This window comes from Streptomyces pseudoechinosporeus, from assembly GCF_054783935.1.
Genome location: NZ_BAAGPS010000004.1, coordinates 62602 through 119145, shown reverse-complemented (window position 1 = coordinate 119145; position 56544 = coordinate 62602). Strand labels below are relative to the sequence as shown.

General features: G+C 69.7%; 51 protein-coding genes, 2 tRNA genes and 3 pseudogenes (1 of these 56 only partly in view). 37 read left to right on the top strand and 19 right to left on the bottom strand.

What is annotated here, in order from left to right:
* The 4 genes and pseudogenes from ACYVO6_RS05155 to ACYVO6_RS05140 all read left to right on the top strand — a co-directional run.
* Positions 1–528, top strand: partial view of a methyltransferase gene (locus ACYVO6_RS05155; RefSeq protein WP_461057695.1) — the final stretch only. The gene continues 648 nt to the left of window position 1, outside the view; only the last 528 of its 1176 coding nucleotides appear in the window; its start codon lies off the left edge, out of view; the stop codon is at positions 526–528.
* Positions 529–551: 23 nt separating this feature from the next.
* Positions 552–1145: pseudogene (locus ACYVO6_RS05150) on the top strand (acyltransferase family protein); the annotation flags it as partial.
* Positions 1146–1368: 223 nt separating this feature from the next.
* A complete protein-coding gene (locus tag ACYVO6_RS05145; protein ID WP_461057693.1) occupies positions 1369–2742 on the top strand; it encodes a phytase in 1374 nt (457 codons plus the stop codon).
* Positions 2743–2873: 131 nt separating this feature from the next.
* Complete coding sequence (locus tag ACYVO6_RS05140; RefSeq protein WP_461057691.1) at positions 2874–3671, top strand: phosphatase; 798 nt, start codon at positions 2874–2876, stop codon at positions 3669–3671.
* A gap of 26 nt (positions 3672–3697) precedes the next feature.
* Here the strand turns inward: ACYVO6_RS05140 and ACYVO6_RS05135 are convergent, their stop codons facing one another.
* From ACYVO6_RS05135 to ACYVO6_RS05125, 3 genes are all read right to left on the bottom strand, one after another.
* Positions 3698–4570, bottom strand: a complete 873-nt coding sequence (locus ACYVO6_RS05135) for an acyl-CoA thioesterase (protein WP_461057689.1) — start codon at positions 4568–4570, stop codon at positions 3698–3700.
* 34 nt (positions 4571–4604) lie between these two features.
* Entirely contained in the window at positions 4605–5762 is a 1158-nt protein-coding gene (locus ACYVO6_RS05130) for an acyl-CoA dehydrogenase family protein (RefSeq protein WP_352372514.1), read from the bottom strand.
* Between the two features lie 160 nt (positions 5763–5922).
* Complete coding sequence (locus ACYVO6_RS05125; protein ID WP_461057687.1) at positions 5923–6525, bottom strand: SACE_7040 family transcriptional regulator; 603 nt, start codon at positions 6523–6525, stop codon at positions 5923–5925.
* Positions 6526–6611: 86 nt separating this feature from the next.
* On the opposite strand from ACYVO6_RS05125, the gene ACYVO6_RS05120 reads away from it, so the two are divergent.
* The 13 genes from ACYVO6_RS05120 to glmS all read left to right on the top strand — a co-directional run bounded on the left by ACYVO6_RS05120 (position 6612) and on the right by glmS (position 23006).
* Positions 6612–8228 (top strand): carboxyl transferase domain-containing protein, encoded by a 1617-nt coding sequence (locus ACYVO6_RS05120; protein ID WP_461057685.1) that lies wholly within the window; start codon positions 6612–6614, stop codon positions 8226–8228.
* A gap of 8 nt (positions 8229–8236) precedes the next feature.
* Positions 8237–10336: an acetyl/propionyl/methylcrotonyl-CoA carboxylase subunit alpha gene (locus ACYVO6_RS05115; RefSeq protein ID WP_461057683.1), complete on the top strand. Its 2100-nt coding sequence runs from the start codon at positions 8237–8239 to the stop codon at positions 10334–10336.
* Entirely contained in the window at positions 10333–11277 is a 945-nt protein-coding gene (locus ACYVO6_RS05110) for a hydroxymethylglutaryl-CoA lyase (RefSeq protein WP_461057681.1), read from the top strand. Before ACYVO6_RS05115 ends, ACYVO6_RS05110 begins: the two co-directional genes overlap by 4 nt.
* A gap of 6 nt (positions 11278–11283) precedes the next feature.
* Positions 11284–12450: an acyl-CoA dehydrogenase family protein gene (locus ACYVO6_RS05105; RefSeq protein ID WP_461057679.1), complete on the top strand. Its 1167-nt coding sequence runs from the start codon at positions 11284–11286 to the stop codon at positions 12448–12450.
* A 205-nt stretch (positions 12451–12655) separates the two neighbouring features.
* Positions 12656–13702: an ABC transporter substrate-binding protein gene (locus tag ACYVO6_RS05100; protein WP_461057677.1), complete on the top strand. Its 1047-nt coding sequence runs from the start codon at positions 12656–12658 to the stop codon at positions 13700–13702.
* A 53-nt stretch (positions 13703–13755) separates the two neighbouring features.
* Positions 13756–14613 (top strand): siderophore-interacting protein, encoded by an 858-nt coding sequence (locus tag ACYVO6_RS05095; RefSeq protein ID WP_461057675.1) that lies wholly within the window; start codon positions 13756–13758, stop codon positions 14611–14613.
* Positions 14614–14770: 157 nt separating this feature from the next.
* Positions 14771–16213, top strand: coding sequence for a lysine decarboxylase DesA (desA, locus tag ACYVO6_RS05090; RefSeq protein WP_461057673.1), 1443 nt, complete (start codon positions 14771–14773; stop codon positions 16211–16213).
* Positions 16197–17474, top strand: coding sequence for a lysine N(6)-hydroxylase/L-ornithine N(5)-oxygenase family protein (locus ACYVO6_RS05085; RefSeq protein WP_461057671.1), 1278 nt, complete (start codon positions 16197–16199; stop codon positions 17472–17474). Before desA ends, ACYVO6_RS05085 begins: the two co-directional genes overlap by 17 nt.
* Positions 17471–18019, top strand: coding sequence for a GNAT family N-acetyltransferase (locus tag ACYVO6_RS05080; protein WP_461057669.1), 549 nt, complete (start codon positions 17471–17473; stop codon positions 18017–18019). Before ACYVO6_RS05085 ends, ACYVO6_RS05080 begins: the two co-directional genes overlap by 4 nt.
* Positions 18016–19818 (top strand): IucA/IucC family protein, encoded by a 1803-nt coding sequence (locus tag ACYVO6_RS05075; RefSeq protein WP_461057667.1) that lies wholly within the window; start codon positions 18016–18018, stop codon positions 19816–19818. Before ACYVO6_RS05080 ends, ACYVO6_RS05075 begins: the two co-directional genes overlap by 4 nt.
* Before the next feature lie 74 nt (positions 19819–19892).
* On the top strand, positions 19893–20777 hold the full coding sequence (locus ACYVO6_RS05070) for a DUF4429 domain-containing protein (RefSeq protein WP_461057665.1): 885 nt from the start codon (positions 19893–19895) through the stop codon (positions 20775–20777).
* Between the two features lie 127 nt (positions 20778–20904).
* Positions 20905–21162 (top strand): hypothetical protein, encoded by a 258-nt coding sequence (locus ACYVO6_RS05065; protein WP_461057663.1) that lies wholly within the window; start codon positions 20905–20907, stop codon positions 21160–21162.
* A 26-nt stretch (positions 21163–21188) separates the two neighbouring features.
* Positions 21189–23006, top strand: coding sequence for a glutamine--fructose-6-phosphate transaminase (isomerizing) (gene glmS / locus ACYVO6_RS05060; protein ID WP_461057661.1), 1818 nt, complete (start codon positions 21189–21191; stop codon positions 23004–23006).
* Between the two features lie 182 nt (positions 23007–23188).
* Here the strand turns inward: glmS and ACYVO6_RS05055 are convergent, their stop codons facing one another.
* Together ACYVO6_RS05055 and ACYVO6_RS05050 are read right to left on the bottom strand one after the other, a co-directional pair.
* Entirely contained in the window at positions 23189–23779 is a 591-nt protein-coding gene (locus ACYVO6_RS05055) for a GPR1/FUN34/YaaH family transporter (RefSeq protein WP_461057659.1), read from the bottom strand.
* 193 nt (positions 23780–23972) lie between these two features.
* Positions 23973–24500 carry a universal stress protein gene (locus ACYVO6_RS05050; RefSeq protein ID WP_461057657.1) on the bottom strand — a complete coding sequence of 176 codons (528 nt, stop codon included), beginning with the start codon at positions 24498–24500 and terminating at the stop codon, positions 23973–23975.
* 400 nt (positions 24501–24900) lie between these two features.
* Between ACYVO6_RS05050 and ACYVO6_RS05045 the strand changes: the two genes are divergently transcribed.
* The 4 genes from ACYVO6_RS05045 to ACYVO6_RS05030 all read left to right on the top strand — a co-directional run bounded on the left by ACYVO6_RS05045 (position 24901) and on the right by ACYVO6_RS05030 (position 27853).
* Complete coding sequence (locus ACYVO6_RS05045; RefSeq protein WP_461057655.1) at positions 24901–25233, top strand: hypothetical protein; 333 nt, start codon at positions 24901–24903, stop codon at positions 25231–25233.
* 377 nt (positions 25234–25610) lie between these two features.
* Entirely contained in the window at positions 25611–26834 is a 1224-nt protein-coding gene (locus ACYVO6_RS05040) for a helix-turn-helix domain-containing protein (protein WP_461057653.1), read from the top strand.
* Between the two features lie 250 nt (positions 26835–27084).
* Positions 27085–27687: an oligoribonuclease gene (gene orn, locus ACYVO6_RS05035; protein WP_461057651.1), complete on the top strand. Its 603-nt coding sequence runs from the start codon at positions 27085–27087 to the stop codon at positions 27685–27687.
* A gap of 93 nt (positions 27688–27780) precedes the next feature.
* A tRNA-His gene (locus tag ACYVO6_RS05030) sits at positions 27781–27853 on the top strand.
* A 53-nt stretch (positions 27854–27906) separates the two neighbouring features.
* Here ACYVO6_RS05030 and ACYVO6_RS05025 read toward each other — a convergent pair.
* A pseudogene (locus tag ACYVO6_RS05025) lies at positions 27907–28023 on the bottom strand (Twin-arginine translocation pathway signal); the annotation flags it as partial.
* Here ACYVO6_RS05025 and ACYVO6_RS05020 point away from each other — a divergent pair.
* Entirely contained in the window at positions 28004–28189 is a 186-nt protein-coding gene (locus tag ACYVO6_RS05020) for a hypothetical protein (RefSeq protein ID WP_461057649.1), read from the top strand. The pseudogene ACYVO6_RS05025 and the gene ACYVO6_RS05020 overlap by 20 nt on opposite strands.
* A 247-nt stretch (positions 28190–28436) precedes the next feature.
* On the opposite strand, the gene ACYVO6_RS05015 is transcribed toward ACYVO6_RS05020, so the two are convergent.
* Complete coding sequence (locus ACYVO6_RS05015; protein ID WP_461057647.1) at positions 28437–28745, bottom strand: helix-turn-helix domain-containing protein; 309 nt, start codon at positions 28743–28745, stop codon at positions 28437–28439.
* Between the two features lie 287 nt (positions 28746–29032).
* On the opposite strand from ACYVO6_RS05015, the gene ACYVO6_RS05010 reads away from it, so the two are divergent.
* Positions 29033–29476: a hypothetical protein gene (locus tag ACYVO6_RS05010; protein WP_461057645.1), complete on the top strand. Its 444-nt coding sequence runs from the start codon at positions 29033–29035 to the stop codon at positions 29474–29476.
* A 385-nt stretch (positions 29477–29861) separates the two neighbouring features.
* On the opposite strand, the gene ACYVO6_RS05005 is transcribed toward ACYVO6_RS05010, so the two are convergent.
* The gene (locus ACYVO6_RS05005; protein WP_461057643.1) at positions 29862–30917 is read right to left on the bottom strand and encodes a LacI family DNA-binding transcriptional regulator; all 1056 of its coding nucleotides are present in this window, start codon (positions 30915–30917) and stop codon (positions 29862–29864) included.
* A 347-nt stretch (positions 30918–31264) separates the two neighbouring features.
* Here ACYVO6_RS05005 and ACYVO6_RS05000 point away from each other — a divergent pair, with 347 nt between their 5' ends.
* From ACYVO6_RS05000 to ACYVO6_RS04985, 4 genes are all read left to right on the top strand, one after another.
* Positions 31265–32593, top strand: coding sequence for an ABC transporter substrate-binding protein (locus tag ACYVO6_RS05000; protein WP_461057641.1), 1329 nt, complete (start codon positions 31265–31267; stop codon positions 32591–32593).
* Positions 32590–33618 carry a carbohydrate ABC transporter permease gene (locus tag ACYVO6_RS04995; RefSeq protein ID WP_461057639.1) on the top strand — a complete coding sequence of 343 codons (1029 nt, stop codon included), beginning with the start codon at positions 32590–32592 and terminating at the stop codon, positions 33616–33618. Before ACYVO6_RS05000 ends, ACYVO6_RS04995 begins: the two co-directional genes overlap by 4 nt.
* 86 nt (positions 33619–33704) lie before the next feature.
* Positions 33705–34538, top strand: coding sequence for a carbohydrate ABC transporter permease (locus ACYVO6_RS04990; protein ID WP_461058213.1), 834 nt, complete (start codon positions 33705–33707; stop codon positions 34536–34538).
* A gap of 104 nt (positions 34539–34642) precedes the next feature.
* Positions 34643–36061 carry a GH1 family beta-glucosidase gene (locus ACYVO6_RS04985; protein ID WP_461057637.1) on the top strand — a complete coding sequence of 473 codons (1419 nt, stop codon included), beginning with the start codon at positions 34643–34645 and terminating at the stop codon, positions 36059–36061.
* 114 nt (positions 36062–36175) lie between these two features.
* Here ACYVO6_RS04985 and ACYVO6_RS04980 read toward each other — a convergent pair whose 3' ends face one another.
* The 3 genes from ACYVO6_RS04980 to ACYVO6_RS04970 are packed head-to-tail and all read right to left on the bottom strand — an operon-like array spanning position 36176 to position 39883.
* Positions 36176–38815: a hypothetical protein gene (locus ACYVO6_RS04980; protein WP_461057635.1), complete on the bottom strand. Its 2640-nt coding sequence runs from the start codon at positions 38813–38815 to the stop codon at positions 36176–36178.
* Positions 38812–39513 (bottom strand): ABC transporter ATP-binding protein, encoded by a 702-nt coding sequence (locus ACYVO6_RS04975; protein WP_461057633.1) that lies wholly within the window; start codon positions 39511–39513, stop codon positions 38812–38814. The genes ACYVO6_RS04980 and ACYVO6_RS04975 overlap by 4 nt, the downstream gene beginning before the upstream one ends.
* 1 nt (position 39514) lies before the next feature.
* Positions 39515–39883: a peptidase inhibitor family I36 protein gene (locus tag ACYVO6_RS04970; protein WP_461057630.1), complete on the bottom strand. Its 369-nt coding sequence runs from the start codon at positions 39881–39883 to the stop codon at positions 39515–39517.
* Between the two features lie 300 nt (positions 39884–40183).
* Between ACYVO6_RS04970 and ACYVO6_RS04965 the strand changes: the two genes are divergently transcribed.
* Positions 40184–41023: a LuxR C-terminal-related transcriptional regulator gene (locus ACYVO6_RS04965; RefSeq protein WP_461057628.1), complete on the top strand. Its 840-nt coding sequence runs from the start codon at positions 40184–40186 to the stop codon at positions 41021–41023.
* Here the strand turns inward: ACYVO6_RS04965 and ACYVO6_RS04960 are convergent.
* The 4 genes from ACYVO6_RS04960 to ACYVO6_RS04945 all read right to left on the bottom strand — a co-directional run bounded on the left by ACYVO6_RS04960 (position 40977) and on the right by ACYVO6_RS04945 (position 44281).
* Positions 40977–41396, bottom strand: coding sequence for a PIN domain-containing protein (locus ACYVO6_RS04960; protein WP_461057626.1), 420 nt, complete (start codon positions 41394–41396; stop codon positions 40977–40979). The two genes, ACYVO6_RS04965 and ACYVO6_RS04960, sit on opposite strands and share 47 nt — an antisense overlap.
* A complete protein-coding gene (locus ACYVO6_RS04955) occupies positions 41393–41602 on the bottom strand; it encodes a type II toxin-antitoxin system VapB family antitoxin (RefSeq protein WP_393411740.1) in 210 nt (69 codons plus the stop codon). The genes ACYVO6_RS04960 and ACYVO6_RS04955 overlap by 4 nt, the downstream gene beginning before the upstream one ends.
* 240 nt (positions 41603–41842) lie before the next feature.
* Complete coding sequence (locus ACYVO6_RS04950) at positions 41843–43042, bottom strand: RNA-guided endonuclease InsQ/TnpB family protein (RefSeq protein ID WP_461057624.1); 1200 nt, start codon at positions 43040–43042, stop codon at positions 41843–41845.
* A 357-nt stretch (positions 43043–43399) separates the two neighbouring features.
* The gene (locus ACYVO6_RS04945) at positions 43400–44281 is read right to left on the bottom strand and encodes a GNAT family N-acetyltransferase (RefSeq protein ID WP_461057622.1); all 882 of its coding nucleotides are present in this window, start codon (positions 44279–44281) and stop codon (positions 43400–43402) included.
* A 253-nt stretch (positions 44282–44534) separates the two neighbouring features.
* On the opposite strand from ACYVO6_RS04945, the gene ACYVO6_RS04940 reads away from it, so the two are divergent.
* On the top strand, positions 44535–45071 hold the full coding sequence (locus ACYVO6_RS04940; protein ID WP_461057620.1) for a hypothetical protein: 537 nt from the start codon (positions 44535–44537) through the stop codon (positions 45069–45071).
* A gap of 32 nt (positions 45072–45103) precedes the next feature.
* Here the strand turns inward: ACYVO6_RS04940 and ACYVO6_RS04935 are convergent, their stop codons facing one another.
* Positions 45104–45991, bottom strand: coding sequence for a spermidine synthase (locus ACYVO6_RS04935; RefSeq protein ID WP_461057618.1), 888 nt, complete (start codon positions 45989–45991; stop codon positions 45104–45106).
* A 158-nt stretch (positions 45992–46149) separates the two neighbouring features.
* Complete coding sequence (locus ACYVO6_RS04930; RefSeq protein ID WP_461057616.1) at positions 46150–46617, bottom strand: hypothetical protein; 468 nt, start codon at positions 46615–46617, stop codon at positions 46150–46152.
* 270 nt (positions 46618–46887) lie between these two features.
* On the opposite strand from ACYVO6_RS04930, the gene ACYVO6_RS04925 reads away from it, so the two are divergent.
* The gene (locus tag ACYVO6_RS04925) at positions 46888–48393 is read left to right on the top strand and encodes a hypothetical protein (RefSeq protein WP_461057614.1); all 1506 of its coding nucleotides are present in this window, start codon (positions 46888–46890) and stop codon (positions 48391–48393) included.
* 120 nt (positions 48394–48513) lie between these two features.
* Here the strand turns inward: ACYVO6_RS04925 and ACYVO6_RS04920 are convergent, their stop codons facing one another.
* Positions 48514–49113 (bottom strand): histidine phosphatase family protein, encoded by a 600-nt coding sequence (locus ACYVO6_RS04920; RefSeq protein WP_461057612.1) that lies wholly within the window; start codon positions 49111–49113, stop codon positions 48514–48516.
* Between the two features lie 205 nt (positions 49114–49318).
* On the opposite strand from ACYVO6_RS04920, the gene ACYVO6_RS04915 reads away from it, so the two are divergent.
* The 7 genes from ACYVO6_RS04915 to ACYVO6_RS04885 all read left to right on the top strand — a co-directional run bounded on the left by ACYVO6_RS04915 (position 49319) and on the right by ACYVO6_RS04885 (position 56031).
* Positions 49319–50371, top strand: coding sequence for a phosphatase PAP2 family protein (locus ACYVO6_RS04915; protein WP_461057610.1), 1053 nt, complete (start codon positions 49319–49321; stop codon positions 50369–50371).
* Positions 50289–51464: a hypothetical protein gene (locus ACYVO6_RS04910; RefSeq protein ID WP_461057608.1), complete on the top strand. Its 1176-nt coding sequence runs from the start codon at positions 50289–50291 to the stop codon at positions 51462–51464. The genes ACYVO6_RS04915 and ACYVO6_RS04910 overlap by 83 nt, the downstream gene beginning before the upstream one ends.
* Positions 51455–53107 (top strand): hypothetical protein, encoded by a 1653-nt coding sequence (locus ACYVO6_RS04905; protein ID WP_461057606.1) that lies wholly within the window; start codon positions 51455–51457, stop codon positions 53105–53107. Before ACYVO6_RS04910 ends, ACYVO6_RS04905 begins: the two co-directional genes overlap by 10 nt.
* A 196-nt stretch (positions 53108–53303) precedes the next feature.
* A complete protein-coding gene (locus ACYVO6_RS04900) occupies positions 53304–54653 on the top strand; it encodes an AAA domain-containing protein (RefSeq protein ID WP_461057604.1) in 1350 nt (449 codons plus the stop codon).
* Between the two features lie 148 nt (positions 54654–54801).
* Positions 54802–55179, top strand: a complete 378-nt coding sequence (locus ACYVO6_RS04895; protein ID WP_461057602.1) for a hypothetical protein — start codon at positions 54802–54804, stop codon at positions 55177–55179.
* A gap of 149 nt (positions 55180–55328) precedes the next feature.
* Entirely contained in the window at positions 55329–55967 is a 639-nt protein-coding gene (locus ACYVO6_RS04890; protein ID WP_461057600.1) for a hypothetical protein, read from the top strand.
* A tRNA-Lys gene (locus ACYVO6_RS04885) sits at positions 55958–56031 on the top strand. The genes ACYVO6_RS04890 and ACYVO6_RS04885 overlap by 10 nt, the downstream gene beginning before the upstream one ends.
* Before the next feature lie 139 nt (positions 56032–56170).
* Here ACYVO6_RS04885 and ACYVO6_RS04880 read toward each other — a convergent pair.
* Positions 56171–56544: pseudogene (locus ACYVO6_RS04880) on the bottom strand (M6 family metalloprotease domain-containing protein); the annotation flags it as partial.

The window sequence follows — 56544 nt, the reverse complement described above, 5'->3', positions numbered from 1 at the left end:
ATCGAGGCGGCGCTCGCGCAGCCGGGCGCCCATTTCCACGGCTTCGACCTGTCCCCCGACGCGATCACCGCTGCCCGCGCCAACGCCGTCGGCTTGCCCAGCGTCGTCGCCCCGCCCATCGCCATCGACCGATCCGACGCCGGCCGCCTTCCCCTTCCCGACGCAGGCGTCGACCGTGTCCTGTGCAACCCATCCTGGGGGACCCAGGCCCCTGCCCGCGGCCTGATCGCGAACACCCCCTCGCGCTGGTGGACGGAGCTGCGCCGCGTCCTCGCCCCGGACGGCAGGGCCGTGCTCCTCCTCCCCGACCCCGAGGCCCTGGGCACCGCCCTGCGGCACCGCCTCACCCCCTTGCACATACAGCGTGTCCGCGTCTCCGGCGCCCAGCCGTTCATCGTCCACCTGGCACCGAAGGACGAGAACGGGCGCCGCCGCACCCCAAAGCCTCCCGCCCCTCGGACCGGCCATCGGGCCGCCGGACGGCAATCCGGCGTACGGGACGGCCCCACGACGCGGGGAAACCCGTGAGCCCGCCGTCCGGGGTCGAGAATGCTGTAACGCTCTGCTGCGCGAGCGCCAGGTCACCCGCGCTTCGCTTGTTCGGCGGCGTGCTGGGCGGGGTGCTGGCGCTCGCCCTGGTCCCTTTCAACGGCACGGTCCCCATGTGGGAGAGCCTGGTGATCCTCGCCGTGATGTTCCTCGGCACGGCCGTCCACCGGGCCGAAAACGGTCAGAGCACGTGGCGGTGCGCGGCCTGCGCAGCCGCCGTGGTACTCGCCTGCGCCGTGGGGAGTGCGTACCGGCACGGCGACGGGTCCCATTTCACACGGCGCGGCTGGATCGTGGCCTTCCTGCTGGCCGGACTCACCTTCGGTGTCGGACTGGCGTTGCGGCGACGGTGGATACCACACCTGCTGAGCGGACTGGGAACGATCAGCTACTCGGTCTACCTGGTGCATCCGGTGCTGCTGGCGGTGTCCGACGGCACGATCGGCCGGTGGCGGCGGGACACTCTCGTACTCGAAGTGGCCTTCTGTGCCGTGCTGTTGCCGCTGTGCGTGCTGACCCACCGTTACATCGAAGCGCCGAGCCGGGCATGGGGCCGGAAGCTGGGTTCGCGGTCAGGCCGCGCGGAGCCACCGTGACGAGAGCCGTGCCACACAGCGTCCCGTCCTGCGGCCGGATCGGCGGGCATCAGCCCGTGCGGTCCAACCCGGTGACGCGCGTCGTCCCTTGATCGTTTCGCCGGCATGTCATGCCTGTGCATGTGCTTGGCGGCGGAAGTTCACTGGCGGGGCTTAGCTTCCGAGATCGCCGCCCCTCCCCCACAGTGCTTCGATTGACTTGTTCCTGACAGAGGAGCCCCACATGGAAGCCTCCAGACTTCCCTGGTCCCACCGGGTCGACCGCACCCGTGTCCCCGCCGTACTCGCCGCCCTGCTGCTCGTCGGCTCCGCCCCGGCCGCGCTGGCCGACTCGGCGGCGCAGCCGGTGGCGACCACCGCGTCCGTGGAGACCCCGGCGGTGTACGACGACGAGGCCGGCGGCGACGCCGACGCGGACGACCCGGCGGTGTGGGTGGACCCCGCCGACCCCTCACGCAGCGTCGTCCTGGGAACGCTCAAGAACGCAGGCCTTGACGTGTACGGCCTGAACGGGCAGCGGCTGCAGCACATCGCCGCCCCGTTCGCGCCGAGCCCGGACGCCGAGCCGGGCCGGTTCAACAACGTCGACGTTGTCTACGGTTTCGACCTCGGTGGGAAGAAGACCGACCTGGCCCTGGTCAGCGACCGAGGCCGGGACCGTATCCGGATCTACGCCATCGACCCTAAGGCCGTGGCAGAGGGCCGTCCCCCGCTGACCGACGTCACCGCCGCCACGGTGGCCCCGGTCTTCTCCGCCTCGGAGACCGCCGTGGACGAGCAGCGCACCGCCTACGGCCTGGCCGCATACGTCGATGACGGCGAGGTGTACGTCGTGGTCAGCCGCCGTTCCGAGACCCGGCTGAAGCTCCTGAAGCTGACCGCGAGCAACGGCAAGGTCGGCTACGGCACCGCGGACACCCTCGACATCCCCGGCTCGTTCACGCTGCCCAACGGCACGCGGTGGACGCCGTGCGCCGACCCGGGTGACCGTGCGCAGTTCGAGGGCATGGCCGTCGACCAGGAGACGCACACGCTGTACGCGGCTCAGGAGGACATCGGCCTGTGGCGGATCCCTCTGGACGACGCGGAGTTCGAGAAGCCCGCCCTGCTCGACAAGGTCCGCGAGTACGGCGTCCCGTGGACGTACGACACGGCGGAGGAGGAGTGCGTGATCGACACGGCGAACGACCCCGGCTACGGCGGCACCCACCTGGCCGCCGACGCCGAGGGCGTCACCGTCTACCACGCGGCCGACGGCAAGGGCTACGTCCTCGCCTCCAGCCAGGGCGACAACACCTTCGCCGTCTACCGGCGCGAGGGCAGCAACGCCTACGTGGGCCAGTACGAGATCACCGACGGCCCGGCGACCGACAGCGTGCAGGAGTCGGACGGCGCCACCGTGGTCAACGTCCCGCTGGGCGGGGCGTTCCCCAAGGGCCTGCTGGTCACGCATGACGGGCAGGCGGCCCCGGAGGACGGCGACCGCGACGCCACGAACTTCAAGCTCGTCCGCTGGGACGCGCTGGCCTCGGCCTTCCCCACCCCGTTGACCGTTGACACGGAGTCCTTCGACCCGCGTGGGTCCGACGACGACTGACCGACTGGACGTCTCAGGTGCGTCACCCGCGGCCCGTCGCAGGGCCGCGGGTGACGAACACCACGTGACCCCCCGTCCCAGGCTGCGGAACACCAGTTCGCCACGCGGAGCACACCGGCAGAATAGGGGGCATGCCGATACCCGGGACTCCCAGCCGCGCCGAACTCGTCGACCACCTCGTACGGACGCGTATCGCGGGCGATGTCGCCACCCCCCGCGAGAACAACCTCTCCCACTACCGCAAACTGGCCAACGGCGACCGCAACTACTGGCTCGGCCTTGAGCTCGGTGACCGCTGGACCGACGAGCAGGACGTACTCGCGGTGATGGCGGAGCGTTGCGGGGTGAACGACGACCCGGAGTATCGCCATGGGCAGGACACCATCGATCCGGAGCTGACGATCGACGCCCTGGACCGGATGGCGTCGCGGCTGCGGAAGGCGGCGGCCGGGAAGCAGCGGGTGCTGTTCGCGACGGGGCATCCGGGCGGGTTGCTGGATGTGCACCGGGCGACGGCCGCCGGGTTGCGGGCCGCCGGGTGCGAGATCGTGGTGATTCCGGAGGGGCTGCAGACGGACGAGGGGTACGTCTTCCAGTTCGCGGACGTGGCGGTCCTGGAGCAGGGTGCCACGCTCTGGCACACCCACTCCGGCGAGCCGATGCGCGCCATCCTGACCGGGCTCGAGCGTGAGGGCCGCCCCCTGCCCGATCTGGTCGTCGCCGACCACGGCTGGGCGGGTTTCGCCGGCCAGCAGGGCATCGACTCCATGGGGTACGCGGACTCCAACGACCCCGCCCTCTTCCTCGCCGAGTCCGAGGGCACGCTCCAGGTGACGATTCCCCTGGACGACCACGTCACGAGCCCGCGGCACTATGACCCGATGACGGCGTATCTGCTGGACGCGGCGGGCCTCACGGCCACGGCCTGAGCCCCGGCCTACCCCCGGTGGAACCCTCACCGGGGGATCCGTACCACACCCTCCTGGATCACCGTGATCGCCAGCTGCCCCTCCCGCGTATAGATCCGGGCCTGCCCAAGCCCCCGCCCACCCGACGCCGACGGCGACTCCTGGTCGTACAGCAGCCACTCGTCCGCCCGGAACGGCCGGTGGAACCACATCGCGTGATCCAGCGAGGCCCCGACCACGTCACCGACGGCCCAGCCGCCACGCCCGTGGGCGAGGAGCACGGAGTCGAGGAGCGTCATGTCGGAGACGTACGTGGCGAGGCAGACGTGGAGCAGGGGATCATCCACAAGCTTGCCGTTGGTGCGGAACCACACCTGCGAGCGCGGCTCCCGCGCCTCCCCGACGCTGGCGAACGGCGGTGCGTCCACGTACCGGAGGTCGACCGCGGCGCGGGCCTCCAACAGCCACTTCAGAACGCCCGGTTCCCGGAAGGCGTCCACGTACGCCGGCAGCGTCTCCGCCGCGGTCGGCAGCGTCTCGGGGTCAGGCGAGGCCGGCATGTCGGCCTGGTGCTCCAGCCCTTCCTCGTACGTCTGGAACGACGCGGAGAGGTGGAAGATCGGCTGCCCGTGCTGGACGGCGACGACCCGTCGGGTGGTGAAGGAGCGCCCGTCGCGGATGCGGTCCACGGTGTAGACGATGGGCGCGCCCGGGTCCCCGGCGCGCAGGAAGTACGCGTGCAGGGAGTGGGCGAGCCGGTCCTCGGGAACCGTACGCCCGGCGGCGACCAGCGCCTGCGCCGCGACCTGCCCGCCGAAGACGCGCGGGACGAGGGAGGGCTGGGATTGGCCGCGGAAGATGTCCCGCTCGATCCGCTCCAGGTCGAGCAGATCGAGCAGGGACTCAAGTGCCTGACTCATATGCCGGTTGTATCGTGCACTGATTGCGGGCGGCTTACAGGCCCATGTCCTTCGCGATGATCATCTTCATGACCTCGCTGGTGCCGCCGTAGATCCGGTTGACGCGGTTGTCGGCGTACAGACGGGCTATCGGGTACTCGTTCATGAAGCCGTAGCCGCCGTGCAGCTGGAGGCAGCGGTCGATGACGCGGTGTGCGACCTCGGTGCAGAACAGCTTGGCGCTCGCGGCCTCGGCCGGGGACAGCTCGCCCGCGTCGAGGGCTTCCAGGGAGCGGTCGGCGACGGCCTGCGCGGCGTCGACCTCGGCCTGGCAGGCGGCCAGTTCGAACTTGGTGTTCTGGAAGGAGGCGACCGTCTTGCCGAAGACCGTACGGTCCTGGACGTACTCCTTGGCGAACCGGACCGCCGCCTCGGCCTGCGCGTACGCGCCGTAGGCGATGCCCCAGCGCTCCGAGGCGAGGTTCGTGCCGAGGTAGGCGAAGCCCTTGTTCTCCTCGCCGAGCAGGTCGTCGACCGGCACCTTCACGTCGACGAACGCCAGCTCGGCGGTGTCGGAGGTCTTCAGGCCGAGCTTGTCCAGCTTGCGGCCGACGGAGTAGCCCTCGGACTTGGTGTCGACGGCGAACAGGGAGATGCCGAAGCGGCGGTCGTCCTCGCGCGGGGCGGAGGTGCGGGCGCAGACGATGACGCGGTCGGCGTGCACACCGCCGGTGATGAAGGTCTTGGCGCCGTTGAGCACATAGTGCGTGCCGTCGTCGGAGAGCTTCGCGGTGGTCTTCATGCCCGCGAGGTCGGAGCCGGTGCCCGGCTCGGTCATCGCGAGGGCCCACATCTCCTCGCCGGAGACGAACTTCGGCAGGAACCGCTTCTTCTGCTCGTCGGTGGCGAGCATCTTGATGTACGGCAGACCGAGCAGCACATGCACACCGGAGCCGCCGAAGGAGACGCCCGCACGGGCGGTCTCCTCGTACATGATGGCCTCGAACTTGTACGAGTCGATGCCGGCGCCGCCGAACTCCTCGGGGACGCGGATCCCGAAGACGCCCAGCTCGGCGAGCTTGTAGTAGAAGTCGCGCGGCGCCTGGCCCGCGGCGAACCACTCGTCGTACACGGGGACGACCTCGGCCTCGATGAAGGCTCGCAGGGTCTCCCGGAACGCCTCGTGATCCTCGTTGAAGACGGTACGGCGCATCGTGTACGGCTCCTTGGCTCGCGCTGCTCGGTCCCAAGCGCCGTTACCTAAGCGCTTGCTCAGCAACCCACGCTACCCGCCGGTTATGACAGTCGTCCAGAGACGTAGGTCACGCCGGGACCGGGGTCACGCCAGGATCCGGGGCGCGCTGGACCGGAGTTCACCCCGGAGCCGAGACGGCCGCCGCCTCGAAAGCCCCTCGCGCCATCCGGTGCAGCAACGCCGCCGTCCCCGCCCGGCCGGGCAGCGAACCGGGACGCCCGAGGTGCGGCGTCGAGTTCAGCAGCCCGAAGACCGCATGGACGGCGGCCCGGGCGCCCGATTCGGCGAGGTCGGGGTAGACCTCGCGCACGACCTCCACCCACAGCTCTACGTACTGCCGTTGGAGCTGCCGTACGAGCTTGCGGTCGCTGTCCCGGAGGCGGTCCAGCTCGCGGTCGTGCAAGGTGATCAGAGGGCGGTCGTCGAGCGCGAAGTCGATGTGCCCTTCGACGAGCGAGTCGAGGACCGCCTCGGGGTTCCCGGCGGCCTCGGCGGCCCGCCGCTTGCCACCGGTCAGCAACTGCCCGCTGATCCCCACGAGCAGCTCGGCGAGCATCGCGTCCTTGCCCGCGAAGTGCCGGTACAGGCCTGGTCCGCTGATGCCGACCGCCGCCCCTATCTCGTCGACCCCGACACCATGGAAGCCGCGCTCGGCGAAGAGCCGGGCGGCCTCCTTCAGGATCTGTTCGCGGCGGGTGAGGGTTTCGGTTCTGGTGGCCATGGAGGTAATTCTAGACAGGGAGGTTAGCGGTCGTTAACCTGGAGGCAGGACGTTAACGCTCATTAACAAGGTGAGGGGACTCCGCGATGCAGGAGGCACCGGAGCTGACCAGCGCGGCCGACCCTGCGTCGGCGGCCTGGCAGGCCAACGAGGCGGCGCACCGCGCGCTGGTCGACGAGCTGCGGCAGAAGCTGGCCACGGCCCGGCTCGGCGGCGGCGAGCGGGCCCGCGCCCGGCACACCGCGCGCGGAAAGCTGCTGCCGCGCGACCGCGTGGACGCCCTCCTCGACCCGGGCTCACCCTTCCTGGAGCTGGCCCCGCTCGCCGCCGACGGGATGTACGACGACCAGGCGCCGGCCGCGGGCGTCATCGCCGGGATCGGGCGGGTGAGCGGCCGGGAGTGCGTGATCGTCGCCAATGACGCGACCGTCAAGGGCGGCACGTACTACCCGATGACGGTGAAGAAGCATCTGCGCGCCCAGGAGGTGGCGCTGGAAAACCGCCTCCCCTGTGTGTACTTGGTGGACTCCGGGGGCGCGTTTTTGCCCATGCAGGACGAGGTCTTCCCCGATCGCGAGCACTTCGGGCGGATCTTCTACAACCAGGCGCGGATGTCGGGGGCGGGGATCCCGCAGATCGCGGCGGTGCTCGGTTCGTGCACGGCGGGTGGGGCGTACGTCCCCGCCATGAGCGACGAGGCCGTGATCGTGCGCAATCAGGGCACGATCTTCCTGGGTGGCCCGCCCCTGGTGAAGGCCGCGACGGGAGAGGTCGTCACCGCCGAGGAGCTGGGCGGCGGCGAGGTCCACGCACGCGTGTCGGGTGTCACCGACCATCTCGCGGAGGACGACGCGCACGCGCTGCGGATCGTCCGCACCATCGTTTCCACCCTCCCCGCGCGCGGGTCACTGCCCTGGTCGGTCGCACCGGCCGTGGAGCCGAAGGCGGACCCGGCGGGGCTGTACGGCGTGGTGCCGGTGGATTCCCGTACCCCCTATGACGTACGCGAGGTCATCGCGCGCGTGGTGGATGGCTCACGTTTCGCGGAGTTCAAGTCGGAGTTCGGGCAGACGCTGGTGACGGGGTTCGCGCGGGTGCACGGGCATCCGGTCGGGATCATCGCCAACAACGGCATCCTGTTCTCCGAATCGGCCCAGAAGGGCGCCCACTTCATCGAGCTGTGCGACCAGCGCGGGATCCCGCTGGTGTTCCTGCAGAACGTCTCGGGCTTCATGGTGGGGCGTGACTACGAGGCGGGCGGCATCGCCAAGCACGGCGCCAAGATGGTCACGGCGGTGGCCAGTACGCGCGTACCGAAGCTGACGGTGGTGATCGGCGGCTCGTACGGCGCGGGCAACTACTCGATGTGCGGCCGGGCGTACTCCCCGCGCTTCCTGTGGATGTGGCCCAACGCCAAGATCTCCGTGATGGGCGGCGAACAGGCCGCGTCGGTCCTCGCGACCGTCAAGCGCGACCAGTTGGAGGCCCGCGGCGAGTCCTGGCCCGCCGAGGAGGAAGAGGCCTTCAAGGAGCCGATCCGCGCGCAGTATGAGCGCCAGGGCAACGCCTATTACGCGACGGCCCGGCTCTGGGACGACGGGGTCATCGACCCGATGGAGACCCGGCAGGTGCTGGGTCTCGCCCTGACCGCCTGCGCCAACGCGCCCCTGGGTGAGCCCCAGTTCGGCGTCTTCCGGATGTGAGGGTGGGAATGTTCGAGACAGTGCTTGTGGCCAACCGGGGCGAGATCGCGGTCCGGGTCATCCGTACGCTCCGGTCGCTGGGTGTGCGTTCGGTGGCCGTCTTCAGCGATGCGGACGCCGACGCACGACACGTCCGCGAGGCGGACACGGCCGTACGGATCGGTCCGGCGCCGGCGGGTGAGAGCTATCTGTCGGTGGAGCGGCTGCTGGAGGCGGCTGCCGCGAGCGGGGCACAGGCGGTGCATCCCGGGTACGGCTTCCTCGCCGAGAACGCTGCCTTCGCGCGTGCGTGTGCCGACGCCGGGCTCGTCTTCATCGGGCCGCCCGCCTCGGCCATCGAGCTCATGGGCGACAAGATCCGCGCCAAGGAGACGGTGAAGGCGGCCGGGGTTCCGGTGGTGCCGGGTGCCGCCGATCCCGAACTGGAGGACGCGGCCCGCGAGTTGGGCGCACCCGTGCTGCTCAAGCCCTCGGCGGGCGGTGGTGGCAAGGGGATGCGCCTGGTGCGCGACCTGTCGGTGCTGAGCGAGGAGATCGCGGCGGCCCGGCGGGAGGCCCGTGCCTCCTTCGGCGACGACACGCTGCTCGTGGAGCGGTGGATCGACCGGCCCCGGCACATCGAGATCCAGGTCCTGGCGGACGGCCACGGCAATGTGGTGCATCTGGGCGAGCGCGAGTGCTCCCTCCAGCGCCGGCACCAGAAGATCATCGAGGAGGCGCCGAGCGTACTGCTCGACGAGAAGACACGGGCGGCCATGGGGGCCGCGGCGGTCGAGGCGGCGCGCTCCTGCGGGTACGTGGGTGCGGGCACGGTCGAGTTCATCGTGCCGGGCGACGACCCGTCGGCGTACTGCTTCATGGAGATGAACACCCGGCTCCAGGTCGAGCATCCGGTGACGGAGATGGTCACGGGGATCGATCTTGTCGAGTGGCAGCTTCGGGTCGCGGCGGGTGAGCGGCTGCCGTACGGGCAGGAGGACATCACGCTCACGGGGCATGCGATCGAGGCGCGGATCTGCGCGGAGGATCCGGCGCGGGGGTTCCTTCCCTCCGGGGGGACGGTTCTGGCTCTGCGTGAACCCCAGGGGGACGGCGTCCGCATCGATTCGGGTCTCAGTGAAGGCACCGAGGTCGGCAGCCTGTACGACCCGATGCTGTCCAAGGTCATCGCGTACGGGGCTGACCGGGCGACGGCTCTGCGGAAGCTGCGGGCCGCGCTTGCCGGGACGGTGACGCTGGGGGTGCCGACCAACGCGGGGTTCCTGCGGAGGCTGTTGGCTCATCCTGCCGTTGTGGCCGGGGAGTTGGACACGGGGTTGGTGGAGCGGGAGGTTGACGGGCTGGTCTCGGCTGAGGTGCCGGGTGAGGTGTACGTGGCGGCGGGGTTGCTGCGACAAGCGGAACTTTTCCCCAAGCCCGCCCCTTCCCGAAGCTGGGGGCTGCGCCCCCAGACCCCCCTTCGGCCTGAACGGCCTCGTCCTCAATCGCCGGACGGGCTGGTTGAGTGGACCGATCCTTTCTCGGTACCCAGCGGGTGGCGGCTCGGCGGGGAGCCCGCCTGGACCGTGCACCACCTGCGCGTGCCCGGCCACGACCCCGTCGAGGTACGCGTACGCGGCACCCTCCGCGACGCGGAAGTCTTGTGGGGGTCTGGGGGCTTGCCCCCGGCTTCGGGAAGGGGTGGGCTTGGGGAAGAAAACCCCTCCACGGTCACCCTCCACCTGAACGGCGTCACCCACACCTTCGCCACCCTGCCGGCAGGCACCTGGCTCGGCCGCGACGGCGACGCCTGGAACGTCCTCGACCACGACCCCGTAGCCGCCTCCCTCACCGGCGCCGCCCACACCGGCGTCGACTCCCTCACCGCCCCCATGCCCGGCACCGTCACCGTAGTGAAGGTGGCCGTCGGCGACGAAGTGACCGCCGGACAAAGTCTGCTGGTCGTCGAGGCGATGAAGATGGAGCACGTCATCTCCGCCCCACATGCCGGCACCGTCGCCGAGCTGGACGTCACTCCGGGCTCGACCGTCGCCATGGACCAGGTACTGGCCGTCATCGCGCCCCAGGAGCAAGAGCTGGGGCAGGAGCAGGAAGAGGCCACATCATGACCACTCCCGAACTGGGACTCCCCATGGCCGTCCCCGCCCAGGGCCTCCCGGCCGCCGTCCGGATCTACGAGGTCGGCGCCCGTGACGGCCTGCAGAACGAGAAGGGCACGGTCCCGACGGAGGTCAAGGCGGAGTTCATCCACCGCCTCGCCGACGCAGGCCTGACGACCATCGAGGCCACCAGCTTCGTACATCCGAAGTGGGTGCCCCAACTGGCGGACGCGGAAGAACTGTTCCCCCGCGTCAGCGAACTCCCGGTCGCTCTCCCGGTCCTCGTGCCGAACGAACGCGGCCTGGACCGCGCCCTGGCGCTCGGCGCCCGGCAGGTCGCCGTCTTCGCCAGTGCCACCGAGTCCTTCGCGAAGGCCAACCTCAACCGCACGCTCGACGAGTCGCTGGCCATGTTCGAGCCGGTGGTGAGCCGGGCGAAGACGGAAGGCTGCCACGTCCGCAGCTACATCTCCATGAGCTTCGGGGACCCGTGGGAGGGCGCGGTCCCGATCCCTCAGGTCGTACGGGTCTGCAGGGCCCTGCTCGACATGGGCTGCGACGAACTGAGTCTGGGCGACACGATCGGCGTCGCGACCGCCGGGCACGTACGGGCACTCCTCAGCGCCCTCAACGAAGCGGGCGTCCCCACGCACACCCTCGGCGTGCACTTCCACGACACCTACGGCCAGGCCCTCGCCAACACCCTCGCGGCACTTCAGCACGGCGTCACGACCGTCGACGCGTCCGCCGGAGGCCTGGGCGGCTGCCCGTTCGCCAAGTCCGCCACCGGCAACCTCGCCACCGAAGACCTCGTGTGGATGCTGCGGGGCCTCGGCATCGACACCGGAGTCGACCTCGACCGTCTTATCGCCACGAGCGTGTGGATGGCCGACCGACTGGGCCGCCCCAGCCCTTCCCGCACCGTCCGCGCCCTCTCCCACAAGGAGTGATCCCCCATGTCACTTGACCATCGGCTCTCCCCCGAACTCGAAGAACTCCGGCGTACGGTCGAGGAGTTCGCACACGACGTTGTCGCCCCGAAGATCGGTGACTTCTACGAGCGGCATGAGTTCCCGTACGAGATCGTGCGGGAGATGGGCCGGATGGGCCTGTTCGGGCTGCCGTTCCCGGAGGAGTACGGCGGTATGGGCGGCGACTATCTCGCGCTGGGCATCGCGCTGGAGGAGTTGGCCCGCGTGGACTCCTCGGTGGCGATCACGCTGGAGGCGGGCGTCTCGCTGGGCGCGATGCCGATCCACCTCTTCGGCACGGAGGCCCAGAAGCGGGAATGGCTCCCCCGCCTCTGCACGGGTGAGATCCTCGGCGCCTTCGGCCTGACCGAACCGGACGGCGGCTCGGACGCCGGTGCGACCCGTACGACGGCCCGTCTCGACGAGGCGACGAACGAATGGGTGATCAACGGCACCAAGTGCTTCATCACCAACTCCGGGACGGACATCACGGCTCTGGTCACGGTCACGGCGGTCACCGGCCGCACCGCCGAGGGCAAGCCGCGTATCTCGGCGATCATCGTCCCGTCCGGGACTCCGGGCTTCACGGTAGCGCCCCCGTACTCGAAGGTCGGCTGGAACGCCTCGGACACCCGTGAGCTGTCCTTCGACGACGTCCGCGTACCCGCCGCGAACCTGCTCGGTGAGGAGGGCCGCGGTTACGCCCAGTTCCTCCGCATCCTCGACGAGGGCCGTATCGCCATAGCGGCCCTGGCGACGGGTCTGGCGCAGGGCTGCGTCGACGAATCCCTGAAGTACGCCAAGGAGCGCCACGCCTTCGGCCGCCCGATCGGCGCGAACCAGGCGATCCAGTTCAAGATCGCCGACATGGAGATGAAGGCCCACACGTCCCGCCTCGCCTGGCGCGACGCGGCCTCCCGCCTGGTGACCGGCGACCCCTTCAAGAAGGAGGCGGCCCTGGCCAAGCTCTACTCCTCCACGATCGCCGTGGACAACGCCCGCGACGCCACCCAGATCCACGGCGGCTACGGCTTCATGAACGAGTACCCGGTGGCCCGTATGTGGCGCGACTCCAAGATCCTGGAGATCGGCGAGGGCACGAGCGAGGTCCAACGCATGCTGATTGCACGGGAGTTGGGCCTGGCGGGCTGAAAAGCCACCCCGCCGACGCCCTCGCAGCACCCGGGCAGCGGCCGGTCCGCATCCGAGCCGCACAGGGTCCGCACAGGCTCGGACGGGAGCGGCCTCGGGCATTTCCGCAGGTGAGGCCCGCGCTCTGGACACGTCGTAAGGTTAGGCTAACCTACCTTGAAACCTGTCCTTCGGGCATCCGCCCTGTGCGAAAGCAGTCACCACCATGTTCAACGCCCGTTCCGCCCACCTCACCCGCCGCGGCGTCCTCGCCGCGGGCGGCGCCCTCGGCCTTGGCGCTGTCCTCGCGGCCTGCGGCGACGACGACGAGCAAAGCGGTGGTTCTGCGGACTCGACGGAGTCCGCCAAGTCCGGCCCCTGGAGCTTCAAGGACGACCGCGGCGAGACCGTCAAGACCGATCAGATCCCGGCGACCATCGTCGCGTTCACCGGCGTCGCCGCCGCGCTCCACGACTACGGCATCGCGGTCAAGGGCGTCTTCGGCCCCACCGAGACCAAGGACGGCAAGGCCGACGTCCAGGCCGGCGACCTCGACATCAGCAAGGTGACCATTCTCGGCAACGAGTTCGGCCAGTTCAACGTCGAGAAGTACGCGACCCTGGCGCCCGACGTGCTGATCACCACCATGTTCGACGACGCGGGCACGCTCTGGTACGTCCCCGAGGAGTCCAAGGACAAGATCGCCGCCCTCGCCCCGAGCGTCGGCATCTCCGTCTACGACCGCCAGCTGACCGAGCCGCTGCAGCGCATGATGGAGCTCGCCGAGTCGCTGGGCGCCGATGTGAAGGCCGAGAAGGTCACCGCCGCCAAGAAGCGTTTCGAGGACGCCTCCGCCAGGGTGCGCGCCGCCGTCAAGGCCAACCCGGGCATCAGGGTGCTGGCCGGTTCCGCGAGCCAGGACATCTTCTACGTCTCCACCTCGAACCTCTCCATCGACCTGGAGTACTTCAAGGCGCTCGGCGTGAACTTCGTCGAGCCCCCCGCCGACGTACTGAAGGCCAGCGGCGGCTGGTTCGAGAACCTGAGCTGGGAGAACGTCGACAAGTACCCCGCGGATCTCATCCTGATGGACAACCGCACCTCGGCGATTCAGCCCGCCGACATCACCGAGGGCACGTGGAAGCAGTTGCCCGCGGTCAAGGCCGGTCAGGTCATCGCGCGTGACCCGGAGCCGATCCTGTCCTACGACAAGTGCGCGCCCATCCTCGAGAACCTCGCCACGGCCATCGAGAAAGCCAAGAAGGTCGCCTGACCCGCCGGCGTTGCCGAACAAGCCCGCCCCCTGACGAGAACTCAGGAGCACGCATGACGACGGCCGTAGCCGCCCCGTACCGTATCTTCTCTCTCCAGGTCGTACGGACGAGGCGGCTCAGCCCGTCTCTCGTCCGCGTCACCTTCGCGGGCAGCGACCTGCACGCCTTCGCCTCCGACGGCCTGGACCAGAGCCTCTCGCTCTTCCTGCCGCGCCCGGGGCAGGAGAAGCCCGTCCTGCCGTTGGAGTACGGCGAGGGCTGGCGCCAGGCATACCTCGGCATCCCCGAAGACGTACGGGCGGTGATGCGCTCGTACACGCTGCGCGCACTGCGCCGCGACGCGCAGGGACTGACCACCGAGATCGACATCGACTTCGTGCTGCACGGCACGGAGCCCGGGGCCGCCACCCCGGCAGGCCCGGCCTCGCGCTGGGCCGCCGACACCAAGGCCGGTGACCATGTCGCCCTGATCGGCCCGGCGGTCGCCGACAACGGGGCGATACGTTTCCGTCCGCCCACCGACACCGATCTGGTCGTCATGTGGGCGGACGAGACGGCCCTGCCCGCCGCCGCGGCCATCCTGGAGTCGCTGCCGGCCAGGACCAGGGCCCGCGTCTGGCTGGAGGTCCCGCACGCGGGCGACCGCCTGGAGCTGAGCACCGACGCGGACGCCGAGATCACCTGGCTCGTACGCGACGAGGGGTCCCCCATGGCCCTCGACGCGATCCGCGCCGCCCAACTCCCGCCCGCACAAAGCCCGTACGCCTGGATCTCGGGCGAGGCCGGCCGCGTGAAGGAGCTGCGCCGCCATCTCGTGCGCGAGCGGGAGATCGACCGCCGACGGGTCAGGTTCGTCGGCTACTGGCGGCTCGGGCTGACCGAGGACCAGCGGCTCGAGCAAGGAGAGTGATTCATCCCTCACGGACAGCCACCAAACGCCGGCATACGTGCAACTAAAGGGACATGAGGGACGAGCGAGAGCCGGGAAGTTAGGTTAGCCTTACCTAAGTCACATGCTCTCAGGAACACCGCGCCCCCACCCTCTCTGTCCCCGGAGGAAACCCCCCATGCGCTCGCACCTGCTCAATGACACGACCGCGGAGCGGTACCGCAGCTCCGTGACCGAAGGAATCGAGCGGGTGGCGGCCAAACTCGCCACCACCGACCGTCCGTTCACCGGCGTCACGGTCGACGCCCTCGCGCCGCGCATCGACAAGGTCGACCTCGACCGGCCGCTGCTCGACACCACCGCGGCCCTGGACGAGCTCGAAGAGCTCTACCTGCGCGACGCGATCTACTTCCACCACCCGCGCTATCTGGCGCACCTCAACTGCCCGGTCGTGATCCCCGCCGTCGTCGGCGAGGCGGTCCTCTCGGCCGTCAACTCCTCGCTGGACACCTGGGACCAGTCGGCCGGCGGCACCCTCATCGAGCGCCGGCTCATCGACTGGACCACCGAGCGCATCGGCCTCGGCCCGGCCGCCGACGGCGTGTTCACCAGCGGCGGCACCCAGTCCAACCTCCAGGCGCTGCTCCTTGCCCGCGAGGAGGCCAAGACCGACTCGTACGCCAAACTGCGCGTCTTCGCCTCCGAGGTGAGCCACTTCAGCGTCAAGAAGTCGGCGAAACTCCTCGGACTCAGCCAGGACTCCGTGGTCTCCATACCCGTCGGCCACGACAAGCGCCTGCAGACCGTCGCGCTCGCCCATGAGCTGGAGCGCTGCCGCCGCGACGGGCTGATCCCGATGGCCGTCATCGCCACCGCGGGCACCACCGACTTCGGCTCCATCGACCCGCTGCCCGAGATCGCCGAACTGTGCGAGCAGTTCGGCGCCTGGCTGCACGTCGACGCGGCGTACGGCTGCGGGCTGCTCACCTCGCTGAAGAACCGTCACCTCATCGACGGCATCGAGCGCGCCGACTCCGTCACCGTCGACTACCACAAGTCCTTCTTCCAGCCGGTGAGTTCGTCCGCCGTGCTGGTCCGGGACGCGGCCACGCTGCGGCATGCCACGTACCACGCGGAGTACCTCAACCCGCGTCGCATGGTGCACGAGCGCATCCCCAACCAGGTCGACAAGTCCCTGCAGACCACCCGCCGCTTCGACGCGCTCAAGCTGTGGATGACGCTGCGCGTGATGGGCGCCGACGGCATCGGCGAACTCTTCGACGAGGTCTGTGAACTGGCGCAGGAGGGCTGGGAGTTGCTCGCCGCCGACCCGCGCTTCGACGTGGTCGTCGAGCCGTCGCTGTCCACCCTCGTCTTCCGCTGCATCCCGGCGTCCGTCACCGACCCGGCCGAGATCGACCGCGCCAACCTGTACGCCCGCAAGGCCCTGTTCGCCTCCGGTGACGCGGTCGTCGCGGGCACCAAGGTCGGCGGCCGCCACTACCTGAAGTTCACCCTGCTCAACCCCGAGACCACGACGGACGACATCGCCGCCGTACTCGACCTGATAGCCGGCCACGCCGAGCAGTACCTGGGAGAGTCCCTTGACCGCGCTTCCTGAATCCCCCGAGAAGACCTACGACTTCATCGGGATCGGCCTCGGCCCCTTCAACCTCGGCCTCGCCTGCCTCACCGAGCCGATCACCGAACTCGACGGCGTCTTCCTGGAGTCCAAGCCGGACTTCGAGTGGCACTCCGGGATGTTCCTGGAGGGCGCGCACCTCCAGACGCCGTTCATGTCGGACCTGGTCACCCTGGCCGACCCGACGTCCCCGTACTCCTTCCTCAACTACCTGAAGTCCTCCGGGCGTCTGTACGCGTTCTACATCCGCGAGAACTTCTATCCGCTGCGCGTCGAGTACGACGACTACTGCCGCTGGGCCGCCGGGCAGCTCTCCAGCATCCGCTTCAACACGACGGTCACCGAGGTCACGTACGCCGATGACGTCTATGTCGTACGGACACAGGCCGGCGAGACGTACCGCGCCCGCCACCTCGTGCTCGGCACCGGAACGCCGCCGTACATCCCCGAGGCCTGCCAGGGTCTCGGCGGGGACTTCATCCACAACTCCCGCTACCAGCAGCACAAGCAGGAACTGCAGGCGAAGAAGTCGATCACGCTCGTCGGCAGCGGGCAGTCCGCCGCAGAGATCTACTACGACCTGCTGAGCGAGATCGACGTCCACGGCTACCGGCTGAACTGGGTCACGCGCTCGCCCCGCTTCTTCCCGCTCGAGTACACCAAGCTCACGCTGGAGATGACCTCCCCGGAGTACATCGACTACTTCCACGCGCTGCCGGAGCGGACCCGCTACCGCCTCCAGTCGGAGCAGAAGGGCCTGTTCAAGGGCATCGACGGTGAGCTGATCAACGAGATCTTCGACCTGCTCTACCAGAAGAACCTCGGCGGTCCGGTCCCTACCCGGCTGCTCACCAACTCCTCGCTGAACAGCGCGAGTTATGAGAACGGCACGTACACCCTCGGCCTGCGTCAGGAGGAGCAGGAGAAGGACTACGAGCTGCACTCCGAGGGCCTGATCCTGGCGACCGGCTACAAGTACGCGGAGCCGGAGTTCCTGAAGCCCGTACGGGACCGGATCTGCTACGACTCGCAGGGCAACTACGACGTGGCCCGCAACTACGCCATCGACACGACCGGGCGCGGCATCTTCCTGCAGAACGCGGGCGTCCACACGCACTCGATCACGTCACCCGACCTCGGCATGGGCGCGTACCGCAACGCGTACATCATCCGCGAGCTGCTCGGCACCGAGTACTACCCCGTCGAGAAGACCATCGCGTTCCAGGAGTTCGCCGTATGAGCACTGCGATTCTCGGGGCGCTCTCGCTGCGCCCCCTCGACCCGCTCTCCGACGCCGAGCTGCTGCACTCCTGGGTGACCCATCCCAAGGCGGCCTACTGGATGATGCAGGGCGCCCGGCTCCAGGACGTGGAGCGCGAGTACATGCGGATCGCCGCCCATGAGCACCACGACGCGTTCATCGGGCTGCACGACGGCGAGCCGGCGTTCCTGATGGAGAAGTACGACCCGCGGTACGTCGAGCTGGTCGGTCTGTACGAGCCCGAGCCCGGTGACGTCGGCATGCACTTCCTGGTGGCACCGACGGACATGCCCGTGCACGGCTTCACCCGGGCCGTGATCACCGCGGTGATGGAGTCCCTGTTCGCCGACCCGCGCACCCGGCGGGTCGTCGTCGAACCGGACGTGACAAACACGGCGGTGCACGCGCTGAACGAGACCGTCGGCTTTGTGCCCGTACGCGAGATCCAGAAGCCGGAGAAGCGCGCGCTGCTGTCCTTCTGCACGCGTGAACAGTTCTTGGCTTCGCGAGGAGTGGCGATATGACCCTGATCACCGACACCGCAACCGGACCGCACCTGTCCGACGCCGTGGCGCACCTGTCCCCCGAACGCTGGGCGCGCGCCAACCGCCTCCTCATCCGCAAGGCCCTCGCCGAGTTCTCCCACGAGCGGCTCCTCACCCCGGAGGCCACCGACGACGGCTCGTACGTCGTACGCAGCGACGACGGCCTCACCCACTACCACTTCACCGCTACCCGCCGCGCCCTCGACCACTGGCAGGTCGACGCCGAGTCGATCAGCCGCCACCGCGACGGCAAGGAACTCCCCCTGCACGCCCTGGAGTTCTTCATCGAGCTGAAGAGCGCGCTCGGCCTGAGCGACGAGGTGCTGCCGGTCTATCTGGAGGAGATCTCCTCCACCCTCTCCGGCACCTGCTACAAGCTCACCAAGCCCCAGCTCACCTCCGCCGAGCTCGCCACGAGCGGCTTCCAGGAGATCGAGACGGGGATGACCGAGGGCCACCCCTGCTTCGTCGCCAACAACGGGCGGCTCGGCTTCGGGGTCCACGAGTACCTCTCGTACGCCCCTGAGACCGCGAGCCCCGTACGGCTGATCTGGCTGGCGGCACACCGCTCACGGGCGGCGTTCACGGCGGGCGTCGGCATCGACTACGAGTCCCTGCTGCGGTCCGAGCTCGGGGACGAGACGCTGAAGCGGTTCTCCGTCACCTTGACCGAAAAGGGCCTCGACCCGGACGACTACCTCCTCATTCCCGTCCACCCCTGGCAGTGGTGGAACAAACTCTCCGTGACCTTCGCGGCCGAGGTCGCCCAGCAGCACCTCGTGTGCCTGGGTGAGGGCGACGACGAGTATCTGGCCCAGCAGTCGATCCGGACGTTCTTCAACAAGAGCGCCCCCGAGAAGCACTATGTGAAGACCGCCCTGTCGGTCATCAACATGGGCTTCATGCGCGGCCTGTCCGCCGCGTACATGGAGGCGACGCCGGCCATCAACGACTGGCTGGCCCAACTCGTCCAGAACGACCCGGTGTTGAAGTCCACCGGCCTGTCGGTCATCCGCGAGCGCGCGGCTGTCGGCTACCGGCACCTGGAGTACGAAGCCGCCACCGACCGCTACTCCCCGTACCGCAAGATGCTCGCCGCCCTGTGGCGCGAAAGCCCGGTCCCCACCCTCCGCGAAGGCGAGCAACTGGCCACCATGGCCTCCCTCGTCCATGTGGACCACGAGGGCGCGTCCATCGCGGCGGCGCTGATCGAACGCTCGGGCCTGGCTCCGGCGGAGTGGCTGCGCCGCTATCTGCACGCCTACCTCACGCCGCTGCTGCACAGCTTCTACGCGTACGACCTGGTGTTCATGCCGCACGGCGAGAACGTCATCCTCGTCCTGAAGGACGGCGTCGTACAACGCGTGATCTACAAGGACATCGCCGAGGAGATCGCGGTGATGGACCCGGACGCGGTGCTGCCGCCGGTGGTCGAGCGGATCCGTGTCGAGGTGCCCGAGGACAAGAAGCTCCTGTCGATCCTCACGGACGTCTTCGACTGCTTCTTCCGCTTCCTGGCCTCGAATCTCGCGGACGAGGGCGTCATCGAGGAGACCGACTTCTGGCGGACGGTCGCCGACTGCGTACGCGACTATCAAGCAGCCGCGCCCGAACTGGCCGACAAGTTCCGGCAGTACGACATGTTTGCGCCTCAGTTCGCGCTGTCCTGCCTCAACCGGCTCCAGCTGCGCAACAACAAGCAGATGGTGGATCTCTCCGACCCGGCGGGCGCGCTCCAGCTCGTCGGCAACCTGAAAAACCCCATAGCCGGGCTGTAGCAACAGCCCCACAAGCAGGCGGGCGCCCTCAAGTACGGTCCCAGGGGGCGCCCGCCGTCGTACAGAATTGCCGCATGGCGGAAATCATCCAAAAGGACGGTACTTGGACCTTCGACGGCGATGCCCTGCACCTGACACCGGGGCGCGACAAGAGCGTGAGCCTGTTGCGTAAGACGCTGGGCGAAATCACCGTCCCGCTGGGCGCGTTGGCGGGGATCTCCTTCGAGCAGGGCAAGAAGTCCGGGCGGTTGAAGCTCCGGCTGCGGGAGGGCGCGGACCCGCTGTTGCAGGCGACCGGCGGCAAGCTGGCGGAGCCGAACGACCCGTATCAGCTCAGCGTGGATTCCGACCGCTACGGCGTCGCCGAGTACTTCGTGGAGGAGATCCGCAACGCGCTGCTGCTGGACCAGGTGCCGGCCACCGCCGTCGACCGCTACCTGGTGCAGGGCCCGTCCGTGCCGCTGTCGGTGTCCGCCGGAGACGGCACCGCGAGCTTCGACGGGGAGCGCGTACGGCTGGACTGGAACTGGAAGACGGAGGAAGCCAAGGCGGCGGCCGGTTCCCGCATGCTCTACTTCGCTGACATCCAGTCCGTGGAGTGGCACCCCGCGATCGGCCTGGAGAACGGCTCCCTGCGCTTCACCGTCAAAGGCGCCCCGACCAAGGCCCCGCCGAAGTACGACCCCAACTCCATTGAGCTGTGGGGCTTCAAGAAGGACCCGCTGATGGCGCTGGTCGCGGCGGCGGTACAGGCCCGCCTCCCGCACCCGTCGGCGTCCATCGAGGACCGGGTGCCCATAGCGTCGAACGCCCCCGCCCAGGACGCCGAGCCGCCCACCGAGCCCGACCACGACGCCCTTCTGCGCCGCCTGCGCGAACTCGGCGAACTACACAAGTCGGGCGTCCTCACGGACGAGGAGTTCACACTGGCCAAGCAGGCCATCCTGAAGCACCTCTGAGCCGACCCTCGGGCCGGCATAGATCTTTTGCGACCAACTCAGATTCTTTGAGACAGTTCCGCCACAACGCTGCCCGATATCGGGCAGATTTCTTGCGATCACGAGCCCCATCATTCAGGATCATCGAGTGCACGACGAACTCGTTGATCATCTGACGCGCTCCACCGCCCTCAACCGGGGCGAGGCACTGCGGGTGATACAGGACGTGCTCGCCTACTTCGACGAGACGACCGAGGAATTCGTCCGTCGCCGCCATCGCGAGCTCCAGGTTCAGGGCCTGGTGAACGCGGCGATCTTCGAACGGATCGCAGCGGACCTGAAGTACCGCGCGGTCGCACCGCCCGAGCTCACGCTCAGGCAGCTGCGCCGCATCGTCTACGGCTAGATCATCTACGGCTAGGGGCCTTCTGTATGTGTGGAATCGTCGGTTACATCGGCAAGCGTGACGTGGCGCCGCTGCTCCTCGAAGGCCTGCAGCGCCTGGAGTACCGCGGCTACGACTCCGCCGGCATCGTCGTGACCAGCCCGAAGACGGCCGGCCTCAAGATGGTCAAGGCCAAGGGCCGGGTCCGCGACCTGGAGGCCAAGGTGCCGGCCCGCTTCAAGGGCACCACCGGCATCGCCCACACCCGCTGGGCCACCCACGGCGCCCCCTCCGACGTCAACGCGCACCCGCATCTGGACGCCGAGGGCAAGGTCGCCGTCGTTCACAACGGCATCATCGACAACGCCTCCGACCTGCGCAGGAAGCTGGAGGCCGACGGAGTCGAGTTCCTCTCCGAGACCGACACCGAGGTCCTCACCCACCTCATCGCCCGCTCGCAGGCCGTGAAGCTGGAGGACAAGGTCCGCGACACGCTGCGCGTCATCGAGGGCACGTACGGCATCGCCGTCCTGCACGCCGACTTCCCCGACCGCATCGTGGTGGCCCGCAACGGTTCCCCGGTCGTCCTCGGCATCGGCGAGAAGGAGATGTTCGTCGCCTCCGACGTCGCCGCGCTGGTCACCCACACCCGCCAGATCGTCACCCTCGACGACGGCGAGATGGCCACCCTCAAGGCCGACGATTTCCGTACGTACACCACCGAGGGCACCCGTACGACCGCCGAGCCGACCACCGTGGAGTGGGAGGCCGAGTCGTACGACATGGGCGGCCACGACACGTACATGCACAAGGAGATCCACGAGCAGGCCGACGCCGTGGACCGGGTGCTGCGCGGCCGCATCGACGACCGGTTCTCCACCGTGCACCTGGGCGGACTGAACCTGGACGCCCGCGCGGCGCGCAAGATCCGCCGGGTGAAGATCCTCGGCTGTGGCACCTCGTACCACGCGGGCATGATCGGCGCCCAGATGATCGAGGAGCTGGCCCGTATCCCTGCGGACGCCGAGCCGGCCTCCGAGTTCCGCTACCGCAACGCGGTCGTCGACCCCGACACGCTGTACGTCGCGGTCTCCCAGTCCGGTGAGACGTACGACGTACTGGCCGCCGTGCAGGAGCTGAAGCGCAAGGGCGCGCGGGTCCTGGGCGTGGTGAACGTGGTGGGCAGCGCCATCGCCCGCGAGGCGGACGGCGGCATCTACGTCCACGCAGGCCCCGAGGTCTGCGTCGTCTCGACCAAGTGCTTCACCAACACCACGGTCGCCTTCGCGTTGCTCGCGCTGCACCTGGGCCGCACCCGTGACCTGTCGGTCCGCGACGGCAAGCGGATCATCGAGGGCCTGCGCAGGCTGCCCGCGCAGATCTCGGAGATCCTTCAGCAGGAGGGCGAGATCGAGAAGCTGGCGGCGGAGTACGCCGAGGCCCGCTCGATGCTCTTCATCGGCCGTGTACGCGGCTACCCGGTGGCCCGTGAGGCCTCGCTGAAGCTCAAGGAGGTCTCGTACATCCACGCCGAGGCCTACCCCGCCTCCGAGCTCAAGCACGGCCCTCTCGCCCTGATCGAGCCCGCGCTGCCGACGGTCGCGATCGTGCCCGACGACGACCTGCTGGAGAAGAACCGCGCCGCCCTGGAGGAGATCAAGGCCCGCAGCGGCAAGATCCTCGCGGTGGCGCACCAGGAGCAGGAGAAGGCCGACCGGACGGTCGTCGTCCCGAAGAACGAGGACGAACTGGACCCGATCCTGATGGGCATCCCCCTCCAACTCCTCGCCTACCACACGGCGTTGGCCCTGGGCCGGGACATCGACAAGCCCAGGAACCTGGCGAAGTCCGTGACGGTGGAATAAAAAACCCCAAAACCACCGAAGCGATAATTGAGCAACCCCACGGCGATCAACCAGGTCCGCGAGAGCGGCGGCGGTTTAGCCGCAAAGGGGGCAAGCGAACGGCCTCCTGTGTGTGCCACCAGCACACAGGAGGCCGTTCTTGCGGGAGCCGAGGTCGCCCATTACCTCGGCTCGTGGCTGCCTCAGCCGGGAGCCGTCATCCTCCGGCCGGCAGCGCGTCGGGGGAGTGCGGTGGGCCAGTGGGCCAGGAACGCCGTCGCGGCGTACCAGGCCACGGCGCCGCCCACCACGGCGAACCAGCCGCCGACCTTGCCGAGCGCTTCGTTGTCCGCGAAGCTCGAGATGGCGAGAAGCAGAAGCGCGACGAAGAACAGCCCGTAGGCGCCCTGTGCGAGCGGCCCGCGGGCCGTCGCCCCGAGGGTCAGGCTCAGCGCGACGAGAGCGAACAGCAGGAAGAAGAGCCCTGCGGCGTTGTCCGACAGCGCGCTACCAGCGGTGACTCCCCAGCCGCCCGCCATCGCGCCCCAGGCGAACCACAGGGCCCCGAACCCCGCGAAGGCCGTGCCGGTGACGATGTCACGGTCGCGGAACGCGAACAGACCCGCGATGAAGAGCGCGATGCCGCCTACGTAGGTGGCGAGGCCCACGGCGTCGGCCGCCGTCACGCCGTCGATCACTTCGGTGTGACCGAGGCCGAAGAACAGCAGGGTGATGCCGAGAGCGAGATGACCGAGGGTGGTGATGGTGCTTCCCGCAGTGACGTCGTTGTTCACGGCGGGGCTCCTTTCATACAGGTGCGCTTGCGCGATGCCCTTTGCCGGGACCATGTCGGTCCGACGACCGGTTTGTACCCTTCACAAGGACACAAACACCTCTACGCGCGAGTAGGTTTATGCCGCGTCAGAAGCAGCCCGAAACCTCGCCGCGCCGCGCCTCACCTGGGACAACAGGGAACAAGGGGACGCGTCACGGGATGACAATGACCGGGCGCTGCGCCCGCTTCGCGAGCCGTCCCGCGACCGAGCCGAAGATCCGCCCGACGATGCCGTGCGTGGAGCCGACGACGATCGCGTCCGCCTCGTACTCCCGCCCGACCTCTTCGAGTTCGTGGCAGATGTCGCCGCCGCGCTCGACGAGGATCCAGGGCACCTCGGCGAGATAGTCGGCGCAGGCGAGCTCGAGCCCGAGCACCTCGGTGCGGTGGTCCGGGACGTCGACGAAGACCGGGGGTTCACAGCCCGCCCACACCGTGGTCGGCAGCCGGTTGGCGACGTGCACGATGATCAGGCCGGAGCCGGAGCGGTGTGCCATTCCGATCGCATAGGCGAGGGCGCGCTCGCTGGACGTCGAGCCGTCGAAGCCGACGACGACGCCATGCTTGAAAGCAGGGTCACAGGACTGACGTGTCTCTTCCGCCGCGAAGGGCCCGGACGCCGTGGGATCGACGACGGGGCGCTTGCGGTCCGCGGGATCGAAGAATTCTTGACCGGCCATGGCTGTCTCGGCGTTTGGATCCTCATGGGTGGGACGACAGGTGCTACGGAGCTGTGTCCGGGAATCATCTTCCCAACCCCATACCCCCAAGGGTACGGCGGCACGCCTCCTCTGCCCAGATCCCGCGACGGCCGCGGGAGGGTTCCCCGGAGCATGCACGAGAGGGCGCCCGCAACGCAATGGTTGCTGCCCCGTACAGGCTGTTTGCACAGGGTTCCGACAGGCGTGGGGCGGCAGTTGCTCGATTTGCCTCCGCCGCTCGGTCGCTTTTCGGCGGGCTCGGTGGCGGTCGGACTCCCGCCCGCGGGGCGGATTCCGTGACCGGCCGGTCGAACAGGCGTTGAACTCCCGTGAGCCACCGCTCCAGGGAGGCCCAAGCCACCGTCCAGGGAGGCCCACCGTGCCCGCACCCCAGCCCTCCTCCGGGAAGCCCGCCGCGCGGGACTCCGTCGGCGACTCCGTGAACGATGTGGTGCGCTGGGCGGCCTTCAGCTGCGTACTGGTCCCCGTGGTCCTCGTCGGGTACGGCACCTCCCTGGCGGGCGCGGCCGGCACCGCCCTCGGCCTGGCCGCGGTGACGGCGGCGTGCCGGGCCCTGTTGAGGCGGTCCGAGCGGTACGCGGCGGGCCCCGTGACCGAGAAACGGACAGCAAGTCGCCGACGGCGCATCAGGGGCGGTACAGGAGCGCACAGAGGGAGTCGGGGAGCGGCAGAAAACACGCCGGTCGACTGACCGGTTTCCGCTCACGCGCCCGATGCTTTTCAGCCAACTTCTGACTCCCGCGCATTTGTTGGCCGAAGGGGTCTCCACCCCTCGTTCGACCTGCACGGAAAGGGGCACCAAGGGGGCTCACACCCTACGGGGACCGGCCACGGAGCCGAGGCGCACTTCCCTGTACGGCCCACGAGTGCAACGCTTCGTGATCGAATGCTTCACGCCAAGTTGCCATGTCGACAATGTGCCGAGTGCTGAACTGGTCACGTAGGCACCACAGGACACAGTAGATTCGATCATGCTGTCTTACGGCGGGGGACTCGTGCAGGACCGAGGGGAAACGTGCAGGAGCGACACAACCGAGGAGCCGCGACCACCGAGGGGGGCTTAGCAGTATGAGCCACGACTCCACTGCCGCGCCGGAAGCCGCGGCCCGGAAACTTTCCGGGCGACGCCGCAAGGAGATCGTCGCGGTGCTGCTGTTCAGCGGCGGCCCCATCTTCGAGAGTTCCATTCCACTGTCGGTGTTCGGGATCGACCGCCAGGACGCCGGCGTACCGCGCTACAGGCTGCTTGTCTGCGCGGGGGAGGAAGGGCCCCTGCGGACCACCGGGGGACTCGAACTCACCGCGCCCCAGGGGCTGGAGGCGATATCCAGGGCAGGCACGGTCGTCGTGCCTGCCTGGCGGTCGATCACCTCCCCGCCGCCGGAGGAGGCGCTCGACGCACTGCGCCGGGCGCACGAGGAGGGCGCCCGCATAGTCGGGCTGTGCACCGGCGCCTTCGTACTCGCGGCGGCAGGGCTGCTGGACGGGCGTCCGGCGACCACCCACTGGATGTACGCGCCGACGCTGGCCAAGCGCTATCCGTCCGTCCACGTCGATCCCCGCGAACTGTTCGTGGACGACGGCGACGTGCTGACATCGGCGGGTACGGCGGCGGGCATCGACCTCTGTCTGCACATCGTGCGGACGGACCACGGAAACGAAGCAGCCGGAGCGCTCGCCCGCCGTCTGGTGGTCCCGCCCCGGCGCAGCGGCGGTCAGGAGCGCTACCTCGACAGGTCTTTACCAGAGGAGATCGGCGCCGACCCGCTCGCGGAGGTCGTCGCCTGGGCGCTGGAGCATCTCCACGAGCAGTTCGACGTGGAGACGCTGGCGGCACGCGCGTACATGAGCCGTCGTACGTTCGACCGCCGGTTCCGCTCGCTCACCGGGAGCGCTCCCCTGCAGTGGCTGATCACACAGCGGGTGCTCCAGGCGCAGCGGCTGCTCGAGACGTCCGACTACTCGGTGGACGAGGTGGCGGGCCGCTGCGGCTTCCGCTCCCCGGTGGCCCTGCGCGGCCACTTCCGCCGGCAGCTCGGCTCGTCCCCGGCCGCGTACCGGGCCGCCTACCGCGCCCGGCGCCCGCAGTCCGACAAGCCCTCGGACCCGGAGGGACCGCCACCGCCACCACCCCCGCAGGAGTCCGCCTCGGTCCCCCCGCAGACCCGCCGCACGGCCGCCGCGCACGCCGTGGGCCCGTCGGCGTCCCTGTCCACGGAGCCGGGCAAGAGCGGCGCCGAGATGTACGCCCATGGGCGGCCGAGCCTGCCCGGGCAGCGGAGCGCGCCGTAAGGACGTAAGGCCGTAGTGGGGTGGGGGCGCGGCCCGGTCCCTCGTGGGCCGGAGGAGCGCGCCGGTGTCGAGAGTGCGACCGCGCGGAGTGCCCGAAGAAGGAGGGTCGAGCACGGTCGTGCTCTCGACACCGGCTGTAGCGCTCTGGAGGCTCACGACCAATGAACACGTGCCGGCCGCCCGCCCCGCCCGGTAGCTTCCCTGGTCCCGCGCCTGCCCCCGGGCATGGCGGGGGCATAGGGTAAGACATATGAACGATCGCATGGTGTGGATCGACTGCGAGATGACCGGCCTCTCGCTGTCCGACGACGCGCTCATCGAGGTGGCCGCACTGGTCACCGACTCTGAGCTGAACGTGCTCGGCGAAGGGGTGGACATCGTGATCCGCCCGCCCGACACGGCGCTGGAGACCATGCCGGAGGTGGTGCGCGCCATGCACACCGCCTCCGGTCTCCTCTCCGAGCTGGCCGCCGGTACGACACTGGCGGACGCCGAGGAGCAGGTCATGGCGTACGTACGGGAGCACGTCAAGGAGCCGGGCAAGGCCCCGCTGTGCGGCAACTCGGTGAGCACGGACCGCGGTTTCCTGCTGCGGGACATGCCGACCCTGGAGGAGTACCTCCACTACCGGATCGTCGACGTCTCCTCCGTCAAGGAGCTGGCCCGCCGCTGGTACCCCCGGGCGTACTTCAACAGCCCGGAGAAGAACGGCAACCACCGCGCTCTCGCGGACATCCGCGAATCCATCGCCGAACTCCGCTACTACCGCGAGGCGATCTTCGTCCCGCCCCCTGGCCCGGACTCGGACACGGCCCGCACGATCGCCGCGAAGCACGTCCTCCCAGCGGAGTAGCCCCCTTGTAAACGCGGGCGCGAGCACCCCTCGGGACCCTGTACACTTTTTCTCGGCCGGTCGGGAAGTCCACGCGGATGATCGCCGGTCATGGTGGGTGTAGCTCAGCTGGTAGAGCACCTGGTTGTGGTCCAGGATGCCGCGGGTTCAAGTCCCGTCACTCACCCTTGATGATCAGCCGCTGACCCGCGAGAACGGGTCAGCGGCTGTTTTCGTCTAGTGGCCCTCCAACTGCTGCTGGAAGTAGTCGATCAGGGCGGGGTCGACGTGCTGGGGTGCCATCGGTCCGGCGACGAGCGCGGCGGCGGTCACGGAGATGAACGCGCGGCGTTTCACCTATCTCGGCGTACCCCGGACCGACCTGACGACGTACAACCCGGAGGCGTGGCACCCGTACTGGTCGGTGCCGATGCCCTCGGTCGGCGAGCTGTGCGCCCCCGACGCGGTTGCCCAGCTCGTCGTATTCGGACGCTTCCGGCTGGCCTCGGAGGTCGAAGCATGACGGAGCTGCAGACGGCGAAGAACAGCAGGCCGAGCGGGCTCGCCCCCTCGGGGCCCCGAGGGCTGGCCGGGTACTGCTGGGCCCGGCATCCCCGTACGGGCGTCCACTGCACCTGGCCGGCCGGGCACGAGAAACGCCACGCGGACCACTGGCCCCCTACAGCAAGACGAGCCGGACGTAGCCGCGAGACGCCCGGTGCCGGTCTCCACCACCGGCATCGGGACGACGGCCGCCCCATCCTCGTTGCTCAGCGGGGCGGCCACGGCCCACCGCTGGCATCCGTTCCCCCGGGAGTCGGCGGCGGGTCACCCCACGAGGTCGCGGAGGTGCACGCCATGGCGTCGGCGATGCGGATCAGCGTGTCGAGCAGCGGGCTGGCATGCCCCTGCTCGATCCGGCTGTACGTGGCGACGTCGACTCCGGACCGGCTGCGTACCTCCAGCTGGATCAGGTTGTGGTGCTCGCGTACGCGGCGGATCTGCTCGCCCACTTCGCGGCGGCGGGCGAGGGCCCGTTCGTCGGGCGGAGTGGGGCGTGGCCACGCTCCCGACTCCATGATCAAATCTGATGGGTAGACAACCGCACGAAGCTCCGGACAAGTTGGTCTTGGTCGGCAACCCATCTACCAGGAGCTTCACCACTTCCCGCACACGCCCCCATCCCCAACTCACTTCGCTATCAGCCGAGTTGGAAAAGGCTTGATGGCCTCAAAGACATAGGCTGAAGAGCACCAAATATTCCGATTAGTGACATTATGGGTACTGAGTTCCGCATCGTGATGGCATCCAGCCAGGCAATGCCCAAACCTCTTCCCACTTGCCAGTACGGGAAGGACGTGAACACGTGAGCGACATCGAGCAGGAGCCCGCTGCAGTCGAAGGGACAGAGGTAGAGGTCCCCAAGGACACAACCACAACCACGATAACTAGGACAACCACGACAACAACCACGACAACCGCAGCCGAGGAAGCCGAAGCACCCCCCACCGAAAGCGAAGAGCCTGCCCCCGAAGCAGCAGAAGAGGCAGGCACAGAAGAGGCCGAAGCCCCCACAACCGAGGAAACCGAAGCACCCCCCACCGAAGCCGAAGAGCCTGCCCCCGAAGCAGCAGAAGAGGCAGGCACAGAAGAGGCCGAAGCCCCCACAACCGAGGAAACCGAAGCACCCCCCACCGAAAGCGAAGAGCCTGCCCCCGAAGCAGCAGAAGAGGCAGAGAAGCAAGAAGCCTCAACAGTCACGACAACAACCACTACGACCACAACCACAACAACTGGCGCGACAAGCTAGCGTTGTGGGCTCTGGCCCCGGCTTGATCGAGTTCGGGGCCAGTCGGCCGCCGCCTGCGGCGGTGCCAGAGCAGGCGGCACTGTTCCCGCTGGAACAGCTCCCACATCGATCCACCACTATTCGCGCATGCCGCGTCGTCGCCTGGTGCACTTCGGCCTCCACCCCTGCGGCAATGGAGGTGACCCCCTCCCCATCAAGGCACGGGTCGTCAGGCACCCGAATATCCGGGCTCTAGGCATCGCCGCAGGTCACATTGGGGTCAAAAACTGGTTCAAGTCCCCTCACTCACCCTCAACGATGAAGGCCCGACCTGCACAGACAGGCCGGGCCTTCATCATTCCCGAACCACGGGAACCGCACGGGAACACCGCGGGAGCGCCGCCCCTCACGACGAGTCGCGCTCCACCAACGTCGCGGGAAGTACCAACTGCCGCTTGTCCAGGCCTCGCGAGACCGCCGGCCGGCGGTCCGCGATCTCGTCCTGCAGGAGGTCGATCATCGCGCGGCCCATATCCTCGATCGGCTGGCGGACGCTGGTGAGGGGCGGGTCCATGTGGCGGGCGATGGCGGAGTCGTCGTAGCCGACGAGGGCCACGTCGTCGGGTGTGCGGCGGCCGGCCTCGCGCAGGATCTGGCGGGCGCCGGCCGCCATGACGTCGGAGCCGGCGAAGACCGCGTCCAAGGTGGGGCGGCGGGTGAGCAGTTCCGTCATCGCGCGGCGGCCGCCCGCCTCCGTGAAGTCACCCGTGAGGATCAGTCCCTCGTCGACTTCCCGGCCCGCGTCGCGCAGCGCGTCGCGGTAGCCGTCGACGCGGCGCTGGGCACCGTACACATCGAGGCGGCCCGCGATGTGGGCTATGGTGCGGCAGCCCCGGTCGAGCAGGTGCTCCGCCGCGGCCCGGCCACCGCCGTAGTTGTCCGAGTCGACGGAGGGCAGCGTCTCGTCCGCGGATCTGCGGCCGCTGATCACCGCTGGGATCTCCAGCTGGGACAGCAGGTCCGGCAGCGGGTCGTCCGCGTGGACCGAGACGAGCAGGACGCCGTCCACCCGGTGCGCCGCCAGGTACTGGGCCAGCCTGCGCCGCTCCCGGTCACTGCCCGCGAAGATCAGCAGGAGCTGCATCTCGGTGTCCGAGAGGGCCGCGCCCACGCCACGGAGCATGTCCGAGAAGTACGGCTCCGCGAAGAAGCGGGTCTCGGGCTCGGGGACGACGAGGGCGATGGCGTCGGTGCGGTTGGCGGCGAGAGCGCGGGCCGCCGTGTTCGGGACGTAACCGAGCTCCGCGACCGCTGCCTCGACGGCCGCGCGGGTGGCGTCGCTGACCCGCGGGGAGCCGTTGATCACGCGGGAGACCGTGCCGCGGCCCACTCCGGCGCGCGCGGCGACCTCCTCGAGGGTCGGCCGCCTGCCGCTGCGGCCCCGCGCTCCGTGGACTACCATCCCCTGCCTCCCGTCCGACACGGCTCGCACCGCGTGTGGCCTGGAATCTAACAGTGTCGGTCCGTACGCGGCTTCCGGCGCTCATCTACCGACGCCCGTACCGGACTTGATCACTCCCCGGCCGTTAGCTAACGGCCCGATAACTGAAGACATATCTCGCTGTCCGGTCCCTTGACACCCCCGCATCGAGGGGCGAACCTTCAACACATCACTTGTGGGAGCGCTCCCACAGTACCTGGCACATACACATCCCGCACGTTCCCCGCCCGAGCCGCAAGTCAGAACACACGGGCCCAGCAAGAGAGTTGGCCGGGGGGTCGGCACGTCAGGGCAACAGGAGGACGACAATGCGCGCACGTACCCGAACCGGCCGCCGCAAGGTGGTAGTCCTCGCGGCCGTGGCGTCGCTGGGCGCCGGGCTGCTGGCCGGCTGTGCAGAGGACTCCGGCGACGGCTCGTCGAACTCGGACGGTGGCAGCGACGGCAGCGGCAAGACCACGCTGACCGTCGGCACCTTCGGTGTCTTCGGCTACAAGCAGGCCGGTCTCTACGACGAGTACATGAAGCTGAACCCGGACATCACCATCAAGGAGAACGTCACCACCCGCACCGACGTGTACTGGCCCAAGACCCTCACCCGTCTGCAAGCCGGTTCCGGTACCGACGACATCCAGGCGATCGAGATCGGCAACGTCGCCGAGGCCGTGCAGACGCAGGGCGACAAGTTCGTCGACCTCGGCAAGGAAGTCGACAAGTCCCAGTGGCTGGACTGGAAGAACGCACAGGCCACCACCGAGGACGGCAAGCTGATCGGGCTCGGCACCGACATCGGCCCCATGGCGGTCTGCTACCGCAAGGACCTGTTCCAGAAGGCCGGCCTGGAGACCGACCGCACCAAGCTCGCCGAGCAGTGGAAGGGCGACTGGGGCAAGTACGTCGACCTCGGCAAGGAGTACATGAAGAACGCGCCCAGCGGCACCAAGTACGTGGACTCCGCGTCCTCCGTCTACAACGCGGTCCTCAACGGTGAGAGCGAGCGGTACTACGACGAGGGCGGCGACGTCGTCTGGGACAAGTCCGCGGGTGTGAAGAACGCCTGGGACGTCGCCATGGAGGTGGCGACGAGCGACATGTCGGCGAAGCTGAAGCAGTTCGACAAGCCGTGGGATCAGGCCTACGCCAACGGCACCTTCGCGACGGTGGCCTGCCCGGCGTGGATGATCGGCTACATCCAGGAGAAGTCCGGTGCCTCCGGCGAGGGCAAGTGGGACGTGGCGGCGGCGCCGACCGCGGCCAACTGGGGCGGTGCCTTCATCGGCGTCCCGACGGCCAGCAAGAACCAGAAGGAGGCCATCAAGCTGGCGAAGTGGCTGACCGCGCCCGAGCAGCAGGCGAAGGTCTTCGCCAAGCAGGCCAGCTTCCCGTCGACCCCGTCGGCGTACTCGACCCTGAAGCCGGCGGACGCGACCACGACGTACTTCTCGGACGCGCCGATCACGCAGATCTTCTCCGACTCGGCGAAGACCATCCCGACGCAGATCTTCGGCGTCAAGGACCAGCCGATCAACACCGCGCTCACCGACATCGGCATCCTGCAGGTCGAGCAGAAGGGCAAGTCGCCCGAGGAGGGCTGGGACGCGGCCACCGAGGAGATCAAGGACGTGCTCGGCCAGTGACAAGCTCCAAGCAGGCTCTCGCGCAATCCGCGCCGAGCGCCGACGCCGCGCCCGGCGAACAGCCGGGCGCGGCCCGGGACGCTCAAGGTCGCGGTACGCCGCCCCCAGGCCCCAGCTCCTGGCGCAGCCGGCTGTACCGCTGGGACATGAAGGCGTCGCCGTACGCGTTCATCTCCCCCTTCTTCATCTTCTTCGGGGCCTTCTCGCTCGTCCCGCTGCTGTACACGGCCTGGTACTCGCTGCACAACGTGCAGCTGTCCGACCTGGACAACCAGACCTGGGCGGGCCTGGACAACTACCAGAACCTGTTGTCCTCCGACTTCTTCTGGAACTCCCTGTGGGTCACGCTCCTCATCGGCGTGATCTCGACCGTGCCGCAGCTGATCATGGCGATCGGGCTCGCACACCTGCTCAACTACAAGCTGCGCGGCTCGACCGTGTGGCGGGTGGTCATGCTCACCCCGTACGCCACCTCGGTGGCGGCGGCCACGCTGGTGTTCGTGCTGCTGTACTCCTGGGACGGCGGCATGATCAACTGGCTGCTCGACTTCGTCGGGATCGACCCCATCAACTGGCGTGAGTCCGACTGGGGTTCGAAGTTCGCCGTCTCCACGATCGTGATCTGGCGGTGGACCGGCTACAACGCGCTGATCTACCTCGCGGCGATGCAGGCGATCCCCGCCGACCTGTACGAGTCGGCGTCCCTCGACGGCGCGAACCGCTGGCAGCAGTTCATCCATGTGACGGTCCCGCAGCTGCGGCCGACGATCCTGTTCACGGTGGTCGTCTCCACGATCGGCGCGACGCAGCTCTTCGGTGAGCCCCTGTTGTTCGGCGGGGTCAGCGGCTCGAAGGGCGGCTCCGACCACCAGTACCAGACGCTCGGCCTGTACATGTACGACCAGGGCTGGATCGTCGGCAACCTCGGCAAGGCGTCCGCGATCGCCTGGTCGATGTTCCTGATCCTGCTGCTCATCGCCGTGATCAATCTGCTGGTCTCCCGACGCCTGAGGAAGTCCCAATGACCACCAGCGAAGTGCCCCTCACTCAGGAGAAGGAGCAAGAGAAGGGGGCGAAGGCGAAGGGCGACCGGGGCTCCCGGCGCCCCCGGATGCTCGGCGCGGGCAAGCAGCTGCACGCGGGCCCGCTCAGCTATGCGGTCCTGACCCTCTTCGCTCTCGTCTCGCTGGCGCCGCTGGTGTGGACGGCGATCGCGGCCTCGCGCACCGACCAGCGGCTCGCACAGACGCCGCCGCCGCTGTGGTTCGGCGGGAATCTGTTCAAGAACCTCGAGCGTGCGTGGGAGGAGGCCTCTCTCGGCACCGCGATGTTCAACACCACGCTGGTCGCGACCACCATCACCGTCGGCACGGTCCTGTTCTCCACGCTGGCCGGTTTCGCCTTCGCCAAGCTGCGGTTCAAGTTCTCCAGCACCCTGCTGCTGCTGACCATCGGCACGATGATGATCCCGCCGCAGCTCGCCGTCGTACCGCTGTACCTGTGGATGGCCGACCTCGGCTGGTCCAACCAGCTGCAGACCGTCATCCTGCCGACGCTGGTCACCGCCTTCGGCACGTTCTTCATGCGGCAGTACCTGGTGCAGGCGCTGCCCACCGAGCTGATCGAGGCGGCGCGCGTGGACGGCGCGAGCAGTCTGCGGATCGTGTGGCATGTGGTCTTCCCCGCGGCGCGGCCCGCGATGGCCGTGCTCGGCCTGCTGACCTTCGTGTTCGCCTGGAACGACTTCCTGTGGCCGATCATCGCCCTCAACCAGGAGAACCCGACCGTGCAGGTCGCGCTCAACGCCCTCGGTACCGGCTACGTCCCCGACCAGTCGGTGATCATGGCAGGCGCGCTGCTCGGCACGTTGCCACTGCTCATCGCCTTTCTCCTGTTCGGCAAGCAGATCGTGGGCGGCATCATGCAAGGCGCGGTCAAGGGCTGACCCGCCGCGCCTCCGCCCGACGGGGCCGGGTCATCGCCGCCCCGGCCCCGCTCATCTCCCCCACTTACCCCTCGGCCTCCACGACCCCATATGGGAGCGCTTCCATGCCTGAGCCTGTGACCTTTCCCCCCGCCTTCCTCTGGGGAGCCGCGACCTCCGCGTACCAGATCGAAGGGGCGGTGCGGGAGGACGGCCGTACGCCCTCGATCTGGGACACCTTCAGTCATACGCCGGGCAAGACGGCCGGCGGCGAACACGGTGACATCGCTGTCGACCACTACCACCGCTACCGCGACGACGTGGCCCTCATGGCGGAGCTGGGCCTGACCGCGTACCGCTTCTCGGTGTCCTGGTCGCGGGTGCAGCCCACGGGCCGCGGCCCCGCCATCCAGCGCGGCCTCGACTTCTACCGCCGCCTGGTGGACGAGCTGCTCGCGCACGGCATCAAGCCGGCCCTCACCCTCTACCACTGGGATCTGCCGCAGGAGCTGGAGGACGCGGGCGGCTGGCCGGAGCGCGACACGGCGCTGCGGTTCGCGGAGTACGCGCAGATCGTCGGCGAGGCGCTCGGCGACCGCGTCGAGCAGTGGATCACCCTCAACGAGCCGTGGTGCAGCGCCTTTCTGGGGTACGGGTCCGGGGTGCACGCTCCGGGCCGTACGGACGCGGCGGCCTCGCTGAAGGCGGCCCATCACCTCAACCTGGCGCACGGCCTCGGCACTTCGGCCCTGCGCTCCGCGATGCCCGCCCGCAACACGATCGCGGTGAGCCTCAACTCCTCGGTGGTCAGGACGGTTTCGCAGGACCCGGCGGACCTGGCGGCCGGGCAGCGGATCGACGACCTGGCGAACGGCGTCTTCCACGGCCCGATACTGAACGGCGTGTACCCGGAGACGTTGTTCGAGGCGACGTCCTCGGTCACGGACTGGTCGTACGTCCTCGACGGCGACCTCGAGCTGATCAACCAGCCACTGGACGCCCTGGGCCTCAACTACTACACCCCGACGCTGGTTTCGGCCGCCGAGTCCGCCCCCTCCGGCCCGCGCGCGGACGGCCACGGCGCCAGCTCGTACTCCCCCTGGCCGGACGCGGACGATGTGATGTTCCATCAGACGCCGGGTGAGCGCACGGAGATGGGCTGGTCGATCGACCCGACCGGCCTCCACGAGCTGATCATGCGCTACACGAACCTGGCCCCCGGACTCCCCCTGTACGTCACGGAGAACGGCGCCGCCTACGACGACAAGCCGGACCCGGAAGGCCGCGTCCACGACCCCGAGCGGATCGCCTACCTGCACGGCCACCTCTCGGCCGTCCGCCGCGCGATCACCGACGGCGCGGACGTCCGCGGCTACTACCTCTGGTCCCTGATGGACAACTTCGAATGGGCCTACGGCTACGGCAAGCGCTTCGGCGCGGTGTACGTCGACTACTCGACCCTGGCTCGTACGCCCAAGTCGAGCGCCCACTGGTATGCGCAGGCAGCTCGCTCGGGGGAGCTGCCTCCGATGTCCACCGAGTAGGGGGAAACAGGGGGAACGGGGGGATGGGGCGCGGCGCTTGAGGGGGGTGCCGCGCCCCAGGTCTTGAGAGGGGGCGCGGGTGATGGTGGGGCCGCGTGGCGCCGTGCGGCCGTTTCAGCCCCGTCCCGCCTCCGTGACGCTGAGCTTGTGGGCGGAGTGGAGCGCGGCGAGGAACGCGGCCAGATAGAGGGACACGGCGAGGACGGCCAGTTGCCACCACGGGACGCTCAGGACGAAGCCGTTGATCCGCGTGGCGAGGACCACGCTCGGGATCAGGGCGATCACCAGGCCGAGGACGGTGCTCGCCGCGATAAGAGCACCGTGCTGGCAGAGCAGGACGTGGCGGGCCCAACGCGGGGGGATGCCGACGGCGATCAGGCGGGCCACGTAGCGGCGCAGGATGCGCGTCTGGCTGCGGGTGGCGGCCAGGATGGCGAAGAGGGCCAGGGTCACCAGGCCCGCGGCCGTGGCCAGCAGTGCCGCGGGAGGCACCGGGTCGTCCGGTTTCACATGGATCAGGACGGCGCCCGCGTCCATGCCTGCGTTGATGACGGCCTGCTGCACGGCGTGGGCCTGGTCCGCGGAGACGCCGGTGACCATGAGTGGGCCGTTGGTCTGGATCGGGAGCTGGAGCGCGTCGGCGGTGGAGCGCAGCATGATGCCGCCGGAGCCTGCCCGCCACGCGGCCGGATCGGGGTCGGCCGTGGTCGTGGGCACTTCGGCCGTGCGGCCCAGGACCTTGTCGCCCTCGCGGACGACGAGACGGGCGGGCGCGTTCGTGCCGGTGGGGGCGTCGAGGGTGTCCGCCCAGAGGAGCAGGCCGCCGTCGCGCAGTACTGAGGTCTGGGTGCCGTTGAGCCGGAGGTCGAGCAGCTTTTCGATCTGCTCGGGAGTGTCCGCCGCGAGCAGGCTGCCGTCGTCGCCTTCCCAGCTCGCCATCCGTGGTTTGTCGGCGTCGCCGTCCATGAGGTAGCGCACCTGCGTGCGGGGCAGACCGTCGACCGCGCGGGACGCGTCGACCGGGCGCAGCAGGGCCTCACTCGGCGGAAAGGTGTCGCTCTCGGTGCCGGCCAGCAGGACCTGCCCGGGCAGGACGGCGGGATACGACTGCTTCTCGGCTGTGCGGATCAGGGTGTCGAGGAGGGTGAGGTAGCCCAGTGAGGCGCCGAACAGCACCGTGAGGACGGCCAGGGCGGCGCAGGCCCTGCGCCGGTCGGCGGCCAGCTGGCGGCGTATCAGGCGGCGGCGCGGCCCACCCTCCGGGAGCACCCGCAGTACGGCGCCGAAGACCTCGGGGACGACCAGCAGCACCGCGGCGATCACGATGCCGGTCAGGACCATGGCCTGGGCGGGCGAGTCGACCCGGGTGGCGTACACGACCACGGCACACCACGCGGCGACGGCCAGCAGATGCCGGGCGTCGCGGGCCAGGCGGGTGGCACGAGAGGACGCAGTGGACTCGTCCGTGGCGGCCTCGCTCTCGCGTTGCGGCCCTGCGGTTGCGTCCCGCCGGGCGCGGGCGAGCGACGCTCCGGCGGCCAGGCTGGTCAGCAGGACCACCACGAGCAGGCGCAGCGCGGGCGTGGCAAGGTCGTCGAGCGGGCCCGCGGGTCGCTCGCGCAGATGGGAGACGAGTTGGCGAGCACCGATGCCCACGGCGGTACCGGCCAGTGCTCCACAGGCCGCCGCGCCCAGTGACCAGGCCAGGGCGGCCAGGGCCGGAGCTGCGGCGGCTGTCCTGCGGGAGACGCCGACGGACACCAGGGAGGTCGTCGTGCGCCGGAAGCGGCGGTCGTTCAGCCCGAACACCAGCAGGACCGCGGCCGCGGGCACCAGGAGCGAGGGAACGGTGTAACCGGCCGGAGTCTTTTCGATCCACGTCTTCTGAGGGTGCCGCGAGAGATCGTCCCGGGTGGCAAGGGTGGCGGAAACGGCGTCCCGTCCGATGTCCGTGCTGCCCCCGGCACTGCCCTGGGCGTCCTCACCCTGGCCTGCTGCCCAGGTGCGCGCCGCCGCGGTGAACGCGTCGAGGACCTCCTCCTGGCGGTCCCCGGACCACATCAGGTCCATCTGGGCGTTCAGCACCGGGAATCCATCACTCAGGGCGGGGTCCAGGCCGGCCCAGGTACCCGGCCCGAGCAGCAGGTTCGTCGTGTCGGCGGTCCGGTCGTCGACGGTGCCGACGACCTTGAGCCGTACGTCGCCCAGCACGGTGAGCGTCTCGCCCACCGGGGTCCGCACGTCCTCGGGCTCGGTCACGGCCACCTCGCCGGGGCGGCTCGGCCATCGTCCCGACAGCAGCTCGTATCGCTCGGGGTACGGGCGGGCCGTCCAGTCGGTCTCCACGGCGGTCACGTTGCGGGCCGGTGTGGTGTTCAGCTGTACGTCGGTGGCGCTGAGCACGATCTCGGCGCCCTTGACGCCGGTCTCGCGCGCCCTGGCCTCCAGGTCGGCGACGAACGTGTCGTCCCCGGGCAGCAGGGTCACCCCGCTGCCGTAGCCGACCTTCGCGCCGAAGCGGCCCAGGTCGCGGTCGGCGACCTGTTCGCCCGAGAGCGACAGCGTCCGCAGGGTGACGAACATCGCCATCACCAGCAGCGCGGCGACGAACACGATCGCCACCGAGCGGGCCAGCGTCCGCGAGCGTGCCAGCCGCCGGGCGAGTCGGAGGGCCAGGCGGAGCTGACCCGCGTACGTCATACGGTTCGGCTCCGGTGGCGCCGGTGCCGTCCTCGTCTTCTCCGTGGCGTTCACGAGCGGGATTCCAGGCGGCCGTCGATGACCTCGTAGACGGTGTCGGCGAAGTCGCGGCAGCGCGGGTCGTGCGAGCAGACCACGGCCAGTACGCCGTCGTCGCACAGCTTGCGGATCAGTTCGAACAACTCCTGTGTCGCGGCCGAGTCCAGCGCACCGGTCGGCTCGTCCGCGAGTAGGACGGCGCGCTGTCCGGTGAGCGCACGTGCCACGCCCACCCGCTGCCGCTGGCCGCCGGAGAGCTGCCACGGCAGCCGCTCCTCCAGGTCTGCGAGGCCCACGCGGGACAGTTGCTCCAGCGCCTGCTCACGGGCTTCGGCAACGGGGACGCCGCGTGCCTCCAGGGGCAGCGCGACGTTCTCGACGGCGGTGAACTCCTCGATCAGGTTGTGCTCCTGGAACACGACCCCGACGGTGCGCAGCCGCAACTCCGCGCGCTGCGCCTCGTCGGCCGTGCCCACGTCGACGCTGCCGACCTGGATCTCGCCGGAGTCGGCGAGATCCAGCCCGGCCAGCAGGTTCAGCAGGGTCGACTTGCCGGAGCCGCTGGCGCCGTACACGCACACGAACTCCCCCACCCGGGCGGTGAAGTCCACGTCTCGCGCGGCCCATACGGTCTCGGCCGCGGAGCGGTACGCCTTGCACGCCCCGCTCGTCCGGACGAGCGGGGCAAGTGGTGAGCCAGCGGCTGTGGTCAACTCAGCATCCGTTCCTCGTGCGCCAGGAGGAGATCTCGTCGCTGTTCCACGGGGCGACGTTGTCGTCGGTGTCGTTGCGGTGCATGGTCTGCCGGTCGCCGGAGCCGTTGGAGTGTTCGGCCATGCAACCGGTGTGGCTGGCGGAGCGGTTGGCCCACGAGTCCATCTCGTCGTTCCGGTCACCGCCCAGGTTCGACCAGGATCCGGAGCCGGCGCCGCGCTCGCCGATCATCCACCGGAAGTCGTTGTTGCCCCACATGCACATGTTGTTGGAGTTGCAGTCACTCAGGGCCGCATTGGCCACTCCCTGCGTGGTGAACAGGCTCGCGCCCAGGATCATTGTCGCCGCGAGGGCGGTCTTGATTCTCATCGTTCCCCCTTTGTGTGTCGGTTCGTCAGCGGCAACCCTGACGCACCACCCGTCCCTGCCGTACCCCCCTTTGCGGGGTGCCCTCCAACACGTCAACCCGACCGGGTAGTTGACAGAAGCAGAGAGCACCGGTACAGGCAGTAAGCGCTTGACCACGCGCGCCCCAAGTGTGAGGCTTCGCACGATAATTGAAGGCTGGAAGACCGACACTGCTGACCACAGCCCGTCCGTCACGATCACCAGCCCCAATTGCCTGACTTAATGGGGGATATAGTGATACGTGTCGCATTGGTGGCCCCTATGCTCCCCGCGCGCATAGCGGTCCGTACGGCACTGGAGGGGGTGGAACAACTGGGAGTCGTCGCCGAGGGGGCGCCCGGCACCCTGGCCGACATCGTGCGCTACTCACGGCCCGACGTCCTGGTGATCAGCCACTCAGCGGAGAGCGAGGCACTGCACACGCTGCTGCGGTTCGTCGGATCCGACGGGCCCGGACCTGACGGCCAGTTGCACGACCGGGAGGGGAGCGGCCGGCAGGGGCGCGACCGACGAGGACTCGGCGGGGACAGATACGACCTGGGAGAACCCGGCGGACTCGGACCGAGGTCCGCCAGACCACGGCGACCGAGCAGAACCGCCTGTGTCGTGCTGGCCGAGCAGCTCACCGGCCATGGCACTCGGCAGCTGCTGCGTCAGGGGGCGGTCGGCATCCTGCGGCGCGGTACGGCCGCGCGGCACCTGCCGTGGGCGGTCACCGCTGCCGCGCAGGGCAGCCTGGCGCTGGATCCCGGGCTGACGGAGGTCATCAGGAGCGCGTATGCACGGCCCACCGAACCGAACAGAGAACGGGCCGCGGCCGAGGCGCTGCCGTCCGCCCTCACGCCGCGCGAGCGGGACGTCCTGGTACTCGTCGGCGACGGCCTGTCCAACCGGGACATCGCGGGCACCCTCAGCCTGAGCCCCGACACCGTCAAGGGCCACCTCCGTCGCATCTGCGCCAAGCTCGGCGTGGAGACCCGGGTCCATGCCGCCCGCATCGCCTGGCACGCCGGTGTGGGCACGCCCCATCCGACGGCGGATCAGGTGCCGGAACTCAGAGCTCGCCCGGGGGCGCGAGCCACTGGGTCGGCTGCCCGGTGACCGAGGCGATGGTCTCGAAGTCGTTGTCGTAGTGCAGCACGGTCAGGCTCTGGAGTTCGGCGGTCGCGGCGACGAGCAGGTCCACCGCGCCCGCGGAACGGTGCTTGCCCTTGTCCGTGAGTTCCCGTTGCACGTCCCAAGCGCGCGTCACCGCACGGTCGTCCAAGGGCGTCCAGCCGAACAACGCATCCAGATCCTGGACCAGATCCGCCCGGTCTTCCGCGTTCCTGGCGCTGTAGAGGAACTCGACCTCGGTAAGCGGGCAGCGGGCGATCAGTCCCTCCTCCAGAGGCTTCTCCCAGCGCACTCGGGCCGGCCGCTTCAGGATGCGGACCAGAGCGCTGGTATCGATGAGGTAGGCGGCTGCACTCATCGACGGTAGTTCTCCTTGTCCAGCAAGGTGTCGAAGTCGCCGGCGTCGGCCCGCGCCGCAAGCCGGGCCAGGGCGAGCGCACGCTTCTTGCGCTCGACGCCTTCCTTGAGCGCAGCGTTGACGGTGTCCTTCTTGGTCTTGGTTCCGAACGCTATGGCCGCCTCGGCCAGCAGTTCCTCGTCGATGTCGATCAGCGTCTTGGTCATGAGCGGACCTCCTGGATATCCATCAATTTCCCGAGTATATCCGAGATGGCCGCAGTCGCCCGGTCGACCCGGAATCGGCACCGGAGTCGCACGGGTCACGCGATTCCTACGTCATGTACACCCTGTCGCCTTCTCGGCCGTGAACGGCTGAGCTTGTGCGCTCGGTCCGTTCACACCTCGTCGCGCTCCCGACTGCCCCCTACAACAGGACGGTCACGGGTCGCATCTCCCACCCTCCGGCTATGCCGGTAGCGGGACGGGCATGGTGACAAATACCCACGCCGAGCGTGCGCGATCACGCACGTTGACCCCGGCGACGACATCGGCCGGACCAGCGAGCCCGCACCGACGACAGCAGAAATGGTCCCGGTCGGGCCGGTTGGCCCGCTCGGTGTGCCCGCACCGCGGACAGCGCTGCGAGGTATAGGCCGCGTCCACCTCCACAAATGGCACCCCAGCCCTTTTGGCTTTGTAGGCGAGGTGCTGTCCGAGCTGGTGGAAAGGCCAGGAGGAGAGCGTGCCCCGCTGGTCGCGGCGTAGCCGTACCCGCTCGCGAATCCCGCCGAGTTCCTCGACGGCGATCCCGCGACCGGTGCGTTGCGCGACGGACACGATCTCCTTGCTGATCTTGTGGTTCACATGGGTGGCATGACGGCGCTCCTTCTGTGCACGGCGAGCGAGACGGCGGGTGGCCGAGCGGGTCTGCCTGGCCTGGAGTTCGGCGCGTGTGCGGGCCTGCCAACGCCGGTAGCGGGAAAGCCGGCGTCCCTGGTAGTTGGTGCCGTCGGAGGTGGTGGCCAGGTTCACGATGCCCCGGTCCACACCGATCCAGTCGACCGGCTCGTACACGTCCGGCTCGGGAATGTCGCAGGTGGCAATGAGGAACCACTTTCCGCCGCGCTGGACGAGGTCGCTCTCGCCCCGGCGGTGCGCTACGAGGGTCTTGAGCTGGTCGGGCGAGCAGGCGAAGCGGATCCCCTTCATCCGCCCCTCCACGGTCCAGATGGAGACGGTGCGGGCGTCGTACTGCCAGGACAGGCAGCGGTCGTCGAACGGCTGGGCCGCCTCCGGACGGAACACGATCGGCGTGCTGACTGCCTTGCGGTGCCGCTTGGAGGTGGAGGGGCCCAGGTTCCCGGCCCGCAGGTTGGCCTTCAGGGTCGCGTAGGCGTCGACGACCTTCTTCACGACCCGTACCGTCGGCTGCGCGGACAGGCCGAACGTCGCCTTCAGGTCCGTGTACACCTCCTTCTGCAGGCCGTTGCGGTCCTTGAGGTCCTGGGCGAAGGCAACCTGCGAGGCGTAGGTGGCGGCCCGGTTGCAGGCATGCAGGGTCGCCTCCAGTGCCGACGCCTGCTCGGGCGTCGGCAGCAGTTTCACCTGCACCACCAGCTTCACGACATCGGACCGTAGTGCGACCACCGCGCACACGGTCGCCATTCGCACGACGATCACCACAACCGGTGACCCGCAGGGCAGTTGTTCGCATTCCCCGGCTCGGTCGGGCAGCCGTGCGAACGCTCCGCGCCGGGCAGCGAGCAGACACGGCGACGCCCCGCGTCGCAGCCACAGGAGGCGATTCCTCCCCGGCGTGAACGCCGGGGCATCCTCGCCAGAAGCAGTGAATCACGGCCTCGAAAGGTGCGGTTGGCGCATAACACCCCTCGCGGGCCTGCTGCATGCACTGAAGTCAGGAAATCTCAGCCACTGAGCCCCACCTGCGCCGGCGGAGACGGGTCAGCGATCACGGCCGATCCCAAACGGCCGCCAGACAGCCCCGGCCCTCGATTTCCGAGATCACAGCGACAGGCTCTCGGCGTCCCGGTACTGGTCCCGGATCTCGGGGAGTTGCTGGAAGCCGGCTGACTTGTAGGTGGCGACGGCGCCGACATTGAGGCTCGGGGTGCAGACGATCGCGCTCGACGAGCCCAGCTCCTGGAGGGCGGCCGCCGCGGCGACGGTGATCGCCTCGCCGTAGCCGTGACCGCGATGTTCCCGGTGCACGCCCATCGGCTCGAGCAACCCGGGCCTGCCCGGACCGGCCGACCACACCGTCACCGCCGCCACCGCGTCGCCCTGGTCGTCATACGCGACCAGACACCGGGCGTCGGCGTACGGCAATCCGGCCGCCATCGCGTGCCAGCGCTCGTCCGTGAACGTCGACCCGTCGAACGACGCCTGCTGTACGGCGGCCCGCACGTGCGCCTGCTCCGGCCCGATCACCTCGATCCGCACGCCCGGGTCCTTCACCGGCCCCGTGAGGTCGCGGCGCAGCGGCGTCCACGGCTCGTCGGCGTTCCAGCCGTCCTCGAACAGCAGATCTTGGATCAGTGCGCCCATCGGCGCCTCGATGTTCACCTTCCCCTCGGGCAGTACGCCACGCTCCGGCTCGGTCACGTCCTCGACCAGCTGCTGCGCCAGCTCCTCGTCCCGCTGAGCGTCTGGCGCGATCGTCAGCCGCAACAGCTCGGGGCCGTCCAGCAGCCCGACGGCGAGAATCTGTCCGTCCCGGCTCCACGTCCGGACCGCCGCGGCCGTCGCCTCCGCACCGAACCGCCAGAACCAGCCCAGGTCCCCCGGATGCAGTTGCATCGGCGCCCCGTCGTACTGCCACTCCCACAGCACGCCCACAGCCTGGCTCAGCCGGTCGACTCCCGGCTCACCCAACGCAATCGCCATATCCCTGATCACACACCACCGCACCGACAGTCCGCACCCGGTGGAGGTTCCGAAACGTCCGGCGGGGGTGAGCCGGCCCGGTGTGGTCGGCTTCCCCCACGGGTGCGGTGCATCGAACGAGTAAGCCCCTGGGTGCGCACCACCCACCACCCCGTCGCCGTAAATGGTGATAAACCACCGGCCCCCGTCTCATCGGCCGACTACTGTACGAACACGCCGCGCTGCCCATCGCAGCCACTTGAGGAGGAATCCTGTGTCATCGCTCTACGGCCCCCAGCACGCTCCCGTCGGCGATGTGGGCGCAGCGCTCATGATGATCGACTCTCGGCTCAAAGGCATCCACGACGGCAAGACCGAGACCGACCCCGAACATCAGGCGCTGATCGACCAGTTCACCGCTTCCTTGGGCCCTACGGGAGTCGATGAGCTGCTGGACGGCGCGTGCACGCTCATTTACATGTTCATGACGTGGCTGCGGAAGGCCCACGAGGACCACGACAAGGACGTCATCGAGTACGTGGTGCCCACCCTCGTGGCCACGATGCGCATGATGCCCAAGAGTGTTCCCCCCGAGACCATCCCCACCATGGCCGGCCTGGTCATCGCCGCGGGCACCGGCCTGAGCCCCAACCTGTGGCGCAAACAGTACGGAGACTGGACCGAGGAGGAGATGACTCCCCTGGAAGCCACGACCTTCCTGCTCGCGGAGCACATCAACCGCATCACCGACGACCCCGACTTCGCCACACGCATGATCACCGAAGCTCTGTCCAGTGCGGACGAAGACTGACGTGCCGCATTCTTCGTGAGAGTCCGCCCCCGCTAGCCGAACACCGACGGCGGCGGCGCCGGTGAGGCCACCGCCGCCGCGTCCGTCACCGCCGTGGCGCCCCCGGTGAAGTCGGTCAGCGTTCTGCCGTGTTCGACCCTCGCGGGGTGTGGGTCCGAGGCGGCGCGGCGGGTCAGTTCGGCGATCGGGAGTGGGCGGCCGGAGGCGACGAGGACCGCGTTGCCGAAGCGTTTGCCGCGTAGTACGGCCGGGTCGGCGACCAGGGCGAGCTCCGGGAAGACGCCCGCTGCCGTGGCGATCTGCCCGCGCAGGTGGGCCAGCGGCGGGCCGTCGGCGAGGTTGGCCGCGTAGAGGCCGCCCGCCTTGACGACCCTGCGGACGTCGTCGAGGAACTCGGTGGAAGTCAGATGCGCGGGCGTACGCGCCCCGCTGAACACGTCCGCGATGACCAGGTCCGCCCAGCCGTCCGGCACCCTGGCGAGCCCTTCGCGGGCGTCGACCGAACGTACGCGGATGCGGGCGTTCGGGTCCAACGGCAGCTCGCGGCGGACCAGTTGGACGAGGGCGGCGTCGCGTTCGACGGCCTGCTGGGTGGAGCGGGGGCGGGTGGCGGCGACGTAGCGGGCGAGGGTGAGGGCGCCGCCGCCGAGGTGCACGGCGTGCACGGGCTTGCCGGGCGGGGCGGCGAGGTCGATGACATGGCCGAGGCGGCGCTGGTACTCGAACTTCAGATACGCCGGGTCGTCGAGGTCCACGTGCGACTGCGGGGCGCCGTCGATGAGCAGCGTCCAGGCACGCGCCCGGTCCCGGTCGGGCATCAGCTCGGCGAGCCCGCCGTCGACGGTGGCGACGACGGGTTGGGGTGCCACCCGCCGGTCACCTGACCGCTTGGTCCTCGGCTTCGCCTTCGCCCTTGCCATCAGGCCATTATCGGGGGGTGCGCCCCGAAGGGGCGCGGGGCTGTGTCAATGTGCGGCTCCGCCGCGATGGGGGTCCCCCCGCTCGAGCCTGTTCGAGAGTGGGGGAACGACCAGCCACAACGAACCCGCACGTAAGAACCGGCCGTCGCCTGCCGCACCTAGCGGCAGTTATCGGCCGCCTCGATCAAGCGAGCCGCCTCGTCCAGCGCCGCGCGCAGCACGACCGGATCGGTGGCGAGCTCGGACTCCTCCGGCGGCAGGAGCCAGCCGGAGCCCTCGACGGGCGGCTCACCGGACCCGGCGTCCTCGCAGGCGGCGGCCTCGGTGATGAGGCTGATACCCCGGCCGTCGGTCTGCGTGCAGGTGCTGCCCGGCACGTCCCAGGCATCCGCCGTACCCGGCGGCACCAGGAAGCCGAGGGTGTCGCAGCTGTCGTCGTGCAGGACGGGACCCACGGCCTCCGAGGCGCCCCGACGCAGGATGTCGACGGCCTCCAGGCCCTGCCGCGTCGGGACGGTGACGAGGTCACAGGGGTCCTCCGGCCCCTCACCGCCGGGCGGGGCCGCCATCGGGAGCGGCGCAGGGGGATCGATGCTCTGCCTGGTCTCCATTCCGGCCTCCGTCATGGAACCCTCCTCGATCGAAGTCACCACATGGTTCAACGCCCCCGGACGTCAACGGCTACGGCGCAACTCAGCCGCAAAGGATGGCAGTTCATGGCAGATCACGGATGAGATATCCGGTTTGTAGTCAAACCTCGCGTGGTGGGCTCGTCACAGCGGGTACGTTCTTGCCCGCCGGAAGCCCGAGCGGGGACGCGATCGACCCGAAGTGGGACGTGATCAACTCGCCCTGGTTCCGGCATGGTTCGACGGTTCGCGAGAGAGGGCCCGGCCATGGCGTCGTCAACGACGACCTCGTCGTCCCAGTCACCTCGGCCACCGCGGCCGAACCTCGCCTTCCGGGAGCTGCGCGGGCAGCGCTCGCCGGGCGAGTTCGCCGCGGCGGTGCGACGGGCCGCGCGGGAGATCGGGGAGCGGGTGAGCTGCGACGCGCGCTATGTGGGGCGCGTCGAGGCGGGGGAGATCCGCTGCCCGAACTACGCGTACGAGCGGGTGTTCCTGCATATGTTCCCCGGCCGGTCGCTGACCGACCTGGGGTTCGCGCCCCGCTCATCGGTACGCGGACGCGGGGCGCGCGGAGTGGACGAGGCGCTCCCCTCGCGCACCACGAACCTGACGTACGCCCCGCATGAGACGGATGGGGCGCACGAGCCGTATGAAACGCAGGACGCTCAAGAGCAAGACACGTGCGGCACGCAAGACCCGTACAACCCGCAAGACCCGCACGAGTACCACGATCAGAACCACGAGGAGAGCGACGTGCAGCGTCGCGCATTCATGACCGGAGGCACCGCCACCGTGGCGGCCGCCTCCCTGGGCCACCTGGGCCTCGCGTTCGGCGGCCCCGCCCTCGCCGCCGACCGTCCCGTACACCGGGTCGGCGAGGCCGAGGCGGGCGCGCTCGAAGAAGCCGTACGGCAGATCCGGCTGCTCGACGACCGGCACGGCGCCGACGGGCTGTACCGGAGGGCGGCGGCTCCGCTGCGGTCCGCGTACGCACTGCTGGACGCGGGCGCGACCCGGCGGGCGACCGCCGAACGACTGCACGCGGGGGCAGGTGAACTGGCCATCTCCGTGGGCTGGTTGGCACACGACTCGGGGCGCTTCGGCGATGCGCGCTCGCACTACGCGGAAGCCCTCGCCACCGCCCGGGTGGCCGGCGACCCTGCCCTGGAGGCACACGCCTTCTGCAACACGTCCTTCCTGGCGCGCGACGCGGGCCGCCCGCGCGAGGCGGTGCGGTCGGCGCAGGCCGCGCAGCGCGCCGCGCGGCCACTGGGTTCGTCCCGGCTCCTGTCGCTGCTCACGCTGCGCGAGGCGGGCGGCTGGGCCGGGCTCGCCGACCGCACCGGCTGCGAGCAGGCGCTCGCCCGCGCCCACGCCCTGTACGACCGCGGGCCCTGCGACGCCGATCCGGAGTGGATGAGCTTCTACGGAGCGGCCGAACTGGCGGGCCTGGAGGCCCAGTGCTGGTCGACGCTCGGCGACTGGCCGCGCGCGGCCCACCACGCCCGGCGCGCGGCCCGCCTCCAGGACCCCCACTTCACGCGCAACATCGCCCTCTACACCGCCGAACTCGCCGACGACCTGGCCCGCGCCGGCCACCCCGACGAGGCCGCCACGGCAGGACTGCGCGTACTGGACCTCTTGGAGGAGGTGCAGTCCTCCCGGGTCCAGACGATGCTCGCGGGCACGGCCCGGGTGCTGCTGCCGCATCGCCGCGCGACAGGGGTGTCGGACTTCCTGGAGCGGCATGCGGCGCTGGCGCGAACGGCATAGGGCAGCGGCGGTATGGCGCGGGGGCGACATGCGGCGGGGACGACATAGGGCAGACGGTTTACGCGCTCCGATGCTCCGAGGGTGCTTTACGTGGGCACCTGACCGTGACGACTCCTACGCCTACGTCACGGTCAGGTGCCCACAGTCGTTCCACGTCTCGATCGCGGGCTCCGAGTAGGCCCAGCCGAGCACCGACAGGGACGTCGGGTTGAGGCGGATCCGGGCCGCGAAGTCCAGGTCCAGGCCGAGCCAGCGGGCGCCTATGGAGCGCAGCATGTGGCCGTGCGCGAAGACGAGCACATCGCGGTCGGCGGAGCGCGCCCACGCCACCACCTCGTCCGCGCGCGCGGAGACCTCGGTGAGGGTCTCGCCCCGCGGCACCCCGTCGCGCCAGATCAGCCAGCCGGGCCGCCCCGCCTGGATCTCGGCGGGTGTCAGGCCCTCGTACGCGCCGTAGTCCCACTCCATGAGCGTGTCCCAGACGGTCGCCCGGTCGCCGAACCCGGCGAGTTCGCATGTCTCACGCGCGCGTGCCAGCGGACTCGTACGCACCTCGACTCCGGGGAGCCCGCCGAACGGTGCCCGGTGCAGGCGCTCGCCGAGCAGCTTGGCGCCGCGCCTGCCCTCCTCCAGGAGAGGAATGTCGGTCCTGCCGGTGTGCTTGCCGGCCAGCGACCATTCGGTCTGGCCGTGCCGGGCCAGCAGGATGCGCGGTGCCATGAGTTCGGCCTCCGGATGGATCAGGGATGGATCAGAAATAACCCACTGGTGAATCGCTCCATCATCGCCCAGGCTGCTTCGGGGCAACCCACTGGGCGATCTCAGCGTCTTGGAGGACCGAGGCGCCCCGTTCAGGCGTTCACATAGGTTGGACCTTTGGGGCGTGGCGCATCGGCCACGGGGAGAGAAGGGGGAGGGCGATCGGATGCGGCGGACCGACGTACCGGGCACCGAGGCGGTATCGCGCGCCCGGCCCCGCTGGTGGGCGGAGCTGCCGCTGATCCTCCTGGTGTACGCCGTGTACTCGGCCGGCCGGCTGCTCGCGCGCGGGGACGTGACCACCGCCGTGGACCACGGCCTGGCGATCCTGCGCATCGAGAAGGTCTTCTACCTCAACGCCGAGCACCCGCTGAACCGCCTCTTCACCCGCGAGCCCTGGCTCGGCATACCCGCCGACTTCTGGTACGCGTCGCTGCACTACATGGTCACGCCCGCCATCCTGGTATGGGTTTTCCGGTCGCGGACCGTGCGCTACAGGGCGGCCCGCACCTGGCTGATGACCTCCACGTTCATCGGCCTGATCGGCTTCACGCTGCTGCCCACCTGCCCGCCCCGGCTGCTGTCCGCGGGGCACGGCTTCGTCGACACGATGGCCCAGTACAGCGACTACGGCTGGTGGGGCGGCGAGGCGAGCGCGCCACGGGGCCTTGGCGGCATGACCAACCAGTACGCGGCGATGCCGAGCCTGCACGTCGGCTGGGCGCTGTGGTGCGGGGTCATGCTGTGGCGGTACGGCGGCACGCGGCTCACGAAGGTCGCGGGGGTCGCGTATCCCTTGATCACCACGATCGTGGTGATGGGCACCGCCAACCACTACTTCCTCGACGCGGTCGCGGGCGCCGCCGTGATGGGTGTCGGACTGCTGCTGACCCGGCCGGTGCTGCGGCTGGCGGACAGGGCTCGGGAGCGGCTCTGGATATGGCGTCCAGCCTCGGGCTGGGCACCGGTCAAGTCGGGCTCGACACCGGTCAGTTCCGGCTCGACGCCCGTCAAGGCTCCGGTCCCGGCATCAGTCACAATGGGCTCGCGGGGCACAGGTTCCTCAATTGTCAGTGGCGGATGCCAGACTTCCCCGGGTGAGCGACTTCCCGGACAGCGCAAGGTCAGTGCCAGCCGTGGTCCCGGCGCCGAGCAGGGAGCCGGTCCCGAACCAAGTCCCGCCGGCGCGGGGGACGAGGCTCCGGCACCGGCTCGCTGAGCTGCGCGGTCCGGCGGTCCCGCCGCAGCCGCTGGACGCGCGGGCGCTGGCGGCGCTCGCCGCGAACCCCGGCTGCAAGCGGCGCGCCATCCTCGACGGGGCGGGGGTGAACAAGGCGGCGCTGGCGAGCGCGCTCGGCTCGCCGTCGGCCTTCGGGCAGTCACAGTTCGCGTTCATGCGGGGCAATGCCTTCGAGGCACGGGTCAAGGCCGACGGGGGCGCGGAGCTGCTGCGGCTTGTGCACGAGAAGCTGGACGCCGGGGCGGAGCCGCCCGTGGCCGGTCTCGTTCCGGACCTGGCGGCCGTGGGCCCCGAGGGACGTGCGGCCCGTACGGCGCTGGCGTTGCGCGAGGCCACCGAGGCCGGCGCCTGGACGCTGCTCGACCACCCCATGCTCGCCCTGGACGTCGCGGGCTCCCCCGCCTTCCTGGAGCCGGACGCGGTGGTGGTGCATCCCGACGGAAGCTGGACGGTCGTCGAGATCAAGTCCTTCCCGATGCTGGACGGTTCGGCGGACGCGGCGAAGGTGGGCGCGGCGGCACGGCAGGCGGCGGTGTACGTACTGGCGCTGGAGCGGGTCGCGGACCGGCTCACCCCCGCGCCCGAGGTACGGCACTCGGTGCTCCTGGTCTGCCCGAAGGACTTCTCGAACCTCCCCGCCGCCTCCGCCGTGGACGTCCGCAAGCAGCGCTCCGTGACCCGCCGCCAGCTGGACCGCCTCACCCGCATCGAGGACATCGCCGCCGCCCTCCCGGAGGGCACCTGCTTCGCCCCCGACCTCCCCACCCCCGACCTGACGGCGGCGGTCGAGTCGGTCCCCGCCACGTACGCCCCCGAGTGCCTCTCCGCCTGCGAACTCGCCTTCCACTGCCGCGACCGCTCCCGCGCGGAGGGCGCGGTGACGTCCCTGGGGCGCTCCCTGCGGGCGGAGTTGGGAGGCCTGACGAGCGTCGGCGACGTACTGGACGCGGCGCGCGGAAAGGCCGGGGATCCGGCGGACCCGGCGGTCGCCGCGCTCCGGAGAGCGGCTCAGCTGCGGGCAGAAGCGCTGGGAAGCCGGTCGCCCGCCCCCGAGGGGGCTTCATGTCACTGATCGCCACCCTCGCCCGCCTCGAAGCCGTCGACACCGGCCGGGCCCAGCCCCTCGCCACCGTCCGGCACCGCCACCTCTCCGGGCGCCCGCTCGTCTTCGTGCCGCTCACCACCGCCGGTGAGGCCGGGGCACCGCTGGGCGCGCTGGTCGGAACCGACCGCGACGCGCCGCGGCTGCTCGTCGTGCCGCAGCCGCGGGACAGGGACCTCCGGTTCGCGTTCCTCGCCGAGCTGGCCGCTGTCGTGCTGCCGTACATCGACTCGTACGGCGAGGACGTCGAGGCCGCCGAGCGCACCGAGACCGATCCGGAGACCGGGAAGCGGGTCAAGGTCGAGGTCGAACTGTGCGCGGATGCACCGCAGTTGATCGTGCCGAGCCGGGCCGGTATCGAGTTCGTACGGCTGCTCGGGCGCTCCATGCGCTTTCGCCGTACCGCCGAGCAGGACCCGGAGGCACCCCATCCGGCACCCCCGCATGTACCGCTGCTCGGACGCTGGCTCACGCACTTCGGGGAGCGGGCCCGGGTGCCCGGCTCCTCGCTGCTGCTCGCCCTCACGGACGTACTGTCGCGGCACTGGGCCACCGGCCAGAGCAGCCTGGAGGACCAGCACCTCGGCGCGCTGCTCGCCTGGATCGACCCTCCCCCACTCTCGACTTCGCTCGAGCGGGGGGACCCCCATGAGCGGGGGGACCCCCACCGGGCGTCGTCCGGAGCCGAGGCCGCCCTGCACGCCGAGCTCCAGCGCGACGCCAAGGGGCAGCTCCTGTGCCCGCCCGCCGGACCCGCCACCGACCCGGCGTTCGACAACAAGCTGCTCGCCCCCGCCATCGAACGCTACGACCGCGCGCGTACGGCACTCGCCGCCGCCGAGGACGGACTGCAGGCCGACGACCGGCTCGGTGAGCTCACCGCCGCCGAGCGCCAGATCCGCGACCTCGTCGAGAGCCGCACCCGCCCCACCTGGGACGCGGTGTGGCGCGGCCTCGACCTGCTGCGCACCCTGCCCGAGGGCACCCACGCCACCGACCGCTGGACCCGCGACCGCTGGTCGTTCACCGGCCACCGGGACCGCGTCCTCGCCGGCGAACCCCCGCAGCCGCGCCGCGACGACGCGGTCACCGCGGCGAACAAGCTCGCCACGCGCGAGCGCGAACAGGCCCGGCTCGAAGCACAGGAGGCCCTCGACGACCCGCTCGTCATGGCCGGACGCCGGCTCGCGGGCGAGGCCTTCGCGGGCGAGGTCACGGACGTCGTCATGGCGTACAGCGAGAGCAAGCGCCCCAGCCCGCGCCCCCTCGTGACGGTCCGCACGGACGACCGGCCGCATCTCGCCGAGCGCGCCAAGGTCTACCGCTCGCTCGGCGGAAAACCACAGGCGGCGGAGTACGTCGAGGGGGCATACGAGGAGGACGGCGCCGTGATTGTCCTGCGCATCGTCGACAAGATGGGCCGCGGCAAGGAACCCGAGACCGGCTCCGTCCCCGAGAAGGGCGACCTCGTCTGCTTCACGCTCTTCGAGCACGAGCAGCGGGGCGGCGCCAAGCTGCCCGACCCGGAGGACACACCCTGGACGCACGGCGGCCCACCGGGTGAGGCGACGGATCCGCCGGCCGACCCGGTGACCGAGGAGGATGTGCTTTGAACCCTCCCTCTCGCGAACGAGCGGGATTCCTGGCTCACGCCACTCGATCGCTCAGCGAGCGACCGAGTCTTCCGCGATCAGCACCAGCCGGGTTGGAACCAGCCCGGTTTCCCCAGAGACTGGAGGTTGCTGTGCTGGCTTGGTTCTCGCTCAGCACGCGGCGATACTACCATCTGCCATGCGGACGGCACTCTCAGTGACGAATCGCACCCAAGAAGCCGCCTTTGACCCCGGCGCCGAGGCAGCCCGCGCCACCGACGCGATCCTCGCCGACACCCTCGACGGCACCGCACGCGGAGTCGTCGTCGACTCCCCGCCCGGCGCCGGCAAGTCCACGCTCGTCGTCCGGGCCGCGCTCGAACTGGCCGACGCCGGGCGCCCGTTGATGGTCATCGCGCAGACCAACGCGCAGGTCGACGACCTGGTCCTGCGGCTCGCCGAGAAGAACCCCGAGCTGCCCGTCGGCCGCCTGCACAGCAGCGACGCGGACCCGTACGACAAGGCGCTCGACGGCCTCCCGAACGTCCGAAAGTCCGCGAAGGCCGGAGACCTCGCCGGGCTCGACGTCGTCATCTCCACGGCCGCCAAGTGGGCCCACGTCAAGGGCGTCGAGCCCTGGCGGCACGCGATCGTCGACGAGGCGTACCAGATGCGCTCGGACGCGCTGCTCGCCGTCGCCGGCCTCTTCGAGCGGGCGCTGTTCGTGGGCGACCCGGGCCAGCTGGACCCGTTCGCGATCGTCGGCTCGGAGCAGTGGGCGGGCCTGTCGTACGACCCGTCCGCCTCGGCCGTGACAACGCTGCTCGCCCACAACCCGGAGCTGCCCCAGCACCGTCTCCCCGTCTCCTGGCGGCTCCCGGCGTCGGCGGCGCCGCTGGTCTCGGCGGCGTTCTACCCGTACACCCCGTTTCGCAGCGGCACGGACCACGACGACCGGCGGCTGGACTTCGCGATCCCGTCGGACGGTTCGGGCCCCGACCGCGTCATCGACGAGGCGGCCGAGACGGGCTGGGGCCTGCTGGAACTCCCGGCCCGGCACACGCCGCGTACGGACCCCGAGGCGGTACGAGCACTCGCCCAGGTCGTACGCCGCCTCCTGGACCGAGGCGGCGCGGCCACGTCCGAACGCTCCCCCGACCCCACCCCCCTCACCGCCGACCGCATCGCCGTCGGCACGGCCCACCGCGACCAGGCGGCAGCGGTGCGCTCGGCGCTTGCGGAGCTGGGCGCAGGGGACGTGACCGTCGACACGGCGAACCGCCTCCAGGGCCGCGAATACGACGTGACGGTCGTCCTGCACCCCTTGTCGGGCCGCCCCGACGCCACGGCCTTCCACCTGGAAACGGGCCGCCTCTGCGTCCTCGCCTCCCGCCACCGCCACGCCTGCATCGTCATCAGCCGCGCCGGGGTGCCCGACCTCCTGGACGACCACCCCTCCACGGAACCGGTCCAGCTCGGAGTCACGATCAAATTCCCTGACGGCTGGGAGGCGAACCACGCGGTGCTGTCCCACTTGTCGGAACACCGGGTGCCATGGCAGCCGTAGTAGTAGCAGCTCGGAGAGTGACCGACTGCGCGTGAGCCGGTCCTGAGGCTCCACTTGCGCGGCCAGAGGCCCACTTGCGCGGTCAAGGGACAATGGACGGTGGCCCACCCACACGGACGGGTCGTCCACCGTACGAGGAGGAGAAGTCATGGCGGAGCAAACGCCGCGTCGGAACGAGCCGCGGCTCCGCCCCGCGCCCCTGCTGTTCGAGCCCGCGGAGGCCGCCTCCGATCCGGAGCATTTCTTCGATCTGGAGTCGATCGACGATCCACGGGCGCTGCTGGACCGTGCGACGGAGCTGACGCTCGCGTTCCGCGCGGCCACCGACCGTGCCGTCGAGTTCCAGGCGATCGCCGCCGCGCAGCTCGCCGACCCCCGCAGGTTCGACCGGCTCACCGCGGCCGATATCGCCGAGCGGGCGGAGTGGACCGAGGACTACGCGAAGAGAATGGTCGAGTTCGGCAAGGAACTGCTCAGCGGGACGAACGGCAAGGGACTCGGGCACGGAATCGGCGACCTGACCTGAGCCGGCGACCATGACCTGAACCGGCGAAAAGACCTTGCGGCATATGCCGGGCGGGCAAGCTACCCCACCCGCACCCCTCCTGTCCCGATTTCCGGCGACCGCCCGAAACCGCGCCCTCACCGCCAGTAGACCTATGCGCCATGAGCGGCATGAGCAGCACAAGGAATCCGGCAGGCACCGTCGCGCCCAGCGAACGCCGTACCGTCGCGCAAGGTGCACTCACCCTCACCTCGGACGGAGCCGCCTGGCTCGCGTCCGCACAAAGCCACAAGCACACCGCCCTCGCCGTACGGAACGACCGGCCCACCACACCGGCGGTCCTGCCCTGCGGCTCCGCCTTCGACGTCGTCAACGCCCCCGCGATCTTCGGCCGCCGCATGCTGGACCGGCTGTGGGGCGAGGGGCCGGGTTCGGGACCGGTGGCCGCGTACCGGGGGCGGATGCTCCTGTTCGCGACCCCGGGCACCGCGCAGCGCCTGCCCGCGCTCCTGAAGTGGGAGGAGTGGGGCTCCGACGGCGGTACGGGCCGCTGCCGAGCGATCCCGCCACTGCTCTGCCACGGCAGGGGCGATGCGGTGACGATCCCACCCGCGAGCACAGCGCCCACCCCCGCGCCCCTGCCCACACCCGCCCGCTGGCTCGTCGCCCCCGACACCCGCAGCCCTTGGCTGCCGGGCCCGGAGGTCCTGCTCTGGGCGGCCGTACGCGCAGCTCGGGCGGCCCGGATATCGATTTTTCCTCCCGCCGACCCGGGTGCTAAGGTCTACGACGTCAGCAGGCGCCGCTAGCTCAGTTGGTTAGAGCAGCTGACTCTTAATCAGCGGGTCCGGGGTTCGAGTCCCTGGCGGCGCACGTTGGCGATGGCGAGGCGTGTTCGCGGAAAGCGCGAACCTCCTCGCCATCGTTGTTTTTGCGCGGCTTCGCCGCGCGTTGTGGGGGCTCCGCCACCCACAACCCCGACGCGAGTCGATGTGACCGTAAGCGCGAAAGCTCACCCGCCCGTCGAGACCGTCACCGTCCACGCCCCCGAAGCCCTACGGTCCTCCACCTCGACCCGTACGTCCTCCCCCGGCACCGTGAAGCTCTCCCCGAGCCCGACCGGTGCGTCCGCGAGCGGTGGGTAGACCGAGTCCTTCCAGCAGGCCGCGGTGTCCGGGTGTGCGTCGAGGACCTCGATCGGTCCGTCTCCGGACACGGTCTCGCTGCGTACGCGATAGACGAGCACCCCCTGTGCACAGATCTCCCCGTCGTTCCCCACCGGCCCCCGCGCCTCGAAGGCGATCACGCTGTCCCGCCCGGTGCGCACCACCGCCAGCTTCGTCCCACCCCCCAGCCCGAAACCCTCCGCCCCCGCCGCACCCCCTG

Bases quoted from the DNA above. Each gene is read 5' to 3' on its own strand.
- ACYVO6_RS04915 (WP_461057610.1), top strand. From the start codon at position 49,319: ATGCGGCGGACCGACGTACCGGGCACCGAGGCGGTATCGCGCGCCCGG.
- ACYVO6_RS04925 (WP_461057614.1), top strand. From the start codon at position 46,888: ATGGCGTCGTCAACGACGACCTCGTCGTCCCAGTCACCTCGGCCACCG.
- ACYVO6_RS05080 (WP_461057669.1), top strand. From the start codon at position 17,471: ATGAGCACTGCGATTCTCGGGGCGCTCTCGCTGCGCCCCCTCGACCCG.
- ACYVO6_RS04920 (WP_461057612.1), bottom strand. From the start codon at position 49,113: ATGGCACCGCGCATCCTGCTGGCCCGGCACGGCCAGACCGAATGGTCG.
- ACYVO6_RS04990 (WP_461058213.1), top strand. From the start codon at position 33,705: ATGCTCGGCGCGGGCAAGCAGCTGCACGCGGGCCCGCTCAGCTATGCG.
- ACYVO6_RS04905 (WP_461057606.1), top strand. From the start codon at position 51,455: ATGTCACTGATCGCCACCCTCGCCCGCCTCGAAGCCGTCGACACCGGC.
- ACYVO6_RS04890 (WP_461057600.1), top strand. From the start codon at position 55,329: ATGAGCAGCACAAGGAATCCGGCAGGCACCGTCGCGCCCAGCGAACGC.
- ACYVO6_RS05125 (WP_461057687.1), bottom strand. From the start codon at position 6,525: ATGGCCACCAGAACCGAAACCCTCACCCGCCGCGAACAGATCCTGAAG.
- ACYVO6_RS04955 (WP_393411740.1), bottom strand. From the start codon at position 41,602: ATGACCAAGACGCTGATCGACATCGACGAGGAACTGCTGGCCGAGGCG.
- ACYVO6_RS05020 (WP_461057649.1), top strand. From the start codon at position 28,004: ATGAACGCGCGGCGTTTCACCTATCTCGGCGTACCCCGGACCGACCTG.
- ACYVO6_RS05140 (WP_461057691.1), top strand. From the start codon at position 2,874: ATGCCGATACCCGGGACTCCCAGCCGCGCCGAACTCGTCGACCACCTC.
- ACYVO6_RS05115 (WP_461057683.1), top strand. From the start codon at position 8,237: ATGTTCGAGACAGTGCTTGTGGCCAACCGGGGCGAGATCGCGGTCCGG.
- ACYVO6_RS04965 (WP_461057628.1), top strand. From the start codon at position 40,184: ATGCTCCCCGCGCGCATAGCGGTCCGTACGGCACTGGAGGGGGTGGAA.
- ACYVO6_RS05105 (WP_461057679.1), top strand. From the start codon at position 11,284: ATGTCACTTGACCATCGGCTCTCCCCCGAACTCGAAGAACTCCGGCGT.
- ACYVO6_RS05100 (WP_461057677.1), top strand. From the start codon at position 12,656: ATGTTCAACGCCCGTTCCGCCCACCTCACCCGCCGCGGCGTCCTCGCC.
- ACYVO6_RS04985 (WP_461057637.1), top strand. From the start codon at position 34,643: ATGCCTGAGCCTGTGACCTTTCCCCCCGCCTTCCTCTGGGGAGCCGCG.
- ACYVO6_RS05120 (WP_461057685.1), top strand. From the start codon at position 6,612: ATGCAGGAGGCACCGGAGCTGACCAGCGCGGCCGACCCTGCGTCGGCG.
- ACYVO6_RS05040 (WP_461057653.1), top strand. From the start codon at position 25,611: ATGAGCCACGACTCCACTGCCGCGCCGGAAGCCGCGGCCCGGAAACTT.
- ACYVO6_RS05145 (WP_461057693.1), top strand. From the start codon at position 1,369: ATGGAAGCCTCCAGACTTCCCTGGTCCCACCGGGTCGACCGCACCCGT.
- ACYVO6_RS04935 (WP_461057618.1), bottom strand. From the start codon at position 45,991: ATGGCAAGGGCGAAGGCGAAGCCGAGGACCAAGCGGTCAGGTGACCGG.
- ACYVO6_RS05135 (WP_461057689.1), bottom strand. From the start codon at position 4,570: ATGAGTCAGGCACTTGAGTCCCTGCTCGATCTGCTCGACCTGGAGCGG.
- ACYVO6_RS04950 (WP_461057624.1), bottom strand. From the start codon at position 43,042: ATGGCGACCGTGTGCGCGGTGGTCGCACTACGGTCCGATGTCGTGAAG.
- ACYVO6_RS05075 (WP_461057667.1), top strand. From the start codon at position 18,016: ATGACCCTGATCACCGACACCGCAACCGGACCGCACCTGTCCGACGCC.
- ACYVO6_RS05050 (WP_461057657.1), bottom strand. From the start codon at position 24,500: ATGGCCGGTCAAGAATTCTTCGATCCCGCGGACCGCAAGCGCCCCGTC.
- ACYVO6_RS05005 (WP_461057643.1), bottom strand. From the start codon at position 30,917: ATGGTAGTCCACGGAGCGCGGGGCCGCAGCGGCAGGCGGCCGACCCTC.
- ACYVO6_RS05015 (WP_461057647.1), bottom strand. From the start codon at position 28,745: ATGGAGTCGGGAGCGTGGCCACGCCCCACTCCGCCCGACGAACGGGCC.
- ACYVO6_RS05070 (WP_461057665.1), top strand. From the start codon at position 19,893: ATGGCGGAAATCATCCAAAAGGACGGTACTTGGACCTTCGACGGCGAT.
- ACYVO6_RS05095 (WP_461057675.1), top strand. From the start codon at position 13,756: ATGACGACGGCCGTAGCCGCCCCGTACCGTATCTTCTCTCTCCAGGTC.
- glmS (WP_461057661.1), top strand. From the start codon at position 21,189: ATGTGTGGAATCGTCGGTTACATCGGCAAGCGTGACGTGGCGCCGCTG.
- ACYVO6_RS04945 (WP_461057622.1), bottom strand. From the start codon at position 44,281: ATGGCGATTGCGTTGGGTGAGCCGGGAGTCGACCGGCTGAGCCAGGCT.
- ACYVO6_RS04970 (WP_461057630.1), bottom strand. From the start codon at position 39,883: ATGAGAATCAAGACCGCCCTCGCGGCGACAATGATCCTGGGCGCGAGC.
- ACYVO6_RS04960 (WP_461057626.1), bottom strand. From the start codon at position 41,396: ATGAGTGCAGCCGCCTACCTCATCGATACCAGCGCTCTGGTCCGCATC.
- ACYVO6_RS04930 (WP_461057616.1), bottom strand. From the start codon at position 46,617: ATGACGGAGGCCGGAATGGAGACCAGGCAGAGCATCGATCCCCCTGCG.
- desA (WP_461057673.1), top strand. From the start codon at position 14,771: ATGCGCTCGCACCTGCTCAATGACACGACCGCGGAGCGGTACCGCAGC.
- ACYVO6_RS05110 (WP_461057681.1), top strand. From the start codon at position 10,333: ATGACCACTCCCGAACTGGGACTCCCCATGGCCGTCCCCGCCCAGGGC.
- ACYVO6_RS04895 (WP_461057602.1), top strand. From the start codon at position 54,802: ATGGCGGAGCAAACGCCGCGTCGGAACGAGCCGCGGCTCCGCCCCGCG.
- orn (WP_461057651.1), top strand. From the start codon at position 27,085: ATGAACGATCGCATGGTGTGGATCGACTGCGAGATGACCGGCCTCTCG.
- ACYVO6_RS05000 (WP_461057641.1), top strand. From the start codon at position 31,265: ATGCGCGCACGTACCCGAACCGGCCGCCGCAAGGTGGTAGTCCTCGCG.
- ACYVO6_RS05130 (WP_352372514.1), bottom strand. From the start codon at position 5,762: ATGCGCCGTACCGTCTTCAACGAGGATCACGAGGCGTTCCGGGAGACC.